The following is a 57,671-nucleotide window of genomic DNA, read 5'->3' on the forward strand; positions in this document are numbered from 1 at the left end:
TTAATTACTCTTTACAATAACAAGTTTTATATTATAATTGATTCATTATTTTGATTAATGGGAGTTTTATAATGATTAAAAGAGCATTAATATCTGTATTCTATAAAGACGGAATATTAGACTTTGCCAGGTTTTTAACTTCAAAGAATGTGGAAATAGTTTCTACAGGCGGAACTTACAAATATTTGAAAGAAAATAATATACCTGTGATAGAGGTTGCTGAAGTTACAGGAGCTAAAGAAATGCTTGACGGAAGAGTAAAAACTTTAGATCCAAAAATACACGGAGCAATTCTAGCTATAAGAGATAATCCTACTCATATGGAAACTATTAAAGAGAGAGGAATAACTCCTATAGATATGGTGATAGTGAATCTTTATCCTTTTTTTGAAAAAGTACAAGACGATAATTTGAAATTTGAAGAGAAGATAGAGTTTATTGATATAGGCGGTCCTACTATGCTTCGTTCTGCTGCTAAATCTTTTAAAGATGTTGTTGTTATAAGCGATGTTAAAGATTATGATTTAGTAAAAAACGAAATGGAAAAAGGCGAAGTTAGTTTTGAAACAAAAAAATATTTAGCTTCTAAAGTATTTAATTTAACTTCTGCTTATGATGCTGCGGTTTCAGAGTTTATGTTTAATTCATTAGAAAGTAAGGAAGGCAAAAAACTTAATTATTTGAATATGTCTTATGCATTACAGGAAGAATTAAGATACGGAGAGAATCCTCATCAGGGAGCAAGTTACTATATATCAACTATAGATAAAGGTTCTATGAAAGGTTTTGAACAGTTAAACGGAAAAGAACTTTCATTTAATAATATCAGAGATATGGATATAGCTTTAAAAATAGTGTTAGAGTTTGATGAGTCTAAAAAAGAATATGCTTGTTCTGCTATAAAACATTCTACTCCTTGCGGTGCTGCTTTGGGTTCTAATGTATTAGAGGCTTATAATAGAACTTATGAATGCGATCCTACTTCTATATTCGGAGGAATAGTGGCTTTCAATAGTACAGTAGATGAAGCAACTGCAAAAGAACTTATAAAAATATTCTTGGAAATTGTTATTGCTAAAGACTTTACTCCTGAAGCTTTGGAAGTATTAAAAAGCAAAAAGAATTTAAGAGTTATAAAATACAAAACTAATACTAATGATAAAATCAATCTTGTTAAAGTTGACGGCGGATTACTTGTACAAGATGAAGATAATACTTTAATAGAAGATTATAAAGTTGTAACAGAGAAAAAACCTACTGAAGAAGAAATGAAGAATTTAATATTCGGAATGAAGGTTGTAAAATATGCTAAATCAAATGCTATAGTAGTAATAAAAGACTTTATGGCTAAAGGTATAGGAAGCGGACAAACTAACAGAATATGGGCTTGCGAAGATGCTTTAGAGAGAGCAGGCGATGGGGTAGTTATGGCATCAGATGCTTTCTTCCCATTCAGAGATGTAGTGGACGCCTGTGCTAAATACAATATTAAAGCTATAATTCAGCCCGGCGGATCTATGAGAGATCAGGAATCAATAGATGCTTGTAATGAACATGGAATTGCTATGATATTTACTGGAATAAGACATTTTAAACATTAATTATTTTTATAATTGATAATAAAATAAAAGTGAAGTTAATTTTTTATTAGCTTCACTTTTTTAGTATATACCTAAACAACTATATTTTGTCAATTTTGAGTTATTTACGAATGTAATTTTTATTTATTAATAGCATAAAATATTATTAAGTTTTCTTTAAAATATAAGATAAAAACTACATTTTGACTAAAAATGCAGTCTTTTTGGTTCTTTTGGTCACAAAAAGAACTGGGGGGGGGGGGGGGGGCTAGTCCCCACAAATAACCTAAAGTTAAAATTGTATTTTTTGACAAACTCTAAAATTTTTAGTATATAATATTTTTAAGGATTTACTATGCATAAAAAGTTCAAACCAAATAATACAAAAGAATTAAAATTATTAGTTGATGATGAAAGCATTGATTTGAATGATATTGATACAAGCCTTATCACTAATATGACAGATTTATTTAAATGTTCTCATAGAAAAAATTATGATGGTATTGAAAATTGGGATACTTCAAATGTAGAAAATATGCATGGTTTATTTTCATTTAATGCTTATTTTAATAATGATATAAGTAAATGGAATGTTTCAAAAGTTAAGATTATGTCAGAGATGTTTCATTTTGCTTTATGTTTTAATAAGCCTTTGAATGATTGGAATGTATCTAATGTTGAAAGTATGAATATGATGTTTCAGTCGGCCAAAGAATTTAATCAAAGTTTGGACAAATGGAACGTTTCTAAAGTAAAAAATATGAGAGGAATGTTTGCCGATGCATTGAAATTTGATGGTGATATTAATAATTGGAATGTAAGCTATGTAGAAGCAATGGATAATATGTTTAATGGGGCATTGGAATTTAATAAGCCTTTAAATAAATGGAATGTTTCTAAAGTAGAGAGTATGAATAAAATGTTTGCAAATACTAATAAATTTGATCAGGATTTAGATTCTTGGGATATTAAAAATCTTTATTCAATGACTTCTATGTTTGAAAATTCATTTATGTGTAAGAATGATAAAATTTCATTGAAATTTAAAATTTACTCATACTGTTTAGAAAATAATAATGAAGATGATTTATCAGATCTTTTAAAAAATAATGATATTAAACAAATATATTATAGTATTAATACAAGCAACAATAAAAAAATAATGCTTTTTCGTAAAAAGTTAGAAAATGATTATTATAATGAATTAAAAGAAACTTCTAATGATTTTAAAACTATAGAAGAAGCAGAAAATTATATAGAAAATAATTATAGTAAAAAAGATGAAAAGAAAGTTAAGTTTATAGATGATTTAAATATCGAAGAAGTATTAACTAAAGATAAAACAAAAACAGTTAATATCAAAGTTATAAAATATATATACTTATCTTATTTGGCATTAAAGAGAGATGTTTTTAAAATAGTATTAATAGATAATATTATAAATTTATTTGATATGGAATCTTTTATAAAAGCTTTAAAACAAATATATATATCTTCAAAAAAAGAAACTTCAGCTATAATTTATGGAATATATGGAGGAGATGAAGCAGTAAAGGAAATATATGAAGAAGAAAAATATTCTAAACTTTTACTTATAATATTATCATTTCATAAAGAAAGTGATTATGCTATGAATCTATTATGCAATGTATTTAGATATAATGAAAGAGATGATATACAGAAAATGGCAGATGATATATTGCATGAAGCTGCTTTAATGAGAAATTTGACTGAAGATGAGATAGTATTTAAACTTATACCCAATTTCGGATTTGATAAAAACAGTGATAAAATTATAGAAGATAATAAATATAAATTAATTATTAATAATAATGAGGCAGAGCTTTTTGATATAGAAAAAAATAAAATATTAAAATCATATCCAAAAAATATGTCATCTGATTTGAAAGAAAAAATTAAATATCTTAAAAAAGAAATTTCATTTACTATAAAAAATCAGAATTTTAATTTAATCAAACTTTTAATGAGCGGTAAAAAATATAATTACAGATTTTTTAAAGAAATTTTTATTGATAATGTTTTAATGAATAAATTTGCTATTAACTTAATTTGGAATATGCATATTGAAAATAAAGTTTATACTTTCAGATATTCTGGATACGGAAGCTATAGCAATGAAAATGATGAAAGTATTATTATTGATGAAAACAGTTATATAAGTTTGGCAAGCCCTTTTGAAATGGAAAAAGAAACTATATCAAAATGGAAAGATCAGCTCAATGATTATGATTTGTATCAGCCAATAATGCAGTTTAGCACCATTAATATAGATGATTTAAATGAAACTCTTAATAAATTAAAAGTGATAGAAACAAATTACGGACTTTTAAAAAGATTCGTTCATAAATATGAAATGAAAACTCATTTTCTTAATACCAATACAATTAATAAATATTCTTTTTATAATTCTATGAGTAAAGAGTATTTTTGTATTGATACTAATATATCATATTATGCTTTAAGTGATGATAAAGTTATTATTAAACCTTATTTTACTGCATATAATAATTCAGAAGTTAGTGAAAGATTTATTTATACTTGGCTTATATTTTTTATATGGGAATTAAATTTACATGACATATTTTAAAGCACATACTAAAAAATTATAAAAAGTTTGGTATAATTTTTTAGTATGTAAACTTATAAAATAAGAGTTAGAAGCAATCATATACAATTTTTAACTTTATTTTATATAAAGTTATTCTAAATATGATGAAAGCTGAAAATATCCTGCATGAGTAAGATTATTGATATTTGTAAAGCCTAATTTATACATACGCATACAAGCTGTACCGGAACGGCTTCCGCTTGCACAATAAACTATATACTCTTTGTTTTTATCTAATTTTGACATTTTCTCATTGAATTTAGAATCATCTAAAGGAATATTGACACTGTTTTTTATGTATCCGCTTTGCTGAACTTCCATATAACTTCTTACATCTATTAAGCCTATATCTTTATTATTTTTATAAATAGAAACAGCATCATTTACATTTATGTTTTTAAATTTACCTTTGCTTCTTATATTAAAGATGATTTTTCTTAAGGCACTTAATATTATAAAAGTTAATATAAGACCTATTATCAAAGTTAAAGTATTATTCATTTTGTAAATACCCCCTGTATGTATAAAATATTATAACATACAGAGAAGTAAATTGCAATTAATTTATTTAAACTTATAAAAATAAATTTTATACATTATGGAAATCATCTAAATTATAAGCATCATTCCAAAATCTATATTCCCATATAAATGCTATATCAAAAACAGCTGCCATTTTTTCTTTTACAGCATCAGAGGCATTATCATATAAATTATCAAGTATTTTAATCATATATTCGGTTGCTTTAGAGAACTCTTCATCAGCATAAGTATCAATCCATTTTTTATAGGGGTTATTTTCAACTTCTGCATTTGCTTTTATGTATTTACCCAATTCATTATATATCCAAAAACAAGGAAGTATAGATGCAGCAGCAGTTTCAAAAGCTTCAGTATGAGCAGTATTAATAAGAAAGCTTGTATATCCTAAATTAGCGGTTGTTATTTTATTTGTATTTTCAAATTTAAAAGTATCTCTAAAATATTTATGCACAATTTCTTCTTCTACTATATAAGAGTTTATAGATGATTTTAAAAATACTAATGCATAATCAACATTGTGTATTTTTGAAGAAATTATAGCTAAAGCTTTAGAATAATATTTCAAATATAAACTATCTTGTTCTATATAGTATGCAAATTTTTTCTTGTCTAAACTTCCATTCATAAGTTCTTTATTAAAATTTGTATTTATTATTTTATTGTACAAGTCTTGATTTCTTTTCCACACTATTTCTGAAAATTTCATTTTATTCTCCTCTCATCATTATGAAATATTTATTATTAAATGTTAATATTTTATCATTTAAATATTATTTTTTAAATATCATTCTTCTAAATAAGCATAATTAAATTTATATCTTCCCAAAGGCTCGTCAATATAATTTTTTAATTTAGGATTCACTATTAAAAAATCTGTTCTATATATAAATGGTATAATAGGAACTTCATCAAAAAGTATTGCCTCAGCTTCTTTTAAAGCTTCCATTCTTTTTTGTGCATTTGTGGCAGTAGCGGCAAACTCTATCAAAGAATCATATCTTGCATTTGAAAAGCCTCCGTAATTTATATCACTGTAGCTGGTCATAATTTGAAGCATTGTAAGCGGATCATTATAATCACCTGTCCAGCTTGTTCTAGCCATTTGATAATTTCCGGACTCTCTGAAAGGCAAAGTAATTTTGGATTCTTCTGTTCTAACTATTACGTCAATATTGAGAGTATTTTTCCACATCTGTTGAATAGCTTCCAAAACTGTAGTATAAAAACCAGATGAAACTTTTACCTCAAGCATAGGAAAATTTTCTCCGTTTGGGTATCCTGCTTCAGCTAATAATCTTTTTGCTTCTTCTACATTATTACTATAATTATTTGCTATTATATAATTGCTGCTTTCTTCTCTGAAAGATTTTTCAAGTCCTTTTACTACAGGAGGAACGAAGGCTTCAGCTGGTATTAATTTGCCGTATCCTATATTTGATACTATATAATTTCTATCTATAGCAAGTGATAATGCTTTTCTTACTCTTTTATCTGATAATGCTTTATCTTTATTGTTTAAATCCAAATAATAAACTCCTATAATATCGCTTACAGCCATTAAGTTTTCTTTTATCAAATTTTCTATCTCACCAATAGGAGGTGCATTTATAGAAAAATCAACATCTCCTGTTCTTACAGCATTAAGTGATATATATTCATCAGCAATTAAAACAAAATTAATTTTTTTAGCCACTTGATTGGTATAATTCCAATAATTAGTATTTATTTCAAAAGCAAGAAGTTCATCAGGCTTTCTTTCTACCATTTTGTATGCACCGTTTCCAATATAAGTTTCAGGATTCCAAGTCCAATCATCACCGTATTTTTCTATTATATCTTTTCTTACTGGCATATAAACTCCTCCGGAAGCTAATATATCAGTAAAGTATAGGGTAGGTGCTTCAAGTTCTATTGTGAGAGTATTTTCATCTATAGCATTTACTCCAAGATTTTCTACTAGCTGTTTTCCTCTTATTATATCTTTAGCATTTTTTATATATTCCATTAAATAGCTTAAAGGTGATGCTGTTTTCGGATCAACTGATCTTCTATAGGAATATACAAAATCATCGGCTGTAACTTTTTTTCCGTCGCTCCATTTTGCATCATCTCTTAAATGAAATGTATATGTAAGGCTGTCATCGCTTATTTCCCATTTATCAGCAACGCCTCCTACAATGTTTCCGTTTATATCTTTATTTAGCAGTCCCTCGAATGCATGATTAATATAAATATATCCATAAGTTTCATCATTCAAAGCGGGGTCTATAGTATTAAGTTCATAGCCCAAATTCACAGTGATTTCATCTTTGATATTTTTTGTTTGTTTTTTACATGATATAAAAAATACAAATAAAATTAATAGAATAATAAATTTTTGTTTTGAAGTCATAAAAAGCTCCTTAAATTATTAAATATAAAAGCGAGATTTTTATAACGCCGTTTGTCTTGTTTTATTGAATTGTATTTTAGTCTTGTTTATTTATTTTATATAATATAATTTAATAAAACAAGACCAACTTTAGAAAAGGTCTCATTTTATTAAATGTATAAAGAAAATAATAAAAGAGATAATTCCCTACGCTGGCATTACCCAAACAGGTTATAAGGGTCGAAGTTTAATAATAAAAAATTATGTAAACTTCCTCTCAGCCTTTTCAAGCTCCCCGATTGTGAGAAATGATATAATATTTTTATTTTTATATCAAGAACTTGACTATGTAATTTTTTAAAAAGTTATATTATTGAAATTATATTGATATGAAAATTTAAATATTTTTTAATTGCATAAAATATAATGATAAAAATAAGCAAATGGGTATTAAATAAATAATACCCATTTTTAATTAGTTTGAGAATAAAAATTTATTTATGGTTCATTTTCAATATGTCAATAATCTCATTTATTAAATTTTTTTCACTTATAGCAGTCATTAAATGATCCTGAGCATGTATAAAAAGTAAGTTTATTACAAAACTTTCACCATTAGCTTCTTTTGATATCAAATCGGTTTGGTATTGATGAGACTCTAGTAATAATTTATCAGCTTCCTGCATTTTTTTATCGGATTCTTCAAATTTATTTTCTTTAGCAAGTCTTAAAGCCTCATAAGCTAAACTTTTACTCTCTCCAGCTAATGCTATAATAGGAAATACATTTTCTTCCATAAATGTTTCATAATCTTGTGTCATAAGTAATAAACTCCATAAAAATTATTCTCTTATAATAAATCTTTTAGCCGGACTTATATAATCGAGCAGAAATAAATATTCATCTTTAATTTTTCCTACTATATTAGTTCTTCCGGTGTTTTTTAAATCTTTCAAAGCTATTTGCATTTCTCCGGTATAACTTCCGTATTCTGATGAATCTATTAATATATCGCCTCTTTTTATATCAGAAACTGCATTAAATATTTTGAAATTATGTCCCTTATATTTTGCTCTTGTATCTGAAGATCTTATAACATCAGCAGAAGCATCTAATCTGTTTTGATGAAGCATATCCAATACTATACTCTTTTCTTCTTTAGGAATCGAATCAACTAATTCTGCTTTAAAAGTTATTAATCTCTTATCCATATTATATAATGTTTTCAAAGTATTTTCATCTGCATAACAGTTAGCAATAAATACACAATCAACACCAAGAGCAAATAATTCCATAGCCTGTACATCTATAGGCATATTTCTATGTTCTTCTAATGTGCAAATGCCATCGCTTACAGGCCAAGGTCCGAAAGCAGCTTCTTTGGCATTAACAAATGCTGATGAACTTATAGAATATTTTTTAAAACGTTTCATACTGCTTTTGAAAAGTGTTCTGTCAAGTCCTGTGTATGCATGAGGATAGAAATTATAACAGCCTATTAAATTATCAGTATTAGGATAATATTTCATTATATTATCAAGATAATTTGTATCATTGCTCATATTTAATTCTATTTTTAAATCGTATTCATTGTATGTCATTAAACTTTCTTCATTACCTGTAAAGCCTAAATCTAATCTTACAGCCCAAGCTCCCAATTTATGAAAAAAGTCAAGATTTTTATAATCTATATCCAAATGTTTGAATACAGCCGGAGATATATCCAAAGTAGTTCTTATGCCTTTTTCTTTAGCATAATTTATAATAGCTGAGAATTCATTTATTATTTCATCTTTGGATCTATCAACTGAAAGCAGACACATAAAACATCTAGTAAATCCATATTTAGAAGCCAAATCTATATATGATTTATTATCTTCCATTTTTGAGTGAAAGGGGTAAATAGATATTCCTAACTCTTTCATCTATAATATTCTCCTGTTTTTTTATGTTATTATTATTTTGCAATCATTTATTAATTTTATTCGTTATCTGGTAAAGTTTTAGCATAAGCATTGATGAAAGGAGTATATATCAAGTATGATAAGAATACTAAACATAAACTCAAAATCATAGCAGGAACACTCAAATTAGTAGATAAGAAAGCTCCCAATGGACCAGGAGTTGTCCAAGGTACTAAAGAAACAATTTTTCCAACGATACCTATTTTTAAAACTGTATAAGCTATTATAGCATTAATTATTGGTACACCTATAAAAGGTATAAATAGTATAGGGTTCATAACAACAGGAGTACCGAACATAATAGGTTCATTTATATTGAATAATCCCGGTATAACTGAAAGTCTTCCTATAGATTTAAGATGTGAGTTTTTACTTAATGCCATAGCTATTGCTAAACCTAATGTAGCACCTGCTCCTCCTATATATACATAAACATTGAAGAACTCTCCTGCTACTACTTTTGGTAAAGCTTCTCCTGCCTGTAAAGCTGCTTGATTCAAAGCTAAATTTGATAATGTTATTGTAGTAATTACAGCATTAACAACATTAGCACCATGTATACCTACAAACCATAATATATGTATAACTAAAAGAAGTATTATTACAGATGGCAAACTATCTGATATTGACAATAAAGGAGAGATTATTTTCATTATCAAGTTAGGTACAAGTATCATCATTTTTTTCTGTATTATTATATTTATTATTTGGAATAATACGCCTACAACGGCTATAGGTATAATTATTTCAAATGATTTTGCTATTGCAGGAGGTACAGAATCAGGAAGTTTTATAGTCATTTTTTTGCTTACTAAGAATCTGTAAATTTCTATAGATATTATACCGCCTATTATAGCAGAGAATATTCCTTTAGCATCTAAAAATCTAGCATCTAATACATTTATATTGCTTCCGGCTTCTACTAAGAATATGCTTGCAAAATCTTCAGCAACAGATAAAGCATTTACTTTAGCAGCTATTAGGAAAAATGCAAATAAAGATAAGAATCCTCCTGTAACACTGCTTAAATTATAAGAACCAGCCAAAGAATATCCTATACCATAAGCAACGAATACTGACAATATACCCATACTTACATTGAATATTTGAATGAAATCGCCTGTAAAAGTTCTTGAGAAATTGTCATACCAACCCATATACAAGAAATTGCTTTTATCTGTGAAAGGTAAGTTAAATATTAAAAGTACAAAAGATCCAACTATTAAAAAAGGCATAGTATATATAAATGCATCTTTAATAGCATTCAAGTATCTGTTACTAGCTAATTTAGCTGCCACTGGTGTTATTTTATTTTCTATAAAATTAATAATTTTATCGTTCATATTTTATCCTTATATTTTTTAATTATTTTGTAAAGTTTTAGCATAAGCATTGATGAAAGGAGTATATATTAAGTATGATAAGAATACTAAACATAAACTCAAAATCATAGCAAAAATATTGAAATTGGAAGCTATCAAAGCACCTAATGGTCCTGGGGTTGTCCAAATTACAAGGGCTACAATTTTTCCTACTATACCTATTTTTAAAACTGTATAAGCTATTACAGCATTTATTATTGGCACACCTATAAAAGGGATAAAAAGTATAGGATTCATTATAATAGGAGTACCAAACATAATAGGTTCATTGATATTGAATAATCCCGGTATTATAGAAATTCTTCCTATAGATTTTAAATGTTCATTTTTACTTAATGCCATAGCTATTGCTAAACCTAATGTAGCACCTGCTCCTCCTATATATACATAAACATTGAAGAACTCTCCTGCTACTACTTTAGGCAAAGCCTCTCCAGCCTGTAAAGCTGCCTGATTCAAAGACAAATTTGATAATGTTATTATGCTTATTATTGCATTGATTACATTAGCACCATGTATACCTACAAACCATAATATATGTATAATTAAAAGAATTATTATTACTAATATTAAACTATCTGACCTTGATAATAAAGGAGACATTATATTATCTATCAAATTAGAAGTTAACATAGTCATATTTTTCTGTATTATTATATTTATGATTTGGAATAATATCCCTACAACAGCTATAGGTATAATTATTTCAAATGATTTTGCTATTGCAGGAGGCACAGAATCAGGAAGTTTTATAGTCATTTTTTTGCTTACTAAGAATCTGTAAATTTCTATTGATATTATACCGCCTATTATAGCAGAGAATATTCCTTTAGCATCTAAAAATCTAGCATCTAATACATTTATATTACTTCCTGCTTCTGCTAAAAATATATTAGCAAAATCTCCAGAAATAGATAATGTATTTGTTTGTACCGATATAAGTAAAAAAGCAAATAATGATAAGAAACCGCCTGTAACACCGCTTAAACTATAAGAGCTAGCTAAAGAATATCCAATACCATAAGCGACAAATAATGATAATAAGCCCATACTTACATTGAATATTTGAATGAAATGTCCTGAAAATTCAGCAGTAAAATTATCATACCAAGCCATATATAAAAAGCTATTTTCATTTTTAAGAGGTAAGTTAAATATCAAAAGTATGAAAGAACCTACTATTAAAAATGGTGTAATATAATCAAATGCATTTTTTATTGATGTAAGATATCTATTATTTGATAATTTAGCTGCAATAGGAGCTATTTTATTTTCTATATAACTAATAATTTTCTCATTCATAATATTTTTTAAGTATGATAGCCTATTAATAATAGATTATAATGTTAAATTCAAAGCAAAATCTAATATTTTAGCTCCGTCCATTTTTCCATAATCTTTAAAATCTATGACATCTAAAGGTTTTCCTTTAGCATTAGCTTTTTTAGCTAGTTCATCTTTAAGATATTTAACCTGAGGCCCTAATAGAAAAATATCGTAACTATCTGCTAATTCTTCAAATCTTGAAACACTTGCAGCTTCTATTTCAGCATCAATATTATCTGCTTTAGCTTTATCCTGCATCTTTTTTACTATCATACTGGTAGACATACCAGCAGAGCATAAAAGTAAAATCTTTTTCATTTTTTACTCCTTTTCTATTTTTATGTTAAAGATAATGTTTTTAAAAAATAACTCAAACAATAAAATTGCAGTATTAATATGGTAATTTATTAGCTTTTTCTTTTTATGAAAAAGTATATAATAAAAACAAAAATGACAAACAAAAGTTATATTTATGAATGTTAAGTATATAAAAGAAATATTATCATCGTTGTCGGCCGATTCATATATAACTGCTGAAGCCTTATCAAAACAATTAAATGTCAGCGAAAAAACAATCAGAACAAAAGTTAAAGAAATTAATTATGAATTGCAGAAATTTAATATAAAAATAGAATCTAAACCAAGATACGGATATAAATTAATATGCGATAATTATGATAGTTTTAAATCTATAGATTTGATATCAAATATTAATAATGATATGGATTATAGAATTAGAATAATTTTCAAATATTTAATAGAATTAGACAGCGGATATATAAAATCTGATGATATATGTGATTCTTTGGATATATCTAAAACTACTTTAACAAATATATTAAAGATTATGGAATATAATTTAAAATATCATAATCTTAAACTAGAGAGAAGACCTAATTATGGAATTAAATTGATAGGCAATGAATTTGATATAAGAAATTTTATAATATGCAATTATTTCAATGACTTCTTATATGAAAATAATATAGATGAAAAGATAATAGAGATAATCATAAATTTTCTTAATAAATACGAAATAAAATTTTCAGAAATTAATTTAGAAAATTTTATTCAATATATAAATGTTTCAATCAATAGAATAAAAAATAATAAATTTATATGCGATTATGAAAAAGATATTATTAAAGATATAGCTGAAGAGATAAAATTATCAGAAGAATTAATAAAGCAGATACAAAATGAAATTGATATAGAGTTTAATGATACAGAAGTTCTATTCATAGCCATACATATAGCTTCTAAAAATTTATTCTCTATTAATAAAAATTATAACTCGGTGATACAGGATAAATTTTCAGATATAATTGATAAAATGCTTGATATGGTATATAAAAATTTAAAAATAGATTTAAGAAATAATTTCAATTTGATACTTCTTTTAAATCAGCATATGATACCTTTGGATATAAGAATAAAATATAATATATTTCAAAAAAATCCTATGCTTAATGATATAAAAAATAATTATAGTCTTTCATTTTTATTAGCTTCTGAAAGTGCGGCAATATTGAAAGATTATTATAATAAAGATATATCAGAAGATGAAATAGGATATTTAGCATTATTGTTTCAAATAGGTTTGGAAGAAACAGTAGACAATATAAATAAAATAAATATATTAATAGTTTGCGGAAGCGGAAAAACAACTTCAAATTTATTAGTTACAAGATATAGAAAAGAATTCAATGATTATATAGATAATATTTATGCAGCGGATTTGATAGGATTAAAAGATTTTGATTTTTCTAAAGTAGATTATGTTTTTTCTACTGTTCCTATTAATTTGAAACTGCCTATTCCAATAGTTTATATAAGTAATTTTTTAAAAAGTGATGATATTATCAATGTAAAAAATACATTTGAATCTTTAAATAGAAATATTATTTTAGACTATTATAAAGAAGAAATGTTTACGACTGATATAAAAGGCGATACTAAAGAAGAAGTCATAAAAAATATATGTGAAGAGATAAAAAAATATAAAAGTATACCTGATAATTTTTATGAATTGGTTATGAAAAGGGAGCAGTTAGCAGAAACTGATATTGGTAATTTAGTAGCAATACCTCACCCTATAGAGGTTGTTACAAAAGATACATTTGTTTATGTTGCTGTATTGGATAAGCCTATATTATGGCAGAAGAATAATGTTCAGGTGGTATTTTTGATTTCTGTATCGAATAACAATGATGATTTGAAAAATTTTTATGAATATACTATTAATTTTCTTCTCAATGAAAACAGTGTAAAAAAGTTAATAGATAATAAAACTTTTGACAATCTAATTTTTCTTATTAAAAGTAATTCAGAATAAAACGAGGTTTTTATGACAGAGTTTAAATATACTATCAATAATATAAGCAATATACATGCAAGACCTTTAAGCGAACTTGCAAAAATAGCTAAAGACAGTAATTGTGAAGTATCAGTAAAAAAAGGTGATAATTTGAAGGATTTAAAAAAGATTATAGGACTTATACAGTTAAAACTAAAGGTAGGCGATGAGGTGGATATTATTATAAATGGTAATAATGATGATTTGGAGAATACTGCAAAAGAAAATATATATAATTTTTTTAAGCTGAATTTTTGATTAAATCCTATTTTTATATTATATCAAATTTTAATACTAACTTTTTTATGTAATTCATATTACAATTAGTAGTTTTATAAGTTATAAATGTATATTTTATTATGAGTTATGTTAAATGCTATTTAATTCTAGAGATTTTTTAATATTTTTTCCTATAACATTAATTTTGTATTGGATATTTCCAAAAAAATTAAGATATATTTGTCTTTTTATAGCAAGTTATATATTTTATATGTTTTGGAATCCTAAATATGCATTATTAATGGGTACTTCTACTGTTGTAACTTTTTTAAGCGGCATATTAATAGAAAAATTAAAATATAAAAGAATAGTAGTGGCTTTCAGTTTTATAATAAATATTGCTATACTTGTATTTTTTAAATATTTTGATTTTCTTCTATTAAATATAAATATGCTTTTATCAGCATTAAATATACAATTAATAGAGAAGCCTTTTGATATTATTTTGCCAGTAGGAATATCATTTTATACATTTCAGGCATTAAGCTATACTATAGATGTTTACAGAGGTGAAATAAAGTCGGAAAAGAATATAATTAAATATGCTTTATTTGTATCATTCTTTCCGCAGTTAGTTGCAGGCCCAATAGAACGTTCAAAACATTTGCTAGGTCAAATACAGAACATGGATAAAATAAAAAGATTCGATTATCATAGAATAACTGAAGGGCTTATTTTAATGCTTTTCGGTTATTTTCAGAAAATGGTAATAGCGGATAGGGCTTCTATATTGGTAGATACTGTATTTAATAGATATTATATTTATAACACTACAGAATTAGCATTGTCAGCTATTCTTTTTGCAGTACAGATATACTGTGATTTTGCAAGCTATTCTCTTATAGCAATAGGAACGGCAAAAGTTATGGGTATAGATTTAATGGAGAACTTCAATACTCCATATTTTGCAAGAAGCATAAAAGAGTTTTGGGGCAGATGGCATATATCATTATCAACTTGGTTTAGAGATTATCTTTATATACCTTTGGGCGGAAATAGATGTTCAAAGATTAGAAGAAGTTTTAATATATTAGTAACATTTTTAGTAAGCGGACTTTGGCATGGAGCTAATTTTACTTTTATAGCTTGGGGTGCTATTCATGGGATATGCTATTTAATAGAAGATATTACATCAAAATTCAGAAATAATGTTTTAAATAAATTGGGTGTAAAAGTACAAAGTTTTAGTTTTAAATTTCTTGAAGTTATTATTACATTTATAATAGTAGATTTAGCTTGGATATTTTTCAGAGCAGAAACTATACATGATGCTTTTTACTATATACAGAGAATGTTCACTAAAATAGATTTATGGCGTTTATTTGACGGTTCATTGTACAAATTAGGATTGGACAATTTTGAAATGAATATACTTATAATATCTTTGATAGTGCTTTTTTTAGTTGATTTGATAAAATATATAAAGAAAGAAACTATTTATGAATTTTTAAAAAATCAATGTCTATATTTTAGATGGGCTGTAATATTTTTCTTATTGTTCTTCATTATAATATATGGAAAATACGGTGCAGGTTTTGATCCTAAACAATTTATATATTTCCAATTTTAGGAGCTATAAAAATGAGTGAAGTTAGAAAAAATTATTACGGCAGTCTTTGTACTGAAATGTATGAGATACTGCATGAAAAAGCACCTGAAGATGAATTAAACTTTTATCTATCTTATGCTGAAAAAGGTAAAAAGATTTTAGAACCTTTATGCGGAAGCGGAAGATTTCTAATTCCATTTATAGAAAGAGGGTTTGACATAACAGGAATAGATATGTCTAATGAAATGCTGGAAAAACTAAAATTAAAATTTCCTGATGCCAAAACTGTTCATACTGATATAATGAAATATGATCCGAAAGAAAAATTTGATTATATATTTATTAGTTCAGGTTCAGTATCATTGTTTACAAATATTGATATTTGCAAACAAATTCTAATAAGAATAAAGAACTGGCTTTTAAAAACAGGTAAATTTGTTTTTGCAGTTGATACAATAAAAAATAGATGTATAGATGATAATGATTATAATATTGCTGTATCAGTTAAAACAAAAGAAAATTTTGAAATAGTGCTTAAATCAAAAAATTATTATGAAGAAAAAACTCAAACTCAGTTCTCGCCATCAATTTATGAAATGTATAATAATACAGAATTGATTCAAAGTGAGTTTATGAATTTTCAGACGCATCTTTATAAATATGGTGAAATGGAGCAGTATTTAAAAGAAGTTGGATTTACTCAAGTTAAAACTTATTCTTCTTTTGAAAAGGAAATTGCAGTTAATGATGAATGTGATATGTTTTTATTTGAATGCAGTTTTTTATGATGTATAATATGGTTGATTATTTTATAAATAAATATTTTTTGTTTTGTGAAGAAAATTATGAAGCATAAAGGAACAATACAATTAGAAAGTGAAAGATTATTATTAAGAAGATTTAAAATAGAAGATGCAAAAGACATGTATAATAATTGGACTAGTGATGATGAAGTTACAAAGTATTTAATATGGCAGACTCATGACAGTATTGATAAAACAAAAATCATTTTAACTGAATGGACTAATCAATATTGTTATAAAGATTTTTATCAATGGGCTATTGTATTAAAAGAAAATAATTTTTTGGTTGGAAGCATATCCGTTGTTGATATGAATGATAGTATAGATATGATTAGTATTGGTTACTGCATATCTAAAAAATATTGGCATAAAGGCATTACATCGGAGGCTTTATCGATATTAATAAAATTCTTTTTTGAAGATATAGAAGTTAATAGAATAGAAGCCAAACATAATATTAATAATCCTAATTCTGGAAAAGTAATGCTTAAATGCGGATTGAAAAAAGAAGGAGTACTAAGAAGCATTTATAAAGATAATACAGGACTTGCTGATGCTGCAATTTACTCCATATTAAAAAATGAGTATTTTAATTAAAAAAGAGTTAAGAAAAAAGTTAAATTTTTAGTTTACATAATTTTATATAAAAATAATAGGCTTTTAGAATATGATAAGAAACACAATAAAAATTATTTGCTTTATAGCTATATTTATTACATTGCTTTGGTTCTCAAGCAGAGTTTTAAGATTCAAAAATGATAATGGTATATATCAGGGCGACAGTTTTTATGAACAAAGAACTAACAGCATAGATGTCATGTTTATGGGAAGCAGCCATGTTCATTATAATGTTAATCCTGCTATACTTTACAATGAATATGGTATTGCAGCTTATAATTTTACCTCAGGAAGCCAGCCTATTTGGAGTACTTATCATTATTTAGTGGAAGTATTAAAATATCAGAAGCCTAAATTAATTGCATTAGAATCTTATATTGTTGCAGCGAGCAGAACTAATGTTGTAGATTATCAGATTGTAGCAGCCACTTATGCATTAAAATGGTCAAAGAATAGAGTTGAATCTTTAAAAGTAACAGCAGCAGAGAGATTTGATGAGTTTATAAATCCTATGTACAGATATCATAACAGATATAAAGATTTAAAAGATGAAGATTTTCTGCCTTATGCTAATAACTATAATCATTATAAATATTTTAAAGGCTATTCTTTTCATAATAAAACATTCCCAGTACAAAGACCGGATATAGAAAATATTAAAGATACTTTACCTTTGCTTGAAGAGCAGGAAACTTATTATAGAAAAATATTGGAATTAGCAAAGACAAATAATATACCTATTGTTGTAATAGCTTCGCCTTTTCCTATGACTGATGATGAGGCAAGACATTTTAATAGAGTAGGTGAGATTGCAAAAGAATATGATGTTCCTTTTATGAATTTCAATCATTATTATGATGATTATGATTTGGATTTTTGGACAGATTATAATGATGCAGGACATTTGAATTATAAAGGCGTTCAGAAATATACTTCTTTTTTGGGTAAATATTTAAAAGATAATTTTGATTTGCCTGACAGAAGAGGCGATACAAATTATGACACTTGGGAGAAAAATGCTTTATATGAGTATAATAAAGTTTATGATATGGGATTAAGAGATATAGAAAATATTAATGATTATATGACAAAGATAACTAATCTTAACGACTATACTATAGTTATTAATATGCTTGGAGAATATTCTACAAATGATAATATTGTAAAAGGATTATATTCTAATTTTAATATAACCAATGAAATGTATACTAATAATGTTTCTTATGTTATAGATAAAAATAAATTAGTATTTTCTTCAATGGGGGCAACTAATTATCTTTATCATAAAGAGCTTAATAAATATAATGATTTAGTAATTGACAGCGGAAGCAGAATAATGATAAGCAGAAGCAACTTAAGAAAAACTACCAATGGAGTTAACATAGTAGTATATGATAATATAACTTCTGAAGTTGTTGATTTCTTTGATTTGCCTTATACTAATGATGCTATAAGCGAAGCAATAGAAAGAGATTATTAATATTTGAAAGCACTTTTAATTTATAAATTTAATTAATTTTTTTAATATTAAAAAGAATTAAAAAATATTAGATTGTTTACTTTTTTGTAATTTTTATTATCATTATAAATAGAGAGAAAAATAATATGAAGAAAAAATATATATTAATATTTATGTTAGCATTGATATTTGTATCCTGTTCGGCAGTGATAATGTCTCCTAATAATAATACAGAAATTACTGATCCAATGGATCCTTCTAAACCTATAGATCCTCCAGAACCAGATTATCCCCCTTGGACTGAAATACAGCCGCCTTTGCCCGTCTTAGATGATGATGCAATTAAATACGGAATAGATATTTCTCAAGAAGATAATCTAATAAAAGAGCAAATAAAAATAAAATTAAAAGAATATAGAAACGACAAAGGTCAATATAAAGTAATATTTACAGGAAAGCCAAAAGATGATTATTTAGTTTCAGCATCTCTTACAAAATTAACATTAGAAGTTGCAAGAGATTTATCAATTAGTGAGGCAATAATAGATGTTAGTAATGTTTATTTTAATGAGAGAAAGATAAAATCTAGAATGTTTCGAGGAGGAGTTTCTTTAGGTTATTTTAATTTGAGTTTTATATTGCCTGAAAATATTATAAGGGTCATAGAAGGCAATGCTTTTTCATTTTTAAATAATTATTTGAGAGAGATAACAATACCGGATTCTGTTATTGGTATTGATGCTGCTGCTTTTTAGTTATCTGAGGTGCTTAACAAAATAACATTTAGTGAAAAAAGTAAGCTTGAATATATAGGTGAATTAGCTTTTTCTTATTCAACAGTAAAGGAAATAGTAATACCAGCATCTGTAAAATCAATAGGAAGAAAACCATTTGGAAGTTCTTTAACCACTGTTACTTATTTGGGAACTAAGCCTAATACTATAATGAATAATAAAAATGTATTTGATGACTGTGTTAATCTTAAAACTTTATTAATTCCTAATGCTGAAGATCCGGATGATCCTGCTTGGAAAACTTTTTTGGGACATAATTTTACTGATATAAGAAAACAGTGATTTTTTATTGAAAAGTATATAGTAAGCTAAATAATTTTAAATATTTTACTTTTTAAAATTTTTTCTTATGTTTAAAGCAATATTTATATTTAAGGATGGAAAGAGTGATGATTAAAAAAAATTTTATTAGTATTTGTATCAGTGTTGGTATTTGTTTCATGTTCAAATAATACTACATCGCCTAATGGCAGTAATAATTCAGGAGTTACGCCTCCTACTGTAGATAAGGAAGAGGAAGAATTAATAAAAAAATACGGTATAGATATAAGTCAGGAAGATGCAGTAATAAGTCAGCAAATAGAACAAAATTTAAAAGCTTATTTTGCTGAAAAGAATTCATATAGAGTAATATTAACAGGAACTCCTAAAGATGGAGCAGAGTCTTTGTATGCTTTAACTTTAAAAGCAGCATTAAAAGTTAGTTCTTCTATGAATATAGAGTTGGATATAAAAAATATTAATTTTCAAGATGGCTCTGTAAAAACAGGTATGTTTTCTGGAGAAGTTATTGAGAATTCTGAAAATATAGTTATTAGTTTTGCTTTTCCAACAGATAAAATAAAAACTATAGAAATGATGTCTTTTGATCAACTATCTAATACAAAAGAAATAACACTTCCTGATTCTGTAATTACAATAAAAGAAATGGCATTTCAGAATTCTCAAAGTATAGAAAAATTAACTTTGGGTAAAAATGTTCAAACTATAGGAGATCAGGCTTTTTTTACTTTGGAATTTTTGAAAGAATTAATAATACCAGATTCTGTAAAATCAATAGGTATGGCTGCATTTGCTCAAGGTGAAACAATAGAAACCTGCTTCATTAACATCAGTAGGAATGGGAGCATTTTCAAGCTGTCCTAATTTAACTACAGTAATTTACTATGGAACTTCTCCAAGCAGTATAAATAATAATGATGCTTTAATGTATTGCAATAAACTTAAAACTTTAATACTACCTAATGCGGACACTTTGGATGCTGGAGTTTGGTCAAGTTTCTTAGGCGGTAATTTTACTGATATAAGAAAACAATGATATTTTTATATATCTTTATTATATTTTCCGTATTATTTTATGATAAATTAAAAAATATATGATCAATAACTTTACTTTTTTTAATTTATTATTTACTATTATAAATAGCTTTGGTATTTTATGGAGTAAATTGATGATTAAAAAAAGTTTATTAATATTAATATCATTATTTATATTGCTGTCATGTTCTAATAAGGTTATAGCTCCATTAGAAAGTGAAGAAGTATTAATAGAAAAATATGGTATAGATATAAGTCAGAAAGATATTGAAATAAGCAAGCAATTAGAACAAAATTTAAAAGCTTATTTTCAGGAAAAAGGTTCATATAGAGTAATATTTACTGGAACTCCTAAAGATTATGGTACTGAACAAAGCGGTAATAAATCTTTATATGTTTTAACTTTAGAAGCAGCATCAAAACTTAATATTGCTATGAATATAGAGCTGGATTTAAAAAATATTAATTTTCAAGACGGCACTATAAAAGCTTTTATGTTTTCTAGCTTTGTTGATAAATATAAAAATATAGTTATAAATTTTTCATTTCCAGAAAATAAAATAAGGACTATAGAAAAGAGTGCTTTTAATGCACTATGTAATACAAAAGAAATAACACTTCCTGATTCTGTAATTGCAATAAAAGAAGGTGCATTTACGTATTCTCCGAGTATAGAAAGAGTAACATTAGGAAATGGCTTACAAGAAATAGGGGCATTGGCATTTATGGGTATTGATAACTTAAAAGAAATAACAATACCAGACTCTGTAAAATCAATAGGAACGCAGGCATTTGGATATTCTCCGCAATTGACTACTCTCACTTATTTAGGTACAAGCCCTAATAATATAAATTATGAACAGGATGTATTTTTACTTAGTACTAAACTTACAACTTTAATAGTACCTAATGCTATAAATGAGTATGATTCTACTTGGAAAACTTTTTTGGGCGGTAAGTTTACTACAGTAACAAAAGGGTTATAATTTAATAATATAGATTATTAATTATTAAAAACTGTTAATATCAAACATATATTATAGTGTTTTATATATGTTTGGTATTATATAAAATAAATAAACTCAATATAAAGAGCAAGTACTCTTGTATATTGAGTTTTTTAATTATAAAAAGTTATAGTAAATAAAATTAAAGTCTTACTACATATCTAGTTATTTCTTTTAAACTATGGACACCGCACATAGTCATAGCATCTTCAAGTTCTGCACCTAATTGAGCAGCATAAGATTTAACTCCTTCTTCTCCTCCGCCGTAAGCAGCTATTACAAATGTTCTTGCTATAACAACACCGTCAGCACCTAAAGCAATAGCCTTTAATATATCAGTACCATTTCTAATACCGCCGTCTACTAATATTTTGATTTTGCCTTTAACAGCATCAGCGATTTCAGGCAAAACTTCAGCAGTAGAAGGACATTGATCAAGTACGCGTCCGCCATGATTTGATACTATTATTGCATCAGCTCCAGCTTCAACAGCTTTTTTAGCCCCTTTTACAGTCATTATTCCTTTTATAATGAATGGTCTTTGAGCAATTTCTTTTATTTGTTTTAATTCATCTACTGTTTTGCTTCCTGCTTTTGGAGTAAGATTTTTTAAGAAAGGAAGTCCTGCAGCATCAACGTCCATAGCAACAGCAAAAGCATTTGAATCTGCAACTAATTTCATTTTTTCTTTTATAACATCTATATTCCAAGGTTTAACTGTCGGCACTCCTATTCCGTTTTGTTTTTTTATCATGGTAGTTGCTGCTATCATTACATTAGGATTAGTACCGTCGCCAGTGAAAGCTGCAATTCCTGCTTCAGCACAAGATTTTACTAATATATCATTGTATTCTTCTTCTGTATATTTATTGCCGTAATGAAGCTGAACAGCACCTACAGGACCAGCAAATATAGGGTATTTAAATTTTTTACCGAATAACTCAAAAGAAGTATCAATATCTTCATTAGAACATATTGTGTCCATATTGAGTCTTATTTCTCTCCATTTATCATAATTTCTAATGGCAACATCTCCTATTCCTTTAGCTCCGGGTCCTGGCATACTATTTTTACATACTTTACCATTACATATTGGGCATGCCTTACAAAATCCCATACAGTCTTTGGCAACTTCTATAATTTCTTTATAAGTCATAAAATTCCTCCGATATAACTAAACGTATAATAATGCACAACAATAATACTAGATATAAAAAATAAAACAAGTAAATTTATTAATATGTTTGATTTTTTAATAGATATATTTGATATACAAATTAAGATGTTATAATTAGTTGAAAATATAAAAAAATCAATTATTATGTATTTTATGATAAAATTATAGGGGGAAAACAATGTCATCATCTAAAGAATATTATGAAGAAGCCATTAATTATTGTAAAGAAGGTCAATTCCAAAAGGCATTAGAAGTATTAAAAAAAGTAATAGAATTGGATAAAGATAATTTAGATGCGTATTTATTATCTGGTGATATTAATTTTGAGTTAAATGAAAATGAAGAAGCTATTGAATGCTATAATAAAGCTATAGAGTTGGATAATAATAACAGCTATGCTTATAATAGCAGAGGACTTGCTAAATATAATTTGAGGTTATATGAAGAAGCTATTGAGGATTTTGATAAGGCTATAGAATTAGAGCCTAATAATAGCAATTATTATCGTTACAGAGGGAATGCTAAATATGATTCAGGCTTATATCCTAAGCCTGTCAGATTAGGAGATTATGACAGTGAAGCTTCAAAAAAAGAATCAATGAGATTATATAAAGAGGCGGTTAAAGATTATAATAAAGCTATAGAATTAGACCCTAATAATATTTATTCATACAATAAAAGAGGAGATGCTAAATATGATTTGGGCTTATATGAGGAAGCCATTAAAGATTATGATAAAGTCATAGAATTGGATTCTGATTATTCTTATATGTATTACTGCAGAGGAAATGCCAAAAATAATTTGGGCTTGTATAAAGAAGCGGTTAAAGATTATGATAAAGCTGTAGAGTTAGATCCTGATAATACTGATTATTATATTAAAAGAGGAGAATCTAAAAAGGATTTAGGCTTATATAAAGAAGCGGTTAGAGATTATCTTAAAGCTATAGAGTTGGAGTCTGATAATACTAAAGCTTATGAAAGTATAATTGAGGTTTATGATAAAGTTATAGGATTATACCCTAATAATATTAAATTTTATAAGAGAAGAGGAAAAATTAAACTTTATTTGGGGCAGTATGCAGGTGCAATTATGGATTTTAATAAAATTATAGAATTAGATTCCAATGATATTGATTCTTATAATAAGAGGGGAGTATCTAAAAGGAATTTAGGTTTACATAAAGAAGCTATGAAAGATTTTAATAAAATTATAGATTTAGATGCTAATTATAGTGATGTTTATAAAAATATAGGAAATATTAAAACTGATTTAGGATTATATAAAGAAGCTATGGAATATTTTAAAAGAGCTTTTGAGATTAATCATGATAAAACTTATATTCGTTTTATAGAAGCTATGCAGTGTAATATAGATTTATTGGAAAGAGATATTAATGAATATAATGAAGCTGTCAAATTAAATCCGAATGATATTGATATTTATATTAATAGAGCGGGTGCTGAAAATAGTTTAGGATTATATAAAGAAGCTATTGAAGATTATGACAAGGCTATAGAATTAAATCCTAATAACAGCGTTGTTTATATTAAGAGAGGAGATATTAAAAATTATTTGGGTTTATATAAAGAGGCTATAGAAGATTATAACAAATCTATAGAATTAAATTCTGATTACAGCGATGCTTACAGAAAAAGAGGCGAATCTAAAAATAGCTTGGGATTATATAAAGAAGCTATTGAGGATTATGACAAAGCTATAGAGTTAAACTGCTATAACGGTAATGCTTACAGCGGAAGAGGAGAAGCTAAAGAGAATTTAGGTATGCATGAATATGCTGTAAAAGATTATGATAAGGCTATAGAATTGAATTCTAATATCGATTATTTAGATGCTGTATAGTTTTTAAAATTTAAATTTATATATTTAATTCTAGTATTAAGTAATTTTTGTATTATAATATTGATTAATAATCAATATAGGAACTATAAATGACAAAATTAATTAATTATTTCTTTAACAAACATATAAAGCTATGTAAAATAGAATTAAAAGGTTTTGAAAACGGAGAAGCTGAAGATTTAAGAAAAGATTTAAAAATAGAGGCAAAAAAATGTATAGAAGATGCTAATAATTTTTTAAATAGTATTGATGCAGAAAATTATTCTGATTTTGATGATTTTAACAGAAAGGCAGAAAAATTTAATGATGAGTTAAATAGAATACTTGAAATATTTTATATAAAAGACCCTGAAGAAGAAATTTATACTTATAAAAAATTTATTGATTATTTTCATTATGATAAAACTATGTTTAATGATGAAAGTGATGAAATAGATATTAGTTATTTCGATACTTTGGATGAATATTTAGATTATAACACTAGGGGAGTTGTTAAAAACAATTTAAAAGAGTATCAGGATGCTATAGTATGTTATAATAAAGCTATAGACTTGATTGATAATTATGCATTAGCTTATTATAATAGGGGGGTATCTAAAAGCAATTTGGGATTTTTTAAGAAAGCTATAAAGGATTATGACAAAGCTATAGAATTAAGTAAAAATTATAAAGATGCTTATTATAATAGAGGGTTTGCTAAAAATAATGCTGGATTGCACAAAGAAGCTATTGAAGATTATAATAAGGTTATAGAGTTAGACAATAAAAATATAGATGCATATAATAATAGAGGAGTTTCCAAAAATTATTTACAGCTTTTTGATGAGGCTATGAAAGATTTTAATAAGATTTTAGAGTTAGAGCCTAATAATTATTGTGCCTATAGCAACAGAGGCAATTCTAAAAATGATTTAGGACTTTATAAAGAAGCTATTGAAGATTATAACAAAGCTTTAAAGATTAATCCTAATTTTGCAGATGCTTATTATAATAGAGGAAATTCAAAAAAAGAGTTAGGTTTATTTAAAGAAGCTATTGAAGATTATGATAATGCTATAAAATGGAAACCTAATGATATAAATTCCTATATGAATAGAGGAAATGTTAAATATGATTTAGAATTATATGAAGAATCTATAAAAGATTATGACAAAATTATAAAATTGGATCATAATTATGTAGATGCTTATTATAACAGGGCAAATGCAAAAAGAGAGCTGGGTTTATATAAGGAATCTATAAAAGATTATGATAAAGCTATATATTTAAATCCTAATTATAGTGATGCATATAATAATAGAGGGCTTGCTAAAAGTGAGTTAGGAATGTATGAAGAAGCTATAAAAGATTATGAAGAATCTATAGATTTATGTGCGGATAATCCAGAAGCCTATTATAATATAGGAAGTGCTAAATATGATTTGGATCTTTTAAAAGAATCAATTAAATATTATGATAAGGCTATAGAATTAAGACCGACTTATAGTGAGGCATATAATAACAGGGGACTTTCTAAAAATGATTTGGGACTTTATAAAGAAGCCATAAAAGATTATGATAAATCTATAGAATTAAACCCTAATGACAGCAATACTTATAATAATAGAGGACTTACTAAATATACTTTAGGCTTGTATAAAGAAGCTATCAAAGATTATACTAAGGCTATAGAATTGACTCCTAATTATACAAATGCTTACGGCAATAGAGGAAGTGCTAAAGATGAATTAGGACAGTATCAAGAAGCTATAAAGGATTATGATAAAGCTATAGAATTGGAACCAAATACTGCTTATTTATATAATGATAGAGGATGGGTTAAGAAAAATGCAGGACTATATAAAGAGGCTTTAAAAGATTATAAAAAGGCTTTAGAATTAGATCCTAATAATGAATATGCAAAGAGCAATATTGCAAATCTTAAAAAAGAACATGGCTTGAAATAAAATTAGTTTTATAGGAAATTGTACTATGAATGACAATATTAAAGAATTGCTAGATAAAGCTAAAGAAGCTTATGAAAATAAAGAGTATGAAAAGTCAATTGAATATATTGATAAGGTTATATTTTATAATGGCGATTCTTATGATCTTTATCATAATAGGGGATTATCAAAATTAAATTTGGGTTTATATGAAGAAGCTATAAAAGATTTTGAGAGAGCCATCGAATTGGGTGATGATGGTGAAGCTGTATATTATGATAGAGGTTTGGCAAAATTATATTTAGGTAATTATGAAGAAGCTATAGAAGATTTTAACAGAGTTTTGCAAATAAATAATAATGATATTGATTCTTATATTAATATAGGATTATGTTATCTTTATATGAAAAAATATAAAGAAGCTATAAATATTTATGATGAAGTAATAGCAGATTTTCCTGATAATATTAGTTCTTATAATAATAGGGGATTATGTAAGTTTTATTTATCTCAATTTGAAGAAGCTATAAATGATTTTAATAAAGTTATAGAATTAGATAAAAATGATACAGCAAGTTCGGCATATAATACTATTGGTTTATGTAAATACAATTTGAATGAATTTGATGAAGCTTTGAAATGTTATGAGAAGGCCATAGAGATAAATCCTAATTTAATTAATGCCTATCATAATATTGCTTTGATAAAACATTCTGTGGGATTAGATGATGAGGCTTTATCATATTTGAATAAGGCTTTAGAAATAGATCCTAGCAATATTGAAACATATTTAAAAATTTATTCTATAAAATTAGGTTTAGGTTTAGAGCATGAAGCTAATGAATATTTAAATAAAATTATAGAAATGCATCCTGATGATATTTATGTTTATGATAGAATAGGAAATATAAAAATTGATGCCGGATATATGGAGGAATCTTTAGAATATTTAAAAAAAGCATTAGAAATAAATCCTAATTTTATTGATGCATATTATGATATTGCTTTTGCTTTGCATAAATTAGATTTAAATAATGAGGCTTTGGAATATTTAGAAAAAGCACTTCAAATTTATCCTAATAGTGCAGATACTTATTTCAAAATGTTTTTAATTAAAAGAGCTTTAAGAGATTATGACGGAGCTTTATATTGTTTAAATAAAATACTTGAAATAGATAATACTGATGTTGTTATTTATAATGAAATTGCTTTGATCAAAATAGAATTAGAATTATATGATGAGGCTTTATCATATTTAAATAAGGGTTTAGAAATAGATGATCATAATGCTGAAATATATAATAGTATTGGATTAGTATATCATTATAAAAAAGATTATGAAGAAGCTATTAAAAATTTTAATAAGGCTATAGAATTAAATACTTCTATGGCTAGTGCTTATTATAATATTGGTTTGGCATATTATGAAATGCATGATTATAAAAACTCAATTCGATATTATAATAAGGCATTAGAGATAAATCCTCAGTATGCATCTGCCTATATTAATTTAGGACTTATTAAACATAATTTAGGAAACTATAAAGAAGCTATTGACTATTATAAAAAAGCATTAGAAATAAATCCTGATTATAGTTTGGCTTATTATAATATAGCTCTTGCTGAAATGAGTTTAGAAGATTATAAAAATTCTTTGGAAGATTTTAATAAATCATTAGAATTAGGCTATAATGAAGCAGACATTTATATTAATATAGGACTTATATATTCAAGACAATCTATATATGATAAAGCTATAGAGTATTATAATAAAGTGTTAGAGATAAATCCTAATAAAGTTAATGCTTATTATAATATTGCTTTTTGTTTATCTAACATGGATAAATATGAAGAAGCTTTAGAAATATATGATAAAGTTATAAGAATGTATCCCGGTAATTTTGATGTTTATTATGAAAGAGGATATACTAAATACAGGGCATTGAAGTATGAGGAGGCTATAAGAGATTTTGATATTATTATAAATGTGAATTCCAAACATTATAATGCTTATTATTATAGAGGCTGTTCTAAAAAATATTTAAAGAATTATGATGAAGCAATAAATGATTTGAATAAGGCTATAGAATATGATCCGAATAATCCTAACTATTACAGTGAAAAGGCTTCTTGCTATGATTCTTTAAATAAGTATAGAGAAAGTATTGAAAATTATGATAAAGCTATTGAATTAAAAGATGATGATTGGTTTTTATATATTTTAAGAGCTAAAGAGAAATTTCTTTTATCAAAGGAAACTAATTCAGAAAATAAAACAAATGATAAGAAATCGTTTTTTAATAAAATTATATCAAAAATTGCTTTATCTAAAAATTACACTGATTTAGAAAAGTCAGCATTAAATGATTTAGAAAAATCTTATAAGTTAGCTTTAGAAGATGAATTTTATCTTATGGTATTTAAAGATATTATAAAAGATGAATTTAGCAATATAGATTTGGCAGCTGAATTTTGTAAAGATAAGAATATTACTTTATAAATTATAATATTAGCAGCTGTTTTATTTTTGGAAAAATAACAATAAAAAATTAACAAACTTAAAAAGTTTTAGTATATACTGAAAATTTTTCAATTTGTCAACTGATGGACTTTATATAAAATTATCTACTTTTTTGCCGCACAAAAAAGCAGCAAAAAACGCAATTGCTATAATTTTATATTTTAAGAATATTTATCAAATATGGTGTAATACCCTAATTTTAGGTTAAAAATGCAGTTGTTTTGGTTCTTTTATACCAATAAAAGAACTGGGGTATGGGGCAAAGCCCCATATATTAAAAAGAAACTATAGTTTTATTTTTTACAAAATATCGTTGTTTAAATGTATACTATGATATAATTGTATAATATACAAAATTGTAACTTGTATGTTAATAATAAATAGTTATAGGAGTTAAAAATGGCAACAATGACTAATTTTCTATTCGGACAACATTTAGAAGAATCTAAAAATAAATTAGAGAATTTGCAAAAAGAATTAAATAAATGTTTAGATGAATTTAATGATTTTTTAAATAATATTGATGCAGAAAATTATTCTGATTTTGATGATTTCAATGACAAAGCAAAAACTTTTAATGAAGAATTAAATAAAATAATGTCAGATAAACAAAATTTTATAGTCAGTTTTACAAATATAGTTGACAATAAGAAAGAAGTTGATATTGATCGTTTAAACAATCTTACTGATTATCATGATTTTAATTCTAAAGGTATTTATAAAAGTGCTAATGGAGAATATGCAGAAGCTATAAAATATTATGATGAGGCTATAAAGTTAAACCCTAATATGGCAAATGCTTATTATAACAAAGCTATTGCCAAAACTAAACTTGGACTTTTAAAAGAAGTTATAGAAGAATATGATAAGGCTATAGAGTTAAGAGCTGATTATACTTATGCTTATTATAACAGAGGACTTCTTAAAAGTGATTTAGGACTTTTAGAAGAAGCTATAAAAGATTTTGATAAAGCTTTATCAATAGATCCTAATTTATTTGATGCTTATAATAATAAAGGATTATTAGAAGATGAGTTGGGATTTTCTAAAGAAGCTATAAAAGATTTTAACAAAGCTATAAAATTAAATCCTAATTATGCTCTTGCATATAATAATAGGGGAAATGCCAAAGATAATTTAGGACTTTATGAAGAAGCTATTAAAGATTATGATAAAGCTATAAAATTAAATCCTAATTATGCTCTTGCATATAATAATAGGGGAAATGCCAAAGATAATTTAGGACTTTATGAAGAAGCTATTAAAGATTATGATAAAGCTATAAAATTAAATCCTGATGATACAGATGCTTATAATAACAGAGGTAATGCCAAATATAATTTAGAGCTTTATGAAGAAGCTATTAAAGATTATGATAAAGCTATAAAATTAAATCCTAATTATGCTTTTGCATATAATAATAGGGGAAATGCTAAAGATAATTTAGGACTTTATGAAGAAGCTATAGAAGATTTTGATAAGGCTATAAAATTAAATCCTGATTATGCAGATGCTTATAATAACAGAGGTCTTACTAAGGAAAATTTAGGTCTTTATGAAGATGCATTAAAAGATTATAAGAAGGCTTTAAAATTGGATCCTAATAATGAATGTGCCAGAGAAAATGTAAAACGTATTAAAGAAGAATATGGTTTGAAATGAAGTTGTAATATAACCAAACGACTATATTTTGTCGAAAATTATTTTATTATTTTTATTATTTGTGGGGACTAGCCCCACCGCTCTGCGTACTCGTAACCCCCCACTTCTTTTGCCGACGCTCTGCGTGCCGTAGGCAAGGCACCTACTCGGTGGTGCCCCAAAGAAGCTATATCCTCGACAAGCTCGGATACGCTTCGCGAAAGGTTACATTTGGGATTTAATTTAATAAATTATCTTACATGTGAGACAATTTTAGTATGATTTAGTACTAATTCTATCCTTGCACTTTTTGGTTCTTTTTGTGGCGGGAAAAAGAACAATATGAAAATTGATAGACTTAAAAATTTTTAGTATATATTAATAATTAAGCATATACAGATTTTTTTTATTATTTCTGTATATGCTCTTACTATTAATATGTAATTTTTCATTATAAATAGTTTAGTTTATAATTTTGATATTAAATTTGGTTTATTTAAAGTTTGACAAAAGTTAATTTTTATTAGATAATATGATGTCAATAAAAATTTGTCAAAAAATTAATTAAAGGTATTGTGTATGTTTTCTTATGTTGTTAAAAGATTATTAGTCTCACTTTTAACCCTTTTTGTTATAGTAACAATAACATTCTTTTTAATGCATACAGTACCGGGCGGACCTTTTGTAGGTGAAAAACCGCTTAGTAAAGTAGCATTGGAAAACTTAAATAGAAAATACGGACTTGATAAGCCCTTAATAGTTCAGTATGGTAATTATTTAAATAATGCTATTAAAGGAGATTTGGGTACTTCTCTTACTAAAATAGGACAATCAGTTTCCGGTACAATAGTAAGGGCATTCCCTGTATCTTTCAGACTTGGAATATTCAGTATGTTTATTTCTACTACTATAGGAGTTTTATTTGGAATAGTTGCGGCATTAAGGCATGGTAAGTTTGTAGATAGGGCTGTTATGGTGGCGGCTACTTTAGGTATAGCAGTACCTAGTTTCGTTGTAGCTACTGTTTCTATTATTATATTTTCCGTAAAATTAAAACTGCTTCCTGCTTATGGATTCGATTCTTTTTCTCAATATATAATGCCGGGATTTGCTTTATCTTTTAGTTCTTTAAGTTTTATGGCAAGACTTATGAGAAGTTCAATGCTTGATGTTATACACCAAGATTATATAAAAACAGCCAGAGCAAAAGGTATATCAAGAAGCATAATCATATTTAAGCATGCTTTAAGAAATGCTATCATACCAATAGTTACATATATAGGACCTCTTGCTGCAGGTATTCTTACAGGTTCATTCGTTGTAGAAAAGATATTCAATATACCGGGGCTTGGAAGATATTTCGTTGAAAGCATCACTCAAAGAGATTATCCTACAATATTAGGAGTTACAATATTCTACGGAGCTTTTTTGATAGCTATGAATTTCTTGGTTGACTTATCCTATGGTATTATAGACCCTAGAATAAAAATACAGGAATAATTTTTTATAATTTTTATAAAGGCGGAAATTAACTAATGGAAAATAGTTTAGATAAATCATTATTTGTAAAAGCAACGGATGAAGAAAAAGCTTCAGCTGAAGTAAAAAGAGAAAGTGTCACCTATTGGCAGGATGCATATAGAAGATTCAAAAAAAATAGAGTTGCTTTGGTTTCTATTATAGTTATAGCTATTATAGCCATTCTTTCTATTATAATACCTATGATTTCTGAGTATGGATATGCTCAAATAAATAGAGGAGTTGAAAACAGCCTTCCTACATTGGAACATCCATTCGGAACAGATACTTTGGGCAGAGATTTGCTTGTAAGATGTATGATAGGTGCTAGAATATCGCTTTTAATTGGTATTGTATCTGCTACTTTAGTTGTAATAATAGGTATAGTTTATGGTTCTATATCAGGATATTTCGGAGGACTTACCGACAGCATTATGATGCGTATCGTTGATATAATAAGTGCAGTACCTACACTTTTAGTAGTTGTATTATTATCAGTTGTTCTTAAAGCTCCTATGGATAAGTTATTTTTACAAAATGAATCTTTAAGAGGAATAGGACTTTTAGGGCCTGGACTTTTCAGTATATTTATAGTTATATCTTTGCTTTATTGGACTAATATGGCTAGAATGACAAGAGGACAGATTTTAGCATTAAAAGGACAGGAATTTGTAACTGCAGCTAGAGCTTTAGGTACTCCTCATAGCAGAATAATTTTTAAACATTTAATACCTAATGCAATGGGGGCAATAATAGTATCAGCAATGGTTCAGATACCTAATGCTATATTCGTTGAGGCATTTTTAAGTTTCTTGGGATTGGGAGTTAGTGCTCCTATGGTTTCGCTTGGTTCTTTAACTTCAAATGCTGTAAGCGGAGTTTATTCTTATCCTTATCAGCTGCTTTTTCCTGCTGCTTTGATAAGTATTATAATACTTTGCTTTAATTTGGTTGGTGATGGTTTAAGGGATGCATTAGACCCAAGAATGAAGAACAGATAAATATATAAAAATTGTGAGCATCCGATAAGTTTACTTGTCGGACACTATTGCCGAAGGCATGCAAGCAGGCGAACAATTTTTATTAGCAATAACATTATAAAAATTGAGAGGGTTCTATAAGTTTACTTGTCGTACCCTATTGCCGAAGGCATGCAGAGCAGGCGAACAATTTTTATTAGCAATAACATTATGAAAATTGTGAGCGTCCGATAAGTTTACTTGTCGGACACTATTAGCGAACAATTTTTATTAGCAATAATAAGGATTGAATATGGAAAATGGTCATTTGTTAGAAGTAAAAAATTTAAGCGTATCTTTCTTTACTCCTCTTGGAGAAGTTAAAGCAGTTAATAATATATCGTATAAATTAGATAAATCAAAAGTATTGGGTATAGTAGGAGAATCCGGAAGCGGTAAAAGTGTATCAGCATACTCTATTATGGGACTCATTGAAGAACCCGGAAAGATTATGAATGGAGAAATACTTTTTGAAGGCACTGATTTAATTAAACTTTCAGAGCATGAGAAAAAGAAAATCAGAGGCGATTCAATATCAATGATATTCCAAGACCCTATGACTTGTCTTAATCCTGTATACACAATAGGCAATCAGTTAATGGAAGCATTGACTACGCATCAAAAAATAAGCAAAACAGATGCTATAGAGAGAATAGTTGAGCTTTTAACTTTAGTGGGTATTAATGAACCTAGAAGAAGAATAAAACAGTATCCGCATGAACTTTCAGGCGGTATGCGTCAGCGTATAATGATAGCTATGGCACTTGCAGGAGATCCTAAAATACTTATAGCCGATGAGCCTACAACTGCATTAGATGTTACTATACAGGCACAGATACTTGAGCTTATAAAAGATATACAGAAAAAAATAAATATGGCTGTTATACTTATTACGCATGACTTCGGTATAGTAGCCGATATGGCTGATGATATTATAGTTATGTACGGCGGCGGTATTGTTGAGAGAGGAACAGTATTCGATATATTTGAACGTCCTAAACATCCTTATACTTTAGGTCTTTTGAAATCACTTCCTCGTATTGATATAAAGCAGGACAGACTCATTCCTATAGAAGGAACACCAATAGACTTGCTTAATATGAAAGCAGGATGTCCTTTCAGTACAAGATGCGAAGAATGTATGAAGGTATGTATTGATAATAAGCCGCCTATAACAGAATTTGAGAAAGGGCATTTTTCAGCTTGCTGGCTTCATCAAATGCCTAATTAATTTTAATACTTTACTTAATTAATAAGAAGAAATAAAAAATAGCGTTGTATAAAGAGAGTTTTTATGGCACCTTTAATAGAAATACAAGATTTGAAACAACATTTTAAGATAAAAGGCGGATTCTTCGGAAGAAATATACAGACTGTTAAAGCTGTTGACGGAGTAAGTTTTACTATAAATAAAGGAGAAACTTTCGGGCTTGTTGGAGAATCCGGAAGCGGTAAAACTACATTAGGAAGAACTTTGCTTCATTTGTATAAACCTACCAGCGGAAAAATATTTTTTAATGGAGAAGAAGTTAATAAAGAAAATTATAGAAATTATGCTAAGAAAATGCAGATAATTTTCCAAGACCCTTATGCATCACTTAATCCGCGTATGACAGTAGAAGATATAATAGGCGAGGCATTAGATGTTCATAAACTTTATTCTACAAAAGATGAGAGAAGAGAAAAAATAATAAATCTTCTTAAACTTGTAGGACTTAATGCTGAACAGGCACAGAGATATCCTCATGAATTTTCAGGCGGACAAAGACAGCGTATCGGTATAGCCAGAGCTTTGGCAGTTAATCCGGAGTTTATAGTATGCGATGAGCCGGTATCTGCATTAGATGTATCCATTCAGGCTCAAATTATCAATATGCTTTATGATATGCAGCATGATATGGGACTTACTTATTTATTCATAGCACATGATTTAGCAGTTGTTCGTCAGATATCAAAAAGAATAGGTGTTATGTATTTGGGCAATATTGTTGAACTTACTGATAGTGAATCATTATACACAAAATCACTTCACCCTTATACTCAATCTTTGATTTCAGCAATACCAATATCAGAGCCTTCAATTGCAAAGACTAAGCAGAGAATAATACTTTCAGGTGAGATACCTTCTCCAATAAATCCTCCTTCAGGATGTAAATTTAGAACTAGATGTCCTAAAGCCGAAGCTGTTTGTGCAGAGAAAGTTCCAGAATTTAGAGAGGTTGAAAACGGACATTATTGTGCTTGCCATTTAGTTTGATATATCAAAAAGGAAACGTATGAATATTTTTTACAACATTTTTATATATCCGATTCAATTTTTTATAGAAATTATATTTTATATATTAAAAGTACATACTGAAAGCTCTAATACAGTTAGTATTATATTACTGAGTATATTTGTTAATATTATTTCTTTGCCTCTTTATAATATAGCAGAAAAATGGCAGAAAAGAGAAAGGGATATACAAAATAAAATGAAGCCTATGATAGACAATATTAAGTCTGTTTATAAGGGAGATCAAAGATTCTTACTTATAAGGGCTTGTTATCGTATAAATGGTTATAAAACTATATACGCTTTCAGAGGCACATTAGGATTATTGATACAAATTCCTTTTTTTATAGCTGCTTATAATTTTATCAGCAATATACCCGGTTTAGAATTAGAAAAATTTTGGTTTATTAATGATTTGTCAAAACCAGATGCTCTTTTAAAACTAGGAAATTACAGCATAAATATACTTCCTTTTATAATGACTTTATTTAGTTTGCTTTCAGGTCTTGTATATGCTAAAAAATTAACACTAAAGGAGCAGATTCCTTTATACGCTATTAGTTTAATATTTTTGTTTGTATTATATAATTCTCCATCAGCTTTACTTATTTATTGGACTGTGAATTGTATATTTTCTTTTGTAAAAAATATAATACTTGAAACTAAAAATGGTGTATTAGTAAAATATATAGGAAAAGGATTTAGAATTTTATATTATGCCTATTTTGTATGTTTCATTTTTATTACATTTTTATTTTTATTTAGATCTAATATAATAAAATTGGCTAAGAAATATGATTTCTTAAATAATTTTGTGTTGTATGTAAAATCATATTATGATATGCTTTCTATATGGATTATATTAACTTTATGTATGGCTGTTTATTTTTATATAAAAAAGTCAAAAGATATAATTATTACAAAAAATAAATTTTTATTATTCATATTTTCCATTATTTCTTTAGCTATTTTAGCAGGATTATTTATACCTTCAGCTTTGATTGGAAGTTCAGGTCAGGAATTTGATTTGCCATTTTTATTAATTGGAAGTAATTTTTCAAAGTTTATAGGATTTTTTGTAATTTATCCTATTGGTATTTATTTTTTATTTTCTGATAAAATAAAAAATTTATTGATATACTTATATAGTTTTATATCTTTTTATTCTATAATAAATACATTTTTAATGGTTGGTAATTACGGAAATATAAATACTGATTTTAAATTTGAATTGGAATATTTACTTGTAGCTTCTTCTTTACAAACTATTATTAGTGTAATTATAAGTTTATTATTAATATTAATAATTTATTTTATATTGAAAAAGAGAAAAGAAATATTTCTGATTAATATTAATTTATTGTTTATAATTGTACTTGTAATATTATCTGTTTCAAATTTATTTATAATTAATCGTGAGCAAGAAATTTTGAAAAATATTAATGCTTCTTCCGGCACAAAAGTGTACAATAATAAAGTATTTAATATATCAACTACCGGAACTAATGTATTTATAATGATTTTTGATAGAGCAGCACCTCAATATTATACTATTGCATTTGATAGATTTCCGGAACTTGAAGAACAAATGGATGGTTTTTTATGGTATACTAATAATGTATCTTTTTATGATTATACTGTATCTAGCATACAAAGTTTATATGGAGGTTATGAATATACGCCTTATGAACTTACAACAAATAATTATGTACTTGTAGAAAAACATAATGAAGCATTGCTTATGCTTCCTCAATTATTTTATAATAATGGATATACTTCTGTAATGTTTGAACCAATATATGCTAATTTTTCTCAGGTTACAGATTTATCCTTATTTGCTAAGCACACTAATATTAATGCTTATAAGGCTGATTTTTCTCTTGTTCAAGATTATATTGATACATTGATAGATAAAGAAAATATGAACAGAGAAACAAAAATCACTATTAATAATAGTGAAGAAGAAATTATGAGTACTAAGATGTCTAAAAATTTTAGATTTTCTATTTTTAGAATGCTTCCTATATACAGCAGAAATTCTTTCTATAAAAAAAATTGGCTTTTATTTGATTCAAGTCAATATACTAAAAGTTTTAACACAAGTATAAAAGAATACTCTTTTTTGACATCTTTAAGTAATTTAACTACCATTAATTCTAATGGTAACTATTTTAACTTTTTCTATAACGCAGCAACACATGAACCTTATAATATAAATAGTGATTTTGAACCTCATTTTGATAATATGGAGATACCTAAAGAAGATTTAGATTTTTTTGTAACAGAGTTTAATACTAGGTCTTATTATGTTAATGTCGCTTCAATAAAACAAGTAATAAAATTTTGTGATTTTTTAAAAAGTATTAATGCTTATGATAATACAAAAATAATAATAGTTTCTGATCACTCATATTTTTACACTCCTTCTTTAATGATTGATTTAGGTATGGAACAATATAATGGATATTGGGCATTGTTATTGATGAAAGATTTTAATTCTAGAGGGAAATTAAAAAGAAGCGGAGAATTTATGACAACAGCTGAAACTGCATATCTTGCCAGCAGACATTTGACTAATAGAGTAAATCCTTATACTGGTAAAATTATTACAAATGATTATAAAAATCATGGAGCTTTTTTAGTTGATAATGTCAGTTGGAGATTGGAAGATAAGCAAATGAGAAGTTTTAATTTCGATTCTTACTATATTGTAAAAGATAATATATTTGAAAAGACTAATTGGCAAAAATTCAATTATGAAAAATAATTTATAATTTGGAGTAAAAATGAAATCATTGAATATAAATATAATATTATGCTCTATTTTATTAGTAACTTCTTTTATTGTTAACATAGCTTTAGATATATATATAGTTCCAAGAAGATTTGTAAGGACAGATCAGGAACAGCATTACTATGATATGAAAAGATGGTATGAAAGTAAAAAATTTCCTGTTACAAGTGCCAGATTTACAAATAGTCATACTATAGATAATGAGTTTGAGACAGGAAGAGTTCCGGGAGGAGCTTATTATGTATTTTATATATTATTTTATAAATTGGCTTCAGAAAGTTTATTAGGTGCTAAAATAATTAATTTAATATTCAGTCTTTTAATATTATTTGTATTTTTGTTTTGGTTTTATAAGAAATACGGATTGACAATTACATCTTTTTTAGGGGCATTATTATTAATTAATCCTTATTTTATAATGTCATCAACTGATTTTTGGAATCCAAATTCGGCTTTGATTTTTAGCTTTTTATTATTCATTTTTTTATACGAATATATAAATAGTAAAAATGAAAATATTGTTAAATTCTCAGCAGTTATTATATTTCCAATAGTAGCAATTATTGCTCAGTTTCATTTCTTTACTTTTTTTTCTATAGTACCTACTATTATTGTTTATCTAATAATTAGATTTAAACGTACTAAAAAATATTTTATATTTTGGGTAATAGGTGTATTTTTATCTTTTTTAGAATATGTTCCATATTTAGTAAATGAATTACAAAATGATTTTTTTAATATGAAAATGATTTTTTCTACTAAATCTGGTTTTTCATCTTTTCCTTTTCCGCAAATTCATTCAATTATTTTGTTAACTACAAATGAAATGTCAATATACCATTCTAGCAATATGGAAGGTATAGTGAATTTCTGGAAAAGTATTCCTTATTCTCCATTTATTATAACATTCTTATTTTTGACTATACTATTTTCAGCTTTCTGCTTTATAAGAAGTATTTATATTTTCTTTTCTAAAAAATATGATAAAAATTCACCTAATGAAAATACTCTTATTGAGATGATATTTATTATTTTGATATATATTCCAGTAACAATATTTTTTAATATTGTATTTGTTTCAAAAGTTGGAGCTTTCCACTACTTTTTTTCTTTTTTTATTATGTTCTATGTTCCTATTATATTATTTTTAGTACAAAAAATAAAACTATTAGAATCAAAAAATAAAATACGTTTAATATTTTTTATAATTTTTATGTTAAATATTTTGGCTAATGTACTTCAATTAAGTTTCTATATAAAAAATTATGAAGAGCCAATGAATGTTGCTAATATAAAAAATATAATTAAATCTATTTATGATGATTCTAAGGGCATAGATGTAAATTTAATTTCTATATATGGGGAAAGAACTAGTACATATTGTGATATATCAAAGATTTATTTTCCTGAATACACATTGAATTGTAATAATGGTACAAATTTATATGTACTTATTGATTTTATAAAGTTAAAAAATTCAGATGATCCAGCTTATCCTAAATATATAAATTATTTAGCTACTAATTCTAAAACAATTTATACAAATAAATATATATTAGTTTATAAATTTAATCATGATACTAATGAATTATTAAATTTAGAACATTTCAAATAAATATTTGTAAATTATGGATTAGGAATGAATTATGGAAAAAAAGATTAATTATGTTTTATTAATATTAATTATATGTGCTATTATTATAAGTGTAATTTCTAATTTTTACTTTCAAAGAAATTCTTTTTTATCTACAGATAATGAACAGCATTTTTATGATATGAGAAAAGCTTATGATGAAAAATATATACCTCATACAGGAGCAAGACTAGTTACGAACGGACTTTTAGTTAGTGATGATATAGCGAGAGTTCCAGGAGCAGGATTTTATTCAAAATTTTTATTATTATTTAATTTAGGCGGAGAAAATTATTATACAGCTAGAATTATTGATGTTAGTTTGTATTTATTAGTTTTATTTATATTTCTAGTTTGGATTTATTTTAGATTTGGAATAGTATCTGCTGCTATTATGACTTCTTTTATAGCTGTAAGCTGCATTTTATTTGAGGCTACTACTTCTTTTACTAATCCTAATCCTGTTGTTATGTTTTCATTTCTATTTTGTATATTTTTTGTATAGTATTTGAGAGATGAAAAATATTCAAAAGTTTTTGCTGCACTTTTATTTCCGATTTTAGCTATTATGGGACAATTTCATTTTGCTGTATATTATGGTATTGTTCCTACGCTTTTAGTTTATTTAATCATTAAAAGAGATTACTCTAAAAAATATTTAAAATATTTAGCTTTAGGAGTATTTATATCATTTTTATTATATTTACCATATCTAATAGTGGAAATTCAAAATGGATTTAATAATTCTTTGAAAATGATTAATTTATCAAAAAGTTATACCGTTCCATTTTATAAACGTTTCCCTCAAATATATGCCCAAATAATATTTCCTACTTTTACATTAAATAAATTTGATGTAAAAACAGCATTAACTTATTGGGGTATATTTAGTCCTATAGTGATAATTACAATAATAATTTCTCATGTTATAGTAATTGCTTCTTTTATATATTCTATTATGTTTTTATGTAAGAAAGATTTATTTAAATGTAAAAGATTTAAAAATGATACAATATTAAAAGAAGTATTATTCTTTTATTTTTTGTATATACCTGTTGCTATACTTTGTCCTATGATTTTAAAAGGTAAAGGAGGAGGATATGTTTATCATTTTTCAATGTTTGCATTATCTTTCTTTACTATTTTACTATTTACAAATTATTTATATTATGAAAAAAATAAATTATTTATGTTTTTAATAATATTTATGTTTATTCATATATTTGCTGTTCCTTGGCATTATTATAAACAGACTTATAAATATTCTTTAGTTGGTAAAAAACAAAGACTTACTTATGATGCTGTAAAAAATATGGCTAAAGATGCTAATGGAGAACCATATAAGTTATATTCAAGGGATATATTTAATTATGCTCAAAATTTATTTTTAACAGAGAAAGAAAACTCTTCATCTGTTTCTAATTATAAAATAGAATATTTAATAACAGAAAACACTAATTCAGCACTTTATAGATATAATGATGATGATAGAGCTAAAGAAAAAGAACCTGATAGAGCTTTAACATTATATTATTGGTATAGTACTGCTAATAGACAAAATTTTGATGATAATAGTGGACAATTTGTATTTGATAGTAATTCGGTATTAATTTATACAAATGAATTGTTTAATTTGTATAGAAATAAATTGAATTAATTTTTGTTTATTGAAATATTTTTTCTTGACAATACTTTATTATGAAATATAATTCCAATAAATAAATAACATACTAAGGTTAGGTACAATGAAAAAGTATTTTTATTTAGTTTTTATTATTTCTGTTTTTATATTTTCATGCTCAAATAAGTCTAATATTGAAGATAATGCGGTATATGTAAATTTAGGTGCTGAACCTAAAACTATAGACCCTGCTTTGAATATAACATTGCAAGGCTCTACTTATGTAACTCATTTATTTGAATGTTTAACTACTAAGTATAAAGATATTGCTATTCAGCCTGGAGCTGCAGAGAGTTGGGATATATCTGAAGACGGACTTACATATATATTTCATTTAAGAACTAATGGAAAATGGTCTGACGGAAAGCCTTTAACTGCTCATGATTTTGAATACTCTTGGAAAAGGGTAGTTGATCCTGATACTGCAAGCGAGCCTAGTTATTTATTTGAGCCTATACTTAATTTCTCTAATGTTAATGGCGGATATATGCCTGTTGATGAATTTGGCATAAAAGCTATAGATGATTATACTTTAGAAGTGAAATTAGAATATCCTACAGCTTATTTTTTGGAGCTTGTTAACTTACCTGTATTTTCACCAGTAAGAAAGGATATGGTTGAAAAAGATCCTGATAATTGGACTAGAAACCCTAAAACTTGTATAGGTAATGGAGCTTTTGCTTTGTATGAAAGAAAACCTGATCAAAGTATTACAGTTGTAAAAAATACTAATTATTGGGCAGCTGATACTATAGTTGCTGAAAAAATTAAATTTGTTCTTATGGATAATCCTAATTCTGCAGTTGCTGGAGTCAAAGAAGGTTCTTTACATTTTTCAGATCAATTTCCTTATCAGGATATAGATACTTTGAAAGAGGAAGGATATATTGATATTGCAACAAGAATAGGTACTCAGTATTATGCTTTGAATACAACTAATGAAACTTTAAAAGATAAAAGGGTAAGAAAAGCATTATCTCTTGCAATAGATAGAAACTATATAGTTGAAAATGTTTTAAAGTCTGGTAAGCCTGCAGGATCATTAGTTCCTTGGGGTGTTACAGATGTTGAAGGATATTTCAGGGATAATGCTGGTGAATATATAAGCACTAATAAAGAAGATTATAAAAAGAATGTAGAAGAAGCTCAGAGATTAATGGCTGAAGCAGGTTATCCTAATGGCGAAGGTTTTCCTGTATTAGAATTTTTCCTTACTTTCAGCAATGATATACCTATGTTTGAAGCTGTTCAGAATATGTGGAAAGTTAATCTTGGAATAGATGTTAAACTTACTCAAATGGAATTTGCTCCATTTATACATGCATTTAGGACAGAAAGAAATTATACTATGGCTGCAGCAAGCTGGACAGGAAGTTATAATGACCCTACTACTTTTTTAGGTATGTTTGTAAGCTATTCATATAAAAATCACTCTCTATTTACTAATAAAGCATTTGATGATGCTATAATTGCAGCTTCAAAAACTATAGATCAGAATATTAGAATGAGGGAATTGCATAAAGCTGAAAAAATATTGATAGAGGATGAGGCAGTTATAATACCTATAGCATATTTTGAGCCTGCTGTATTAAAAAGTCCGAATTTGAAAGATGTATTTTATATACCTTTTGCTCAGTATAAATTTTCATATTCTTATTTAGAAAAATAAATATTGATTTATGATAAAAAATGTATATCATATAGTATATGTGGAAATTGAATTGCTGAGGAAGAATTTATTATGGAAGACATTTTTATAGGAAAATTAATTAAAGAACTGCATACAACTTTAGATAATAGATTTAATAGATTTTTAGATAAGCATAAACTTACATCTTCACAGATGGATATACTGATGTTTCTTTATCATAATGAAGAAAAAGTTATAAATCAAAGAGATATAGAAAATTTTTTGGGTTTAAGCAATCCTACAATAGCAGGTACTTTATATCGTCTCGAAAAAAAGGGGTTTATAAAAAGAAAAGTAAGCTTGGAAGATAAAAGGTATAAGGAAATTTATCTTACTCAAAAAAGTAAAAAATTGAAAGAAATTGTATTTGAAGACATAAGAAAAAATAATGAAGTTATGTTTTCCAATATGTCCGATGAGGAAAAAGAAACTTTAGTTTTTATAATACAAAAACTTCTTAGTAATATACAAGATAAAGATAATACTTTTAACTAGCTTTATATGAGGTAAATACAAATAAGAGTTATGCATTCTATTGAAGTTGATAAAAAAGCTAAAAAAATATTATTCAATTATTTCTGGAAAAACGGCTGGATAGATGATAGTAAAATGCATATAAATGAAGAAGATTTTTTATATGCAAAAGAAAAAGGCTTGATGTTTGACTTTTCAAAAGAAATTATTAAATATGATGATCTTATAAAAAATATATATATTCTAATAAAAGAAATTGATTTTAATAATACAGTCAAAGCCTTTTTATGCAGTTTATCATCTAGGGCTATTCATTTAAGAAGTTTCATATCTAGTTATTATTTATCTAAAAAAATGATGTCTTATGATTTTTCAAACACTGAAAATATAGAAAAAGAATTTTATAATAAATACAATATTATGATAGATGATTTTCATTTAGAATATCAGAATGTTTATAATTTTGAGAAGTATAAATGGGGCGGAGTGAGACTTGAACAATTATCTTATATTTATTTTGATTTAAGAGAGTTTAGTAAAATTGATTTTGAGTTCAATCCTACAAAAGAAGATATAAATATTTTTAATGCTATATTAGAAAGAATAGATTCTTATAATATAAAAAATGATTCTGCAAATAAAATGCAAAATATATTAAAGGATATATTGAAATCATCAAAAGCTGAAAGAATTATTCTTTTGGAAATACTTGCATATTTAGATATTTTAGAAGCCAAAGAAGAAAGAGACTATAGATATACAGAATTATCAGAAAAGCTAATGAATTGGAGAGGGGGAGACTCCTATAATAAAGTTAATGCTAAAAATATATTCGGAAATTATTTACATATTTAATTTATATACATTATTGGCATAACAAAACATACAAATACAGAAAATACCAAATATACATATACAAACATTATAGGTTTATTATCTATAACTATATTTAATGTATTATTATCCTCTCTGTTTTGAAATGAACTTATAAAAGATTTAATAGTATTTATAGAAATCAATATTAAATGTATGAAAAATATTATATTCAAAATGATTAATGTTAATTTATTCGGGGTGAGTCCGTAATTTACTATTCTATATATAGTTGCTGTGATAGTTAATATATCGAAAAGTAATGCAAATATTGGAACTATAAGATACATTGCTTTTATAAATATATTCGATTTTTTTTCCATTCTTGTAAACATTAAATTAATTATAGTTAATGATAGAATTATATTATATAATATGTATACAAATCTATTATCATATGGTCTTGATTCATAAGGAAGTATAAGAAACATCATTATAAATATAGTGAATAGATTAATCACTAAAATGAATCTTGAAATATACATTGATATTATAGATTTAGTATTATTATATATTTTATATGCTATAAACGGTACGAATCCATACAAAAATATTATAAGACATATAACAATTTTTGCTATTGTAAATCCAATATCTGTTGATGATGAAAATAATGCTGCTATAGAAAATCCAACAATAAAAAGTCCGTAAAATAATATAGCCAAAATTGTACTGCTTCCTGTATTAAGTATTAAAAACCAGGTAAAAGTATCTCCGAATGAAGTAAAAAAGTCAGATATAGAATCAGTATCCATTACATTAAATGAATTGTATGAAAGCATCATTATTACGAAAAAGATAATATTAAAAAATATAATTCTATTTGCTAATATTTGAAAGTCTGGAGTATCGAAAGGAGGCATATAAACATAATTAAAAAATATATTAGAAAAACTTGCAATCAAAGATATAAATAAAAATGATAAGAATGTAATTAAAATAAGTTTTTTATTTAAATTATTTAAATGAAAAACTATAGTAAAACAAAATATATAAAAACTAATAAAGAAATGTATATTTAAAAATATTGGAAGTATATAGTTTTCATCTATATTTTTTAATGTAATTATATAAATACATGTAGGAATAGTTGATATTGCTGCTATTAATATATATTGTAATGTTTTTAAATAATTTTTCTTCTTTGTATTATTTTGAGTAGTTAAATTATTATTCATTTCATAAACTCCCTAATTTGACTAATAATATATATCATAAACAAAAAAAATCAATGTAAATAATACAATCCTTTTTATTGAAAAAACTCTTTTTTTATATTAAACTTGAATAATTATAAATCATATCAAAAATATTAGGATTTGAAATATGTATAATAATATAGAAAATTATTTTTATGAGTTTTATAAAAAGTTGGAGAAAGATTCTGTATTAATGGCATTAGATTTTAATATGGATAATACATCATCAGAGAATTGTAAATTATATACTATAGATAAAAGTTATAAAGTAATAAAAAATGATATAACAAATATTTTATCAGGATATTCATTCAATAATAATTTATTAGTTCATAATGGAAAATTGTATAATAAATCAGAAATTGATGATAATAAAGATCATATAAATAAATTGATAAATGAAGCATTCAATAAAAATATATTGTATGGTATACCTTCATATTTTATAGATAATACTAAAAAAATTAATAAGGCTTTATTTTTAGATAGAGACGGTGTTTTAATTGAAGATGTTGGATATATAGGAACTACCGACAGAGTAAAAATAAATTCAGATTTTATTGATATAGTTAAACATGCAAATGATAAAGGATATATCACAATAGTAACAACAAATCAGGCAGGAGTATCATACAATTATTATACTAATGAAGATGTGAATAATGTTCATAGATATATATACGATGAATATAAAAATAAAGGTGCGATTATAGATGATTTTTATTATTGTCCTTATCATATTAAAGGTCATGTAGAACCTTATAATATAGTTTCTATGCTAAGAAAACCTGAATGCGGGATGCATTTGCTTGCTTCAAAGAAATATAATATAGATTTATTTAATTCTTTTATGATAGGAGACAGAGATACTGATATTGTAAAAATACCTTATCTTCGTACATTATTAGTTGCAACTGATGTTTATGATATAGAAAATAAAGAAAATATAGTAAAAGTAAATGATATATATAATATTATTAAATGAATATCATTTATATAAAAATGGACTTATTTAAAAACTGCTTAAAAAATTATTAGTTTTTAAATAAGTCTATTATATTTCAAGCAAATTTATTGCTGTATTTCAGGTATTTCATTATTTTTTAATCTTTCAATAAAGCTTCTCAAATCGTTTTTATTACCTTGATTATTATTAACCTTTCCTCTTTCAATGATTCTCTTAGTACCAAGACTTACTATTGTTTGTATATCTAAAATGAAGCTTACAGTACCATCTCCCAAAACAGTAGCACCAGCCAAACCTTCTGATTTTGTAATATTATCTTTAAGAGTTTTAATAACTATATCTTGTTCACCTATTAAGTTATTTACAAGTAATGCTACCTTTTTACCTTCAGAAGAAAGTATAACAGCATAGTAAGATTTTATATTATTGTATCTTGAAGGAAGTCTGAATAATTCTTTAATACTTAATACGTTGATAACATCATCTCTAACTTTAATAACTTCTATTCCTTCCAATTCCTGAATATCTTTAACATCTATTTTTACAGTTTCTAATATACTGTTAATAGGAACCGCATAATATTCTTTTTCAGCATCAACTATAAGAGCCTGAATAATTGCAACAGTAAGAGGGATTCTTAGGAAGAAAGTAGAACCTTTTCCCCATTCTGTTTCTATACCTACAGTACCATTGATTTTCTCCAAACTTTTCTTAACAACGTCCATACCAACACCCCTTCCGGATACATTGGTAATTTTAGCAGCAGTAGAGAAACCAGGAGCAAATATATATTCAAGCATTTGTCTTTCTGAAAGTTTAGCATCAGCAGATACAAGTCCTTTTTTAACGGCACTTTCAAATATTTTCTGAGGTATCATTCCTTTACCATCATCAGATATTTTTATGATGATCAAGTTACCTTCATGCGAAGCACTCAAAACAACAGTACCTGTTCTAGGCTTTCCAGCTTTTTCTCTATCTTCAGGAAGTTCTATACCATGGTCCATAGCATTTCTTATGATGTGTACTAATGGGTCAACTAATACTTCAATAACGGATTTATCTAATTCAGTTTCCTCTCCGTACATTTCTAATTTTACTTCTTTACCTAAATCTCTTGATAAATCTCTTATAAGACGTGGGAATCTGTTGAAAGTTTGAGCTATAGGGAGCATCCTGATTTTCATTACAGTTTCTTGGAGTTCATTTGTTACCCTTGTAAGAAGCTGATAAGAGTTTCTAAACCTGTCTAAAGTATTTTTAAACTCTTCTTCCATTTTTACAAATTCATTTAATTTATTATTGAATCCGTCAATATATGTATTTCTGATTTCTTTAGCTTCTTTTTTCTGTAAATGCTCTTCAAATTTTCTAAGTATCTGAACAATACTATCTCTATAATATCTTTTTACTTCATTTATACCAGTACCTATAATTTTTTGATATGAAGTAAGATCATCGTCATACTGTACATAAGAACTTTTATTTGTTACAAGCTCTCCAACTTGGTTCATCATAGCATCAATTCTGTCACTTTCTACCCTTAAGAATGAGCTTTGTCTTTCTACTTTATGATCTTTACCGCCTTTACCAGCATCAGGTTTTTTAGCGGCACCTGAAGGAGCAGAAGCTTCTTTTGCTTTTTGGGCTTCTTCCTTCTGTTTTTTCTCTTGAAGGAATTTCTCATATTCTTCAAGTATTATTTCTTCTATTGATATTTCTTTAGTAACATCTGGTAAAGTAATAGCATCTATTATTGTTTGATCTTCTTTAATAGCTGCTAGTATATAAGTTACATGTTCATAAAACTCATCGCCTTCCAAAGCTTCAAGAGGAGGTATGCTTCCCATTATTTCGCCTACATCTTTTAATGCAACGAATACTTGAACCCCGCCTACAGTTCTCATAGGGCTTTCAGGATCGAAACTTACATGAACTAATTTTGTTTTAACATTTTCTTCTACATTATCCCTTATTATTCCTAATAAATCACTGTCATTTGGAAGAAGTTCATATTTATTTATCTTTTTTTCAGCTTCAGGGGCAGCGGCAACAGGAGCATTTCCAGACGGAGCAGCATCATCTCCAGAAGATGGGGCAGGACCTTGTCCTAATTTCATATTTTTGAAATCTTCTAATTTTTTGATTTCAGCTTCTATATCTCCGGAATATTCGCTTTCTTCGCTTGCAGTATTAATAAGGTCTTTTAATATATCTATACCTTTTAAAAGTACATCTATAGTAGCATCATCTACTTCTATTTTATTATTTCTTATTAAATCTAATAAGTCCTCAAATCTATGGGCATATTTTTGTGTTTCAACTAGTTCTACAGCACCGGCACTTCCTTTTAAAGTATGAACGGCCCTAAATATTTCCTGTATTGCATCAACATTGTTTCTTTCATTATCCAAAATAAGAATATTTTGTTCAAGTCTATCCAGCATTTCAAATGCTTCTTCAAAGAAATCTTTAAGCAGACTTTTTATATAATCATCCATTTATACGCCCCATAAAATTGAAAATCTTATTATATATTATCGTAAAAACCTAAAAATATCTATAGCAAATAATATTTTACTTGAAAATATTCTATTTTATTATATGATAAAAACAGTTAAATGTCTACTTTTTTATTTTAAAGGAGTTGGAAGATGAAAATATGTATAATAGGTACAGGTTATGTAGGACTTATTACAGGTGCTTGTTTAGCAGAAATGGGTAATTATGTTATATGTGTTGATAATGATGAAGAAAAATTAAAAAAACTTAAAAATGGTATTACCCCATTATATGAACCAGGTTTGGAAGAACTTATAGTTGCTAATGTTTCTGAAGGAAGATTGGAATTTACAGATGATTTAGATTATGCTGTGAAGCAGTCTATAGCTTGCTTTATTGCCGTTGGTACGCCTTCTGGAGATGATGGAAGCTGTGATTTGAGTTTTGTGCTTTCTGTGGCAAATGATATTGGAAAAGCTATGAATGGATATAAGGTTATAGTAGATAAATCAACTGTACCTGTAGGCACACATAAATTAGTAGAAGACGAAATAAAAAAACATTATAGCGGTGAATTTGATGTAGTTTCAAATCCTGAGTTTTTAAAACAAGGTGCCGCTGTTGATGACTTTTTAAAGCCTGATAGGGTAGTTATAGGCTCCAACTCTGAAAAAGCTATAGATATAATGAGAGATATTTATAATCCTTTTACTAGAACAGGAAATCCTATAATTATAATGGATGTACGTTCTGCCGAAATGACTAAATATGCCGCTAATGCTTTTCTTGCTACTAAAATATCTTTTGCTAATGAAATTGCTAATATATGTGAAAAAGTAGGTGCTAATGCTGATTTAGTAAGAATCGGTATGTCTAGTGATAGGAGAATAGGAAATCAATTTTTATTTCATGGTTTAGGATATGGCGGAAGCTGTTTTCCAAAAGATGTACAGGCTTTGATAAAAACTGCATCTGATTATGGTATAGATTCTGATTTACTTAAAGCTACTCATCAAGTTAATGTGAATCAAAGAAAAATTTTTGTTGAAAAGATATTAAAATATTATAATAATGATATCAAGGATAAAACTTTCGCATTATGGGGATTAGCATTCAAGCCTAGAACTAATGATATGAGAGAAGCTCCTGCCATCACTATTATAAATATGCTTTTGGAGGCTGGTGCTAAAATTATGGCCTATGATCCTAAAGCTTTTGATAATGCCAAGTATATATTTGGTGATAAAATATATTATGCTGAAAACTCTTATGATGCTTTGAAAAATGCTGATGCTTTGATTTTAGTTACAGAATGGAATGAGTTTAGAAGACCTAGTTTTGATAAAATAAAAGAGTTATTAAAAGAGCCTGTTATATTTGATGGAAGAAATCAATATGATAAAAAAAGAATGAAAGAAAGAGGTATTAAATACTTTTCATTAGGTGTAGCTGATAATTAATAATGATATATTTTACTTCTGATACTCATTTTTTTTATATGCCAGGAAGTAGGAAGAATTCATTTAATGATTATAATTCTATGCATAATTGTTTAATAAATAATTGGAATGAGAAAATAAATAAAGAAGATGATGTATATATAGTAGGTGATTTTTCTAATGATAAAGGATATTTCAAAACTACTGAATTATTAAAATCATTAAATGGAAATAAATACCTTATAAAAGGGAATAATGATAAATTTTTAGATAATGATAAATTTGATAGAAAATTATTTAAATTTATCAAAGATTATCATATTTTGGATATTAAAAATTATAGTAGCATTATAAAAAAAATAGTTTTATTTCATTATCCTATATTAGAATGGGAAGGCTATTATAATAATACTATGCTTATACATGGACACTGGCATAAAGATAGAAAGTATCATCGTTTAGCATTTAATGCAGCATGTGATATTCATAATTTTAGCCCATTGTCTATTAATGAAATATTAGAAATGGTGCTAAATGGATAATTATAAAGATATACTATTAAATAGACTTCATACTACTATAAATCATAATAATGAAATAGAAAATGACTGCATTAGATTTTTAAGCTATGATATTACTATAGAACCTAAAATAATTCAGCTTGAAAAGAAAAAAAGTATATTATGCACAGTATATTTCTATGTAAAAGCACCTCTTTTTGATAATGTATTTTTTGAATCTTCATCAAGTATAGCTTCAGATGAATATAAGGCTATAGAACTTTCATCTGATAATTTTGTATATTGTGCTTTGCATGGCATATTGGATTTTCTTTCAGGTATACATCATCATGAAATAGAAACTTCAATACTAGGAAATAAAAAGCTTTTCACTGTATGCGAAAGTCCTATATTAGGTCTTGGAAATATAGAAAATAGTATAAATAATAAAGAAGATTTTTATAATGATTATGTTGGCTTTGATGAAAAAAACGGATATTCTAGTTTTTTATGGAATTCTATATATAAAGAAGTTCCTTTTATACTTGCTAATAATAGAGTAAGTTTTATAAAGACTTATGCTGCTAAAATGCCTAATGATGATATTATAGTAGAATGTACAATAAATAATATTCAAAATAAGACATTAGAAAACTGCGTTCAAAATGAAATTATTAAATGGGATAATAATGGAGAGTTCTTTTCTATAAAGCAATTTTTCTTTATACTGCAGTCGGATAGTACTTATATTAAATATCCTTATACAAAAGAGGAAATTGAATATTTTGTTATGGAGTATGTACTTGAGTTTGAGAAATGCGGTTTTAATTATGATGATTTTATCAAGAATATAAAAAACGTAATATCTGATGATAGTATAAGAGAAGAAATGATGAATTTTATTCCTGAAATATGTGCAGAATATGCTTTTAAAGATGTTGTTTTTAATGATAGGGTAGATGTTTATATAGAAAATAATCATTATAATATATTAAAAACACAATTTACAAGCTATAAATATATTGAAGATTCTCTTATAGATGGTTTTTCAAATAAGATTTTTAAAAAAGAAACTTTTAATGAATTAGTTCATATCAGTAATTCTTATCATATAATATATGAGGCTATGCAAAACGATAATAATATGAAAATGAATGATATATTTGTTTCTGTTGCTTTTAATTTCTCTAATGAATATAAATTTATATAATCATTATAATATATTATCTATATTATTTTTTATTGAATTGTTTATAGAATTTATACTGTCGAAACAATTTTCCAATCTGTAAAATATATATGAATCTGTTTTTATAATGTTTCTCTTTTTTTCTTCGCTGTTATAATCATTAATTTCATTTTTGAATAATTTAGCTGTATTTTCTAATGTGTTTGATATGTTTTCGATGAAGATTAATATATTTTGTTTATCTTCCGGTCTATTATATTTTTTAATAAGATGTATTAATTGTTCTGCTTCAACTATAAATTTTCTATTGCTTTCTATTAATGAGTCTGTTATAGGAGTACCTTTATATCTTGTTTGATTTTTTTCATGTACGATGATGTTGTTTTTTATCATATATGTTTTTAATAGTATTTCATATAGATACTGAGATGTAGTTTCATTATTTATAGCTTTTCTAATTTGATTTATTATTATAGTATCTATTTCTATAAGTTCGCTTATTTTATCAACCATACCTTTATGACTTTCAGTTCTTATGATAAAATGGTCAAATACCCAAACAATAGAAAGAGCCATTATTATAAATCCCACTCTTGATGAAGCTGACATTAATTTCGGCATATACGGAAATGAAGATATTAATGCAGAAATTGTTCCGTATATCTTTTTTAAAAAGTCATTAATAGAAGCAAGCGATAATATAAAGCATACTCCTATAGCAGGAATAATCATATCATAAGGTATATATCTGAAGAAAACTGAAAATATAAATACTCCTATAAAGTTACCTAAAACATTTATTTTTAAATTATGTTTTTGTTCTTCGTAAAATGGATACAGCATTATATAAGAGAGAATAGGAAGCCAGTAACCTCTTATAGCTATTTCATCAGGCAGAAAATATCTTATAGTAAATGATATACACATTATGATTCCCATTTTTAGCGAGAATCTGAAATGGCATTTATTGATATTAAATTCTTTTTTCAATCTTATGAATTTTAAATTGAATAATCTTGTTATTTCAAACTCATCTTTTTTATTTTCAAACATATTGTGTAATATATTTTTCAATTTAGATATAGTATATATCCATTCATAATTACTTTTTTCATTGCTTAGAGAATAATTATCATTGAAATAATTTATAGCACTCATTACACTATTATATTCTTTTTCATGTTTTGATATATCTTTTTTTAGCAAATTGGATATTCTATCTAAAATTTTTGAAAGCATAAAAAAATATTCTGCATCTTTATCTGTAAAATTAATAATATTCTGATGTTCTTTATCTATTAATAAATTTATTTCTTCCAAAAATAAAACAAGCTGAAAGTGATTAATATTTCTATTATTCATAGTATTATGTCTTTTTAATGTATCTACATATATTGCAGTAGTATATCCATTAATAATAGGGAATAAATCATCTTTTTTATTTAATGAGCATGTTTTATTATATAATGATGATATTTTTTTATTTATAGCTTCTATTCCTTTACAAGCCAAATTATTAGATAATTTATGTCTAGTTAAAAATCTATTTAATGTTAAAAATATAAACACTATAAGTAGAGCAGTTAATATAGCTTCCATTCTTAAATGTATATCTGATATAGGTATGTTATATGCCTGCAAAAGAACATAAGCAAATCCGTATATAAAATAATTTCTAGGTACAAAATCATCTGAAAGCAAATATACTATAGAAAAAGGAACTATAAAGTTAAGGGTTATAGTAAAAAATAGATTTTGTTCTGCTATAGTTGCTAAAAATCCTAATAAAAGTATTCTAAAAGCTACAGCAGGAAAACTTTCTATAGTAAAACTTTGACGCATTAAAGCACATATAAATATAGAAATTACACCTATAGTGGCATTTTCTCTTCCAAATAACCTAGTAGATAATACCATTATAAAAAGCCCTACCAATACGCTAGGCAGAAAATCTATAGCTCTTTTTATGAATGCAATTAATATTTCTTTTTGCTTTTGATAAAAAACTTTATTTGTAAAAAACATTGGAATTAATTTGTATTTTCTTCTTAATTATATATTATAGACTATATTACAAATAAAAAATAGTCAATAAAGAATTATATAATTTTTTATTATTGCTAATATTAATATGAGATATAATATATTAATTTAAAGTGTATTATATAATGATATCAGTAATTGTATGACATAAAGAATATTATTATGCATTTGTAATTTAATAGGGCATATACAGAAATGAATGATGTATTTGTGTTTTTTATTTTACAGATTAATATGAATTATTAATTATTTATCTTATATTAAGGTTATCTATATTATCTTTTATAGATACATTAATTGCATTTATACTATTTAAGCATTTCTATAATCTATAAATTAAATATGAGTTGCTTTTTTTATTAAAATGATTATTTTGTATATCATTACTAATATCATCAATTTCATTTTTGAATATTTTTGATGTATTTTCTAATATTATTGAAATATTTTTAATAAATATACGTATATTTTGTTTATCCTCCGGTCTATTATATTTTCTTATAAGATTTATTAATTGTTCAGATTCTACGATGAATTCTCTATGATTTTCTATTAAAGAATCTTTTATAGGAGTTCCTTTATATCTTGTTTGTTTTTTTTCATGTACAATAATATTATTTTTTATCATATAGGCTTTTAATAATATTTCATATAAATATTCAGATCCTATTTCATTATTCATAGCTTTTTCCATTTCCTCTATTAATATAGTATCTATTTCTATCAGTTCGCTTATTTTATCTATCAATCCTTTATAATTTTCTGTTTTTATTATAAAATTGTCAAATATCCACACTATAGATATTGCAGTTATCATAAATGTACTTCTCAATGATATGGATACTAATTTATTCATATATGGAAATTATGATATTAATGCAGAGATTGTACTGTATATTTTTTTAAAAAATTGATTCTTAGAAGCCATAGTCAATACAATACATATTGTTATAGTTGGTATAATTGCATAATTAGGAATATATTTAAAGAAGATTGCAAATATAAATACTCCAATAAAATTACCTAATATATTTATTGTGAATGTTTCTTTTTGTTCCTCATAGAAAGGATGTAGTATCATATATGAGATAATAGGAAGCCAATAACCTCTAGTTGCTATTTGATCTGGAAGAAAATATTTAACGGTAAATGCTATACACATTATAATACCCATCTTCAAAGAAAATCTGAAATGACATTTATTGATACTCAATTCTTTTTTTAAATTCATTAATTTAAAATTGAATAATTTGGTTATTTCAAAATCATCTTTGTTATTTTCAAACAAACTATGTAATATATTTCGTAATTTGATTATAACATACAGCCATTCATAATAACTTCTTTCATTACTTAAAAAGTAATTACTATTAAAGTCATTTATCATTTTAATTATAATATTATATTCAGCTTCATGTTTGTATATTCCATGTTTTAATATACGTGATGTTCTTTCTAGAATTTTTGAAAGCATTATAAAATATTCTGAATCTTTTTTAGTAAATTTATATAAATTTTCATATTCTCTTTCTATTAAGATATTAATTTCTTCTAAAATTAATATAAATTTAAAATGATTTATATTTCTATTATTCATAGTATTATTTCTTTTCAATGTATCCATATATATTTCTGAAACATATTCATTTATAACAGAAATTATATCTTCACTTTTATTTATTGGACATGCTTTATTGTATAAAGTTAATAGTTTATCATTTATTAATTTTAGCCCCCTATATGAAAAATCATTATATTTTTTATGTTTTGTAAAAAAGTTATTGATTGATAGGTATATGAATGATATTAACAATCCTATTAATATAGCTTCTATTCTTATATGTATTCTTGACATAGGTATATTATATGATTGTAATATAACGTATGTAAAACCATATATAAAATAGTTTCTTGGTTTAAAATCATCTGAAAAAAATATACTATATAAAATGGTACTATAAAGTTAAATAATATAATACAAAATAGATTTTATTCTGCTATCGCGGCTAAAATGCCAAGTAATAATACTCTTAAAGCTAATATTGGAAAATTATCAATAGAAAAACTTTGAGATTTTAGTCCGCATATTAATGTACAAATAGGACCTATACTAGCATTTTCTTTTCCATAAAAATTAACAGATATTGTAGATACAAAAAAGCCTATTAATATACTAGGCAAAAAATCTATAACTCTTTTTATAAAAGATATAAAATTATCTTTTTGCTTTTGGTAAAAAAATTTATTTGTAAAAAACATTAGAATTAATTTATATTTTTTATTATACTTATATATAATAGACTATATTATAAATAAAAAAATAGTCAATAAAGAATTATATAATTTTTTATTATTGCCGATATTAATAATTGAGATATCATATCTTAATTTTAAGGGGATTATACTATGCCGCCAGTAATCATAGAACATGAAGAATATCCTTCTGTAGTAGTTATTGAATATAACAGCATATACAGAAATGAATTACAAAATTTTATACATAATATAAAAATCAAAGATAATAAAGAAGAAGTTTTCGTTGAACCTTATTTCAATAAAATTCTTCACACCAATAATACCAATATAGGACTTTTGACTATAGACGGAAGAATCAATGGATATTATTATATAAATAAAGATTGTGTACTTAAATATATATATATGAATTATCCATATAGAAGAAATGGTTTTGCCAAATTGCTTCTAACTCATGCAATCAAAGCTAATCCTAATATACAATTTGAGAAAAATGCCAATCAGGCTTATACTA

The 57,671-nt window shown here is 25.8% G+C and carries 48 protein-coding genes and 1 riboswitch (1 of these 49 only partly in view); of the genes, 33 read left to right on the forward strand and 15 right to left on the reverse strand.

Translation table 11 applies throughout. The features are described 5' to 3' along the window. Nucleotides 1–71 precede the first annotated feature (71 nt). On the forward strand, nucleotides 72–1,601 hold the full coding sequence (gene purH / locus Q0K19_RS02040) for a bifunctional phosphoribosylaminoimidazolecarboxamide formyltransferase/IMP cyclohydrolase (RefSeq protein ID WP_297244967.1): 1,530 nt from the start codon (nucleotides 72–74) through the stop codon (nucleotides 1,599–1,601). Between the two features lie 334 nt (nucleotides 1,602–1,935). Next, complete coding sequence (locus Q0K19_RS02045; RefSeq protein ID WP_297244968.1) at nucleotides 1,936–4,188, forward strand: BspA family leucine-rich repeat surface protein; 2,253 nt, start codon at nucleotides 1,936–1,938, stop codon at nucleotides 4,186–4,188. Between the two features lie 111 nt (nucleotides 4,189–4,299). Here Q0K19_RS02045 and Q0K19_RS02050 read toward each other — a convergent pair whose 3' ends face one another. The 8 genes from Q0K19_RS02050 to Q0K19_RS02085 form a co-directional block, all read right to left on the reverse strand. Further along, the gene (locus Q0K19_RS02050; RefSeq protein WP_297244969.1) at nucleotides 4,300–4,710 is read right to left on the reverse strand and encodes a rhodanese-like domain-containing protein; all 411 of its coding nucleotides are present in this window, start codon (nucleotides 4,708–4,710) and stop codon (nucleotides 4,300–4,302) included. Nucleotides 4,711–4,798: 88 nt separating this feature from the next. Continuing rightward, nucleotides 4,799–5,458, reverse strand: a complete 660-nt coding sequence (tenA, locus tag Q0K19_RS02055) for a thiaminase II (protein ID WP_297244970.1) — start codon at nucleotides 5,456–5,458, stop codon at nucleotides 4,799–4,801. A gap of 78 nt (nucleotides 5,459–5,536) precedes the next feature. After that, nucleotides 5,537–7,144, reverse strand: a complete 1,608-nt coding sequence (locus tag Q0K19_RS02060; RefSeq protein ID WP_297244971.1) for a peptide ABC transporter substrate-binding protein — start codon at nucleotides 7,142–7,144, stop codon at nucleotides 5,537–5,539. A 166-nt stretch (nucleotides 7,145–7,310) separates the two neighbouring features. Next, nucleotides 7,311–7,431, reverse strand: a riboswitch (TPP riboswitch). Between the two features lie 186 nt (nucleotides 7,432–7,617). Further along, nucleotides 7,618–7,944, reverse strand: coding sequence for a PTS lactose/cellobiose transporter subunit IIA (locus Q0K19_RS02065; RefSeq protein ID WP_297244972.1), 327 nt, complete (start codon nucleotides 7,942–7,944; stop codon nucleotides 7,618–7,620). 21 nt (nucleotides 7,945–7,965) lie between these two features. Then, a complete protein-coding gene (locus Q0K19_RS02070) occupies nucleotides 7,966–9,048 on the reverse strand; it encodes a MupG family TIM beta-alpha barrel fold protein (RefSeq protein ID WP_297244973.1) in 1,083 nt (360 codons plus the stop codon). Nucleotides 9,049–9,104: 56 nt separating this feature from the next. Then, the gene (gene celB / locus Q0K19_RS02075; protein WP_297244974.1) at nucleotides 9,105–10,430 is read right to left on the reverse strand and encodes a PTS cellobiose transporter subunit IIC; all 1,326 of its coding nucleotides are present in this window, start codon (nucleotides 10,428–10,430) and stop codon (nucleotides 9,105–9,107) included. Nucleotides 10,431–10,448: 18 nt separating this feature from the next. Then, nucleotides 10,449–11,771, reverse strand: a complete 1,323-nt coding sequence (locus Q0K19_RS02080; protein WP_297244975.1) for a PTS transporter subunit EIIC — start codon at nucleotides 11,769–11,771, stop codon at nucleotides 10,449–10,451. A 36-nt stretch (nucleotides 11,772–11,807) separates the two neighbouring features. Next, nucleotides 11,808–12,113 (reverse strand): PTS sugar transporter subunit IIB, encoded by a 306-nt coding sequence (locus tag Q0K19_RS02085; RefSeq protein ID WP_020064184.1) that lies wholly within the window; start codon nucleotides 12,111–12,113, stop codon nucleotides 11,808–11,810. Nucleotides 12,114–12,267: 154 nt separating this feature from the next. Here Q0K19_RS02085 and Q0K19_RS02090 point away from each other — a divergent pair, with 154 nt between their 5' ends. The 11 genes from Q0K19_RS02090 (at nucleotide 12,268) to Q0K19_RS02140 (ending at nucleotide 21,956) form a co-directional block, all read left to right on the forward strand. Then, complete coding sequence (locus Q0K19_RS02090) at nucleotides 12,268–14,130, forward strand: transcription antiterminator (RefSeq protein WP_297244976.1); 1,863 nt, start codon at nucleotides 12,268–12,270, stop codon at nucleotides 14,128–14,130. A gap of 12 nt (nucleotides 14,131–14,142) precedes the next feature. Further along, entirely contained in the window at nucleotides 14,143–14,409 is a 267-nt protein-coding gene (locus Q0K19_RS02095; RefSeq protein WP_297244977.1) for an HPr family phosphocarrier protein, read from the forward strand. 115 nt (nucleotides 14,410–14,524) lie between these two features. Beyond that, nucleotides 14,525–16,000: an MBOAT family O-acyltransferase gene (locus Q0K19_RS02100; RefSeq protein WP_297244978.1), complete on the forward strand. Its 1,476-nt coding sequence runs from the start codon at nucleotides 14,525–14,527 to the stop codon at nucleotides 15,998–16,000. 11 nt (nucleotides 16,001–16,011) lie between these two features. After that, a complete protein-coding gene (locus tag Q0K19_RS02105) occupies nucleotides 16,012–16,767 on the forward strand; it encodes a bifunctional 2-polyprenyl-6-hydroxyphenol methylase/3-demethylubiquinol 3-O-methyltransferase UbiG (protein ID WP_297244979.1) in 756 nt (251 codons plus the stop codon). 57 nt (nucleotides 16,768–16,824) lie between these two features. Further along, entirely contained in the window at nucleotides 16,825–17,379 is a 555-nt protein-coding gene (locus Q0K19_RS02110; protein ID WP_297244980.1) for a GNAT family N-acetyltransferase, read from the forward strand. Between the two features lie 70 nt (nucleotides 17,380–17,449). Continuing rightward, nucleotides 17,450–18,880 carry an SGNH/GDSL hydrolase family protein gene (locus tag Q0K19_RS02115; protein WP_297244981.1) on the forward strand — a complete coding sequence of 477 codons (1,431 nt, stop codon included), beginning with the start codon at nucleotides 17,450–17,452 and terminating at the stop codon, nucleotides 18,878–18,880. 125 nt (nucleotides 18,881–19,005) lie between these two features. Further along, nucleotides 19,006–19,614: a hypothetical protein gene (locus tag Q0K19_RS02120; RefSeq protein WP_297244982.1), complete on the forward strand. Its 609-nt coding sequence runs from the start codon at nucleotides 19,006–19,008 to the stop codon at nucleotides 19,612–19,614. Between the two features lie 9 nt (nucleotides 19,615–19,623). After that, nucleotides 19,624–19,935, forward strand: coding sequence for a leucine-rich repeat protein (locus Q0K19_RS02125; protein WP_297244983.1), 312 nt, complete (start codon nucleotides 19,624–19,626; stop codon nucleotides 19,933–19,935). Nucleotides 19,936–20,076: 141 nt separating this feature from the next. Continuing rightward, the gene (locus tag Q0K19_RS02130; RefSeq protein WP_297244984.1) at nucleotides 20,077–20,799 is read left to right on the forward strand and encodes a leucine-rich repeat domain-containing protein; all 723 of its coding nucleotides are present in this window, start codon (nucleotides 20,077–20,079) and stop codon (nucleotides 20,797–20,799) included. Next, on the forward strand, nucleotides 20,774–20,971 hold the full coding sequence (locus tag Q0K19_RS02135) for a hypothetical protein (RefSeq protein ID WP_297244985.1): 198 nt from the start codon (nucleotides 20,774–20,776) through the stop codon (nucleotides 20,969–20,971). The genes Q0K19_RS02130 and Q0K19_RS02135 overlap by 26 nt, the downstream gene beginning before the upstream one ends. Before the next feature lie 133 nt (nucleotides 20,972–21,104). Then, nucleotides 21,105–21,956 (forward strand): leucine-rich repeat domain-containing protein, encoded by an 852-nt coding sequence (locus Q0K19_RS02140; RefSeq protein WP_297244986.1) that lies wholly within the window; start codon nucleotides 21,105–21,107, stop codon nucleotides 21,954–21,956. Nucleotides 21,957–22,119: 163 nt separating this feature from the next. Here Q0K19_RS02140 and Q0K19_RS02145 read toward each other — a convergent pair whose 3' ends face one another. Next, the gene (locus Q0K19_RS02145) at nucleotides 22,120–23,133 is read right to left on the reverse strand and encodes an alpha-hydroxy-acid oxidizing protein (protein ID WP_297244987.1); all 1,014 of its coding nucleotides are present in this window, start codon (nucleotides 23,131–23,133) and stop codon (nucleotides 22,120–22,122) included. 199 nt (nucleotides 23,134–23,332) lie between these two features. Here Q0K19_RS02145 and Q0K19_RS02150 point away from each other — a divergent pair, with 199 nt between their 5' ends. The 15 genes from Q0K19_RS02150 (at nucleotide 23,333) to Q0K19_RS02220 (ending at nucleotide 45,044) form a co-directional block, all read left to right on the forward strand. After that, nucleotides 23,333–25,018: a tetratricopeptide repeat protein gene (locus Q0K19_RS02150; protein ID WP_297244988.1), complete on the forward strand. Its 1,686-nt coding sequence runs from the start codon at nucleotides 23,333–23,335 to the stop codon at nucleotides 25,016–25,018. An 89-nt stretch (nucleotides 25,019–25,107) separates the two neighbouring features. Next, nucleotides 25,108–26,964, forward strand: a complete 1,857-nt coding sequence (locus Q0K19_RS02155; protein ID WP_297244989.1) for a tetratricopeptide repeat protein — start codon at nucleotides 25,108–25,110, stop codon at nucleotides 26,962–26,964. A gap of 25 nt (nucleotides 26,965–26,989) precedes the next feature. After that, entirely contained in the window at nucleotides 26,990–29,443 is a 2,454-nt protein-coding gene (locus Q0K19_RS02160) for a tetratricopeptide repeat protein (RefSeq protein ID WP_297244990.1), read from the forward strand. A 420-nt stretch (nucleotides 29,444–29,863) separates the two neighbouring features. After that, on the forward strand, nucleotides 29,864–31,126 hold the full coding sequence (locus Q0K19_RS02165) for a tetratricopeptide repeat protein (RefSeq protein ID WP_297244991.1): 1,263 nt from the start codon (nucleotides 29,864–29,866) through the stop codon (nucleotides 31,124–31,126). Nucleotides 31,127–31,684: 558 nt separating this feature from the next. Then, nucleotides 31,685–32,605: an ABC transporter permease gene (locus Q0K19_RS02170; protein ID WP_297244992.1), complete on the forward strand. Its 921-nt coding sequence runs from the start codon at nucleotides 31,685–31,687 to the stop codon at nucleotides 32,603–32,605. Nucleotides 32,606–32,640: 35 nt separating this feature from the next. Continuing rightward, on the forward strand, nucleotides 32,641–33,624 hold the full coding sequence (locus tag Q0K19_RS02175; RefSeq protein ID WP_014487226.1) for an ABC transporter permease: 984 nt from the start codon (nucleotides 32,641–32,643) through the stop codon (nucleotides 33,622–33,624). 271 nt (nucleotides 33,625–33,895) lie between these two features. Continuing rightward, complete coding sequence (locus Q0K19_RS02180) at nucleotides 33,896–34,873, forward strand: ABC transporter ATP-binding protein (protein WP_014487227.1); 978 nt, start codon at nucleotides 33,896–33,898, stop codon at nucleotides 34,871–34,873. Between the two features lie 63 nt (nucleotides 34,874–34,936). Continuing rightward, nucleotides 34,937–35,899: an ABC transporter ATP-binding protein gene (locus tag Q0K19_RS02185; RefSeq protein WP_297244993.1), complete on the forward strand. Its 963-nt coding sequence runs from the start codon at nucleotides 34,937–34,939 to the stop codon at nucleotides 35,897–35,899. Nucleotides 35,900–35,918: 19 nt separating this feature from the next. Continuing rightward, complete coding sequence (locus tag Q0K19_RS02190; protein ID WP_297244994.1) at nucleotides 35,919–38,684, forward strand: membrane protein insertase YidC; 2,766 nt, start codon at nucleotides 35,919–35,921, stop codon at nucleotides 38,682–38,684. Between the two features lie 19 nt (nucleotides 38,685–38,703). Further along, nucleotides 38,704–40,326, forward strand: coding sequence for a hypothetical protein (locus tag Q0K19_RS02195; RefSeq protein ID WP_297244995.1), 1,623 nt, complete (start codon nucleotides 38,704–38,706; stop codon nucleotides 40,324–40,326). A 31-nt stretch (nucleotides 40,327–40,357) separates the two neighbouring features. Next, nucleotides 40,358–40,849: a hypothetical protein gene (locus tag Q0K19_RS02200; RefSeq protein WP_297244996.1), complete on the forward strand. Its 492-nt coding sequence runs from the start codon at nucleotides 40,358–40,360 to the stop codon at nucleotides 40,847–40,849. A gap of 3 nt (nucleotides 40,850–40,852) precedes the next feature. Beyond that, on the forward strand, nucleotides 40,853–42,001 hold the full coding sequence (locus tag Q0K19_RS02205) for a hypothetical protein (RefSeq protein WP_297244997.1): 1,149 nt from the start codon (nucleotides 40,853–40,855) through the stop codon (nucleotides 41,999–42,001). Between the two features lie 88 nt (nucleotides 42,002–42,089). Beyond that, nucleotides 42,090–43,694 (forward strand): peptide ABC transporter substrate-binding protein, encoded by a 1,605-nt coding sequence (locus Q0K19_RS02210; protein ID WP_297244998.1) that lies wholly within the window; start codon nucleotides 42,090–42,092, stop codon nucleotides 43,692–43,694. A 72-nt stretch (nucleotides 43,695–43,766) separates the two neighbouring features. After that, nucleotides 43,767–44,210: a MarR family winged helix-turn-helix transcriptional regulator gene (locus Q0K19_RS02215; RefSeq protein ID WP_297244999.1), complete on the forward strand. Its 444-nt coding sequence runs from the start codon at nucleotides 43,767–43,769 to the stop codon at nucleotides 44,208–44,210. A 30-nt stretch (nucleotides 44,211–44,240) separates the two neighbouring features. Next, nucleotides 44,241–45,044, forward strand: a complete 804-nt coding sequence (locus Q0K19_RS02220; RefSeq protein ID WP_297245000.1) for a hypothetical protein — start codon at nucleotides 44,241–44,243, stop codon at nucleotides 45,042–45,044. On the opposite strand, the gene Q0K19_RS02225 is transcribed toward Q0K19_RS02220, so the two are convergent. Then, nucleotides 45,041–46,240: a hypothetical protein gene (locus Q0K19_RS02225; protein WP_297245001.1), complete on the reverse strand. Its 1,200-nt coding sequence runs from the start codon at nucleotides 46,238–46,240 to the stop codon at nucleotides 45,041–45,043. The genes Q0K19_RS02220 and Q0K19_RS02225 overlap by 4 nt on opposite strands. A 148-nt stretch (nucleotides 46,241–46,388) precedes the next feature. Between Q0K19_RS02225 and Q0K19_RS02230 the strand changes: the two genes are divergently transcribed. Next, on the forward strand, nucleotides 46,389–47,246 hold the full coding sequence (locus tag Q0K19_RS02230) for an HAD-IIIA family hydrolase (RefSeq protein WP_297245002.1): 858 nt from the start codon (nucleotides 46,389–46,391) through the stop codon (nucleotides 47,244–47,246). A gap of 86 nt (nucleotides 47,247–47,332) precedes the next feature. Here the strand turns inward: Q0K19_RS02230 and Q0K19_RS02235 are convergent, their stop codons facing one another. Beyond that, nucleotides 47,333–49,729, reverse strand: a complete 2,397-nt coding sequence (locus Q0K19_RS02235) for a chemotaxis protein CheA (RefSeq protein ID WP_297245003.1) — start codon at nucleotides 49,727–49,729, stop codon at nucleotides 47,333–47,335. A gap of 153 nt (nucleotides 49,730–49,882) precedes the next feature. Here Q0K19_RS02235 and Q0K19_RS02240 point away from each other — a divergent pair, with 153 nt between their 5' ends. The 3 genes from Q0K19_RS02240 to Q0K19_RS02250 are packed head-to-tail and all read left to right on the forward strand — an operon-like array spanning nucleotide 49,883 to nucleotide 52,879. Beyond that, a complete protein-coding gene (locus Q0K19_RS02240) occupies nucleotides 49,883–51,190 on the forward strand; it encodes a UDP-glucose/GDP-mannose dehydrogenase family protein (RefSeq protein WP_297245004.1) in 1,308 nt (435 codons plus the stop codon). Between the two features lie 2 nt (nucleotides 51,191–51,192). After that, complete coding sequence (locus Q0K19_RS02245) at nucleotides 51,193–51,711, forward strand: metallophosphoesterase family protein (RefSeq protein WP_297245005.1); 519 nt, start codon at nucleotides 51,193–51,195, stop codon at nucleotides 51,709–51,711. Further along, nucleotides 51,704–52,879, forward strand: a complete 1,176-nt coding sequence (locus Q0K19_RS02250; protein ID WP_297245006.1) for a DUF6348 family protein — start codon at nucleotides 51,704–51,706, stop codon at nucleotides 52,877–52,879. Before Q0K19_RS02245 ends, Q0K19_RS02250 begins: the two co-directional genes overlap by 8 nt. A gap of 3 nt (nucleotides 52,880–52,882) precedes the next feature. Here the strand turns inward: Q0K19_RS02250 and Q0K19_RS02255 are convergent, their stop codons facing one another. The 4 genes from Q0K19_RS02255 to Q0K19_RS02270 all read right to left on the reverse strand — a co-directional run bounded on the left by Q0K19_RS02255 (nucleotide 52,883) and on the right by Q0K19_RS02270 (nucleotide 57,082). Continuing rightward, nucleotides 52,883–54,883, reverse strand: coding sequence for an FUSC family protein (locus Q0K19_RS02255; RefSeq protein WP_297245007.1), 2,001 nt, complete (start codon nucleotides 54,881–54,883; stop codon nucleotides 52,883–52,885). Between the two features lie 340 nt (nucleotides 54,884–55,223). Continuing rightward, complete coding sequence (locus tag Q0K19_RS02260; protein ID WP_297245008.1) at nucleotides 55,224–55,757, reverse strand: hypothetical protein; 534 nt, start codon at nucleotides 55,755–55,757, stop codon at nucleotides 55,224–55,226. A gap of 9 nt (nucleotides 55,758–55,766) precedes the next feature. After that, entirely contained in the window at nucleotides 55,767–56,756 is a 990-nt protein-coding gene (locus tag Q0K19_RS02265; RefSeq protein ID WP_297245009.1) for an FUSC family protein, read from the reverse strand. A 134-nt stretch (nucleotides 56,757–56,890) separates the two neighbouring features. Continuing rightward, nucleotides 56,891–57,082, reverse strand: a complete 192-nt coding sequence (locus Q0K19_RS02270) for a hypothetical protein (RefSeq protein WP_297245010.1) — start codon at nucleotides 57,080–57,082, stop codon at nucleotides 56,891–56,893. Nucleotides 57,083–57,307: 225 nt separating this feature from the next. Between Q0K19_RS02270 and Q0K19_RS02275 the strand changes: the two genes are divergently transcribed. Then, a protein-coding gene (locus Q0K19_RS02275; protein WP_297245011.1) for a hypothetical protein crosses the window boundary here: on the forward strand, nucleotides 57,308–57,671 show its 5' portion. The gene runs 140 nt beyond the window's last position; only the first 364 of its 504 coding nucleotides appear in the window; it begins with the start codon at nucleotides 57,308–57,310; its stop codon lies off the right edge, out of view.

This window comes from uncultured Brachyspira sp., assembly GCF_944393015.1.
Lineage (GTDB): Bacteria > Spirochaetota > Brachyspiria > Brachyspirales > Brachyspiraceae > Brachyspira.

Excerpts from the sequence above, each read along its gene's own strand:
- purH (WP_297244967.1), top strand. The coding sequence starts at position 72 with ATGATTAAAAGAGCATTAATATCTGTATTCTATAAAGACGGAATATTA.
- Q0K19_RS02045 (WP_297244968.1), top strand. The coding sequence starts at position 1,936 with ATGCATAAAAAGTTCAAACCAAATAATACAAAAGAATTAAAATTATTA.
- Q0K19_RS02050 (WP_297244969.1), bottom strand. The coding sequence starts at position 4,710 with ATGAATAATACTTTAACTTTGATAATAGGTCTTATATTAACTTTTATA.
- tenA (WP_297244970.1), bottom strand. The coding sequence starts at position 5,458 with ATGAAATTTTCAGAAATAGTGTGGAAAAGAAATCAAGACTTGTACAAT.
- Q0K19_RS02060 (WP_297244971.1), bottom strand. The coding sequence starts at position 7,144 with ATGACTTCAAAACAAAAATTTATTATTCTATTAATTTTATTTGTATTT.
- Q0K19_RS02065 (WP_297244972.1), bottom strand. The coding sequence starts at position 7,944 with ATGACACAAGATTATGAAACATTTATGGAAGAAAATGTATTTCCTATT.
- Q0K19_RS02070 (WP_297244973.1), bottom strand. The coding sequence starts at position 9,048 with ATGAAAGAGTTAGGAATATCTATTTACCCCTTTCACTCAAAAATGGAA.
- celB (WP_297244974.1), bottom strand. The coding sequence starts at position 10,430 with ATGAACGATAAAATTATTAATTTTATAGAAAATAAAATAACACCAGTG.
- Q0K19_RS02080 (WP_297244975.1), bottom strand. The coding sequence starts at position 11,771 with ATGAATGAGAAAATTATTAGTTATATAGAAAATAAAATAGCTCCTATT.
- Q0K19_RS02085 (WP_020064184.1), bottom strand. The coding sequence starts at position 12,113 with ATGAAAAAGATTTTACTTTTATGCTCTGCTGGTATGTCTACCAGTATG.
- Q0K19_RS02090 (WP_297244976.1), top strand. The coding sequence starts at position 12,268 with ATGAATGTTAAGTATATAAAAGAAATATTATCATCGTTGTCGGCCGAT.
- Q0K19_RS02095 (WP_297244977.1), top strand. The coding sequence starts at position 14,143 with ATGACAGAGTTTAAATATACTATCAATAATATAAGCAATATACATGCA.
- Q0K19_RS02100 (WP_297244978.1), top strand. The coding sequence starts at position 14,525 with ATGCTATTTAATTCTAGAGATTTTTTAATATTTTTTCCTATAACATTA.
- Q0K19_RS02105 (WP_297244979.1), top strand. The coding sequence starts at position 16,012 with ATGAGTGAAGTTAGAAAAAATTATTACGGCAGTCTTTGTACTGAAATG.
- Q0K19_RS02110 (WP_297244980.1), top strand. The coding sequence starts at position 16,825 with ATGAAGCATAAAGGAACAATACAATTAGAAAGTGAAAGATTATTATTA.
- Q0K19_RS02115 (WP_297244981.1), top strand. The coding sequence starts at position 17,450 with ATGATAAGAAACACAATAAAAATTATTTGCTTTATAGCTATATTTATT.
- Q0K19_RS02120 (WP_297244982.1), top strand. The coding sequence starts at position 19,006 with ATGAAGAAAAAATATATATTAATATTTATGTTAGCATTGATATTTGTA.
- Q0K19_RS02135 (WP_297244985.1), top strand. The coding sequence starts at position 20,774 with ATGGGAGCATTTTCAAGCTGTCCTAATTTAACTACAGTAATTTACTAT.
- Q0K19_RS02140 (WP_297244986.1), top strand. The coding sequence starts at position 21,105 with ATGATTAAAAAAAGTTTATTAATATTAATATCATTATTTATATTGCTG.
- Q0K19_RS02145 (WP_297244987.1), bottom strand. The coding sequence starts at position 23,133 with ATGACTTATAAAGAAATTATAGAAGTTGCCAAAGACTGTATGGGATTT.
- Q0K19_RS02150 (WP_297244988.1), top strand. The coding sequence starts at position 23,333 with ATGTCATCATCTAAAGAATATTATGAAGAAGCCATTAATTATTGTAAA.
- Q0K19_RS02155 (WP_297244989.1), top strand. The coding sequence starts at position 25,108 with ATGACAAAATTAATTAATTATTTCTTTAACAAACATATAAAGCTATGT.
- Q0K19_RS02160 (WP_297244990.1), top strand. The coding sequence starts at position 26,990 with ATGAATGACAATATTAAAGAATTGCTAGATAAAGCTAAAGAAGCTTAT.
- Q0K19_RS02165 (WP_297244991.1), top strand. The coding sequence starts at position 29,864 with ATGGCAACAATGACTAATTTTCTATTCGGACAACATTTAGAAGAATCT.
- Q0K19_RS02170 (WP_297244992.1), top strand. The coding sequence starts at position 31,685 with ATGTTTTCTTATGTTGTTAAAAGATTATTAGTCTCACTTTTAACCCTT.
- Q0K19_RS02175 (WP_014487226.1), top strand. The coding sequence starts at position 32,641 with ATGGAAAATAGTTTAGATAAATCATTATTTGTAAAAGCAACGGATGAA.
- Q0K19_RS02180 (WP_014487227.1), top strand. The coding sequence starts at position 33,896 with ATGGAAAATGGTCATTTGTTAGAAGTAAAAAATTTAAGCGTATCTTTC.
- Q0K19_RS02185 (WP_297244993.1), top strand. The coding sequence starts at position 34,937 with ATGGCACCTTTAATAGAAATACAAGATTTGAAACAACATTTTAAGATA.
- Q0K19_RS02190 (WP_297244994.1), top strand. The coding sequence starts at position 35,919 with ATGAATATTTTTTACAACATTTTTATATATCCGATTCAATTTTTTATA.
- Q0K19_RS02195 (WP_297244995.1), top strand. The coding sequence starts at position 38,704 with ATGAAATCATTGAATATAAATATAATATTATGCTCTATTTTATTAGTA.
- Q0K19_RS02200 (WP_297244996.1), top strand. The coding sequence starts at position 40,358 with ATGGAAAAAAAGATTAATTATGTTTTATTAATATTAATTATATGTGCT.
- Q0K19_RS02210 (WP_297244998.1), top strand. The coding sequence starts at position 42,090 with ATGAAAAAGTATTTTTATTTAGTTTTTATTATTTCTGTTTTTATATTT.
- Q0K19_RS02215 (WP_297244999.1), top strand. The coding sequence starts at position 43,767 with ATGGAAGACATTTTTATAGGAAAATTAATTAAAGAACTGCATACAACT.
- Q0K19_RS02220 (WP_297245000.1), top strand. The coding sequence starts at position 44,241 with ATGCATTCTATTGAAGTTGATAAAAAAGCTAAAAAAATATTATTCAAT.
- Q0K19_RS02225 (WP_297245001.1), bottom strand. The coding sequence starts at position 46,240 with ATGAATAATAATTTAACTACTCAAAATAATACAAAGAAGAAAAATTAT.
- Q0K19_RS02230 (WP_297245002.1), top strand. The coding sequence starts at position 46,389 with ATGTATAATAATATAGAAAATTATTTTTATGAGTTTTATAAAAAGTTG.
- Q0K19_RS02235 (WP_297245003.1), bottom strand. The coding sequence starts at position 49,729 with ATGGATGATTATATAAAAAGTCTGCTTAAAGATTTCTTTGAAGAAGCA.
- Q0K19_RS02240 (WP_297245004.1), top strand. The coding sequence starts at position 49,883 with ATGAAAATATGTATAATAGGTACAGGTTATGTAGGACTTATTACAGGT.
- Q0K19_RS02245 (WP_297245005.1), top strand. The coding sequence starts at position 51,193 with ATGATATATTTTACTTCTGATACTCATTTTTTTTATATGCCAGGAAGT.
- Q0K19_RS02250 (WP_297245006.1), top strand. The coding sequence starts at position 51,704 with ATGGATAATTATAAAGATATACTATTAAATAGACTTCATACTACTATA.
- Q0K19_RS02255 (WP_297245007.1), bottom strand. The coding sequence starts at position 54,883 with ATGTTTTTTACAAATAAAGTTTTTTATCAAAAGCAAAAAGAAATATTA.
- Q0K19_RS02260 (WP_297245008.1), bottom strand. The coding sequence starts at position 55,757 with ATGAATAAATTAGTATCCATATCATTGAGAAGTACATTTATGATAACT.
- Q0K19_RS02265 (WP_297245009.1), bottom strand. The coding sequence starts at position 56,756 with ATGTCAAGAATACATATAAGAATAGAAGCTATATTAATAGGATTGTTA.